General features: G+C 68.0%; 55 protein-coding genes (2 of these 55 cut by a window edge). 20 read left to right on the top strand and 35 right to left on the bottom strand.

What is annotated here, in order from left to right; translation table 11 throughout:
* Positions 1-788, top strand: the 3' portion of a protein-coding gene (gene opgC / locus HPA01S_RS01535; protein ID WP_066265735.1) for an OpgC domain-containing protein. 355 nt of this gene lie to the left of the window's left edge; the window shows 788 of its 1,143 coding nt (coding positions 356-1,143); its start codon lies beyond the left edge, outside the window; it ends in the stop codon at positions 786-788.
* 124 nt (positions 789-912) lie between these two features.
* Entirely contained in the window at positions 913-2,073 is a 1,161-nt protein-coding gene (gene opgC, locus HPA01S_RS01540) for an OpgC domain-containing protein (protein WP_066265738.1), read from the top strand.
* Here opgC (HPA01S_RS01540) and HPA01S_RS01545 read toward each other — a convergent pair.
* The 4 genes from HPA01S_RS01545 to HPA01S_RS01560 all read right to left on the bottom strand — a co-directional run bounded on the left by HPA01S_RS01545 (position 2,063) and on the right by HPA01S_RS01560 (position 5,845).
* Complete coding sequence (locus HPA01S_RS01545) at positions 2,063-2,851, bottom strand: SGNH/GDSL hydrolase family protein (RefSeq protein WP_084360379.1); 789 nt, start codon at positions 2,849-2,851, stop codon at positions 2,063-2,065. The genes opgC (HPA01S_RS01540) and HPA01S_RS01545 overlap by 11 nt on opposite strands.
* Positions 2,852-2,969: 118 nt before the next feature.
* Positions 2,970-3,602, bottom strand: coding sequence for an FMN-binding negative transcriptional regulator (locus tag HPA01S_RS01550; RefSeq protein ID WP_066266186.1), 633 nt, complete (start codon positions 3,600-3,602; stop codon positions 2,970-2,972).
* A gap of 65 nt (positions 3,603-3,667) precedes the next feature.
* Positions 3,668-4,561, bottom strand: a complete 894-nt coding sequence (locus HPA01S_RS01555) for a universal stress protein (protein WP_066265740.1) — start codon at positions 4,559-4,561, stop codon at positions 3,668-3,670.
* Positions 4,562-4,693: 132 nt separating this feature from the next.
* Positions 4,694-5,845, bottom strand: coding sequence for an HPP family protein (locus HPA01S_RS01560; RefSeq protein WP_066265741.1), 1,152 nt, complete (start codon positions 5,843-5,845; stop codon positions 4,694-4,696).
* 179 nt (positions 5,846-6,024) lie between these two features.
* Between HPA01S_RS01560 and HPA01S_RS01565 the strand changes: the two genes are divergently transcribed.
* Positions 6,025-6,741 (top strand): hypothetical protein, encoded by a 717-nt coding sequence (locus tag HPA01S_RS01565; RefSeq protein ID WP_066265742.1) that lies wholly within the window; start codon positions 6,025-6,027, stop codon positions 6,739-6,741.
* 34 nt (positions 6,742-6,775) lie between these two features.
* Entirely contained in the window at positions 6,776-7,753 is a 978-nt protein-coding gene (locus HPA01S_RS01570) for a RibD family protein (protein ID WP_066265745.1), read from the top strand.
* A gap of 15 nt (positions 7,754-7,768) precedes the next feature.
* Here the strand turns inward: HPA01S_RS01570 and HPA01S_RS01575 are convergent, their stop codons facing one another.
* The 4 genes from HPA01S_RS01575 to HPA01S_RS01590 are packed head-to-tail and all read right to left on the bottom strand — an operon-like array spanning position 7,769 to position 11,179.
* Entirely contained in the window at positions 7,769-8,662 is an 894-nt protein-coding gene (locus HPA01S_RS01575; protein WP_066265747.1) for a class I SAM-dependent methyltransferase, read from the bottom strand.
* The gene (locus HPA01S_RS01580) at positions 8,659-9,717 is read right to left on the bottom strand and encodes a glycosyltransferase family 4 protein (RefSeq protein WP_066265748.1); all 1,059 of its coding nucleotides are present in this window, start codon (positions 9,715-9,717) and stop codon (positions 8,659-8,661) included. Before HPA01S_RS01580 ends, HPA01S_RS01575 begins: the two co-directional genes overlap by 4 nt.
* Positions 9,718-9,732: 15 nt before the next feature.
* A complete protein-coding gene (locus HPA01S_RS01585) occupies positions 9,733-10,155 on the bottom strand; it encodes a 6-pyruvoyl trahydropterin synthase family protein (RefSeq protein ID WP_066265750.1) in 423 nt (140 codons plus the stop codon).
* A gap of 10 nt (positions 10,156-10,165) precedes the next feature.
* Entirely contained in the window at positions 10,166-11,179 is a 1,014-nt protein-coding gene (locus HPA01S_RS01590; RefSeq protein ID WP_066265753.1) for a zinc-dependent alcohol dehydrogenase, read from the bottom strand.
* Between the two features lie 114 nt (positions 11,180-11,293).
* Between HPA01S_RS01590 and HPA01S_RS01595 the strand changes: the two genes are divergently transcribed.
* From HPA01S_RS01595 to HPA01S_RS01605, 3 genes are read left to right on the top strand one after another with little or no spacing between them, the layout of a single operon-like run.
* Complete coding sequence (locus HPA01S_RS01595; RefSeq protein WP_157084858.1) at positions 11,294-12,106, top strand: CDP-alcohol phosphatidyltransferase family protein; 813 nt, start codon at positions 11,294-11,296, stop codon at positions 12,104-12,106.
* A 3-nt stretch (positions 12,107-12,109) separates the two neighbouring features.
* Positions 12,110-12,709 (top strand): YceI family protein, encoded by a 600-nt coding sequence (locus tag HPA01S_RS01600; protein WP_066265755.1) that lies wholly within the window; start codon positions 12,110-12,112, stop codon positions 12,707-12,709.
* 31 nt (positions 12,710-12,740) lie between these two features.
* Positions 12,741-14,477 carry an alkaline phosphatase family protein gene (locus tag HPA01S_RS01605; protein WP_066265756.1) on the top strand — a complete coding sequence of 579 codons (1,737 nt, stop codon included), beginning with the start codon at positions 12,741-12,743 and terminating at the stop codon, positions 14,475-14,477.
* Here the strand turns inward: HPA01S_RS01605 and HPA01S_RS01610 are convergent.
* The 9 genes from HPA01S_RS01610 to HPA01S_RS01650 all read right to left on the bottom strand — a co-directional run bounded on the left by HPA01S_RS01610 (position 14,472) and on the right by HPA01S_RS01650 (position 23,378).
* Positions 14,472-15,254: an FkbM family methyltransferase gene (locus HPA01S_RS01610; protein ID WP_066266191.1), complete on the bottom strand. Its 783-nt coding sequence runs from the start codon at positions 15,252-15,254 to the stop codon at positions 14,472-14,474. The genes HPA01S_RS01605 and HPA01S_RS01610 overlap by 6 nt on opposite strands.
* A 78-nt stretch (positions 15,255-15,332) precedes the next feature.
* On the bottom strand, positions 15,333-16,055 hold the full coding sequence (locus tag HPA01S_RS01615) for an ABC transporter ATP-binding protein (protein WP_066265759.1): 723 nt from the start codon (positions 16,053-16,055) through the stop codon (positions 15,333-15,335).
* On the bottom strand, positions 16,052-16,867 hold the full coding sequence (locus HPA01S_RS01620; protein WP_066265760.1) for an ABC transporter ATP-binding protein: 816 nt from the start codon (positions 16,865-16,867) through the stop codon (positions 16,052-16,054). The genes HPA01S_RS01615 and HPA01S_RS01620 overlap by 4 nt, the downstream gene beginning before the upstream one ends.
* Positions 16,864-17,727 carry a branched-chain amino acid ABC transporter permease gene (locus HPA01S_RS01625; RefSeq protein ID WP_066265761.1) on the bottom strand — a complete coding sequence of 288 codons (864 nt, stop codon included), beginning with the start codon at positions 17,725-17,727 and terminating at the stop codon, positions 16,864-16,866. The genes HPA01S_RS01620 and HPA01S_RS01625 overlap by 4 nt, the downstream gene beginning before the upstream one ends.
* A 2-nt stretch (positions 17,728-17,729) precedes the next feature.
* Positions 17,730-18,611, bottom strand: a complete 882-nt coding sequence (locus tag HPA01S_RS01630) for a branched-chain amino acid ABC transporter permease (protein WP_066265763.1) — start codon at positions 18,609-18,611, stop codon at positions 17,730-17,732.
* Positions 18,612-18,767: 156 nt separating this feature from the next.
* The gene (locus HPA01S_RS01635) at positions 18,768-19,910 is read right to left on the bottom strand and encodes an ABC transporter substrate-binding protein (protein WP_066265765.1); all 1,143 of its coding nucleotides are present in this window, start codon (positions 19,908-19,910) and stop codon (positions 18,768-18,770) included.
* Between the two features lie 257 nt (positions 19,911-20,167).
* Positions 20,168-21,127: a LysR family transcriptional regulator gene (locus HPA01S_RS01640; RefSeq protein ID WP_066265770.1), complete on the bottom strand. Its 960-nt coding sequence runs from the start codon at positions 21,125-21,127 to the stop codon at positions 20,168-20,170.
* A gap of 170 nt (positions 21,128-21,297) precedes the next feature.
* Positions 21,298-22,104, bottom strand: coding sequence for a YggS family pyridoxal phosphate-dependent enzyme (locus tag HPA01S_RS01645; protein ID WP_066266193.1), 807 nt, complete (start codon positions 22,102-22,104; stop codon positions 21,298-21,300).
* A gap of 17 nt (positions 22,105-22,121) precedes the next feature.
* Positions 22,122-23,378, bottom strand: a complete 1,257-nt coding sequence (locus HPA01S_RS01650; protein WP_066265777.1) for a benzoate/H(+) symporter BenE family transporter — start codon at positions 23,376-23,378, stop codon at positions 22,122-22,124.
* 102 nt (positions 23,379-23,480) lie between these two features.
* Between HPA01S_RS01650 and pdxR the strand changes: the two genes are divergently transcribed.
* Positions 23,481-24,995: a MocR-like pyridoxine biosynthesis transcription factor PdxR gene (gene pdxR, locus HPA01S_RS01655; RefSeq protein ID WP_066265782.1), complete on the top strand. Its 1,515-nt coding sequence runs from the start codon at positions 23,481-23,483 to the stop codon at positions 24,993-24,995.
* Positions 24,996-25,019: 24 nt separating this feature from the next.
* Here pdxR and HPA01S_RS01660 read toward each other — a convergent pair whose 3' ends face one another.
* Positions 25,020-25,562 carry a GNAT family N-acetyltransferase gene (locus HPA01S_RS01660; protein WP_066265784.1) on the bottom strand — a complete coding sequence of 181 codons (543 nt, stop codon included), beginning with the start codon at positions 25,560-25,562 and terminating at the stop codon, positions 25,020-25,022.
* A 219-nt stretch (positions 25,563-25,781) separates the two neighbouring features.
* On the opposite strand from HPA01S_RS01660, the gene HPA01S_RS01665 reads away from it, so the two are divergent.
* Positions 25,782-27,524: a Na+/H+ antiporter gene (locus tag HPA01S_RS01665; protein ID WP_066265789.1), complete on the top strand. Its 1,743-nt coding sequence runs from the start codon at positions 25,782-25,784 to the stop codon at positions 27,522-27,524.
* A gap of 85 nt (positions 27,525-27,609) precedes the next feature.
* Here HPA01S_RS01665 and HPA01S_RS01670 read toward each other — a convergent pair whose 3' ends face one another.
* From HPA01S_RS01670 to HPA01S_RS01685, 4 genes are all read right to left on the bottom strand, one after another.
* A complete protein-coding gene (locus tag HPA01S_RS01670) occupies positions 27,610-29,229 on the bottom strand; it encodes an acyl-CoA synthetase (protein ID WP_066265791.1) in 1,620 nt (539 codons plus the stop codon).
* 382 nt (positions 29,230-29,611) lie between these two features.
* The gene (gene guaA, locus HPA01S_RS01675) at positions 29,612-31,228 is read right to left on the bottom strand and encodes a glutamine-hydrolyzing GMP synthase (RefSeq protein WP_066265792.1); all 1,617 of its coding nucleotides are present in this window, start codon (positions 31,226-31,228) and stop codon (positions 29,612-29,614) included.
* A 17-nt stretch (positions 31,229-31,245) separates the two neighbouring features.
* Positions 31,246-31,668 (bottom strand): type II toxin-antitoxin system VapC family toxin, encoded by a 423-nt coding sequence (locus HPA01S_RS01680; protein ID WP_157084860.1) that lies wholly within the window; start codon positions 31,666-31,668, stop codon positions 31,246-31,248.
* On the bottom strand, positions 31,665-31,889 hold the full coding sequence (locus HPA01S_RS01685; protein ID WP_066265798.1) for a type II toxin-antitoxin system Phd/YefM family antitoxin: 225 nt from the start codon (positions 31,887-31,889) through the stop codon (positions 31,665-31,667). Before HPA01S_RS01685 ends, HPA01S_RS01680 begins: the two co-directional genes overlap by 4 nt.
* A 107-nt stretch (positions 31,890-31,996) precedes the next feature.
* Here HPA01S_RS01685 and HPA01S_RS01690 point away from each other — a divergent pair, with 107 nt between their 5' ends.
* The 9 genes from HPA01S_RS01690 to hpxZ all read left to right on the top strand — a co-directional run bounded on the left by HPA01S_RS01690 (position 31,997) and on the right by hpxZ (position 40,351).
* A complete protein-coding gene (locus HPA01S_RS01690; RefSeq protein ID WP_066266196.1) occupies positions 31,997-32,902 on the top strand; it encodes a LysR family transcriptional regulator in 906 nt (301 codons plus the stop codon).
* 106 nt (positions 32,903-33,008) lie between these two features.
* Positions 33,009-34,133, top strand: a complete 1,125-nt coding sequence (gene atzD / locus HPA01S_RS01695; protein ID WP_066266198.1) for a cyanuric acid amidohydrolase — start codon at positions 33,009-33,011, stop codon at positions 34,131-34,133.
* The gene (locus HPA01S_RS01700) at positions 34,130-35,518 is read left to right on the top strand and encodes an amidase (protein ID WP_066265801.1); all 1,389 of its coding nucleotides are present in this window, start codon (positions 34,130-34,132) and stop codon (positions 35,516-35,518) included. The genes atzD and HPA01S_RS01700 overlap by 4 nt, the downstream gene beginning before the upstream one ends.
* A gap of 28 nt (positions 35,519-35,546) precedes the next feature.
* Positions 35,547-36,764, top strand: a complete 1,218-nt coding sequence (locus HPA01S_RS01705) for an FAD-dependent monooxygenase (protein WP_066265803.1) — start codon at positions 35,547-35,549, stop codon at positions 36,762-36,764.
* On the top strand, positions 36,761-37,336 hold the full coding sequence (locus HPA01S_RS01710) for a VOC family protein (protein ID WP_066265805.1): 576 nt from the start codon (positions 36,761-36,763) through the stop codon (positions 37,334-37,336). The genes HPA01S_RS01705 and HPA01S_RS01710 overlap by 4 nt, the downstream gene beginning before the upstream one ends.
* Entirely contained in the window at positions 37,323-38,309 is a 987-nt protein-coding gene (locus HPA01S_RS01715; protein ID WP_066265807.1) for an ABC transporter substrate-binding protein, read from the top strand. The genes HPA01S_RS01710 and HPA01S_RS01715 overlap by 14 nt, the downstream gene beginning before the upstream one ends.
* Before the next feature lie 25 nt (positions 38,310-38,334).
* Complete coding sequence (locus HPA01S_RS01720; protein ID WP_157084861.1) at positions 38,335-39,183, top strand: ABC transporter ATP-binding protein; 849 nt, start codon at positions 38,335-38,337, stop codon at positions 39,181-39,183.
* Positions 39,180-39,944, top strand: a complete 765-nt coding sequence (locus tag HPA01S_RS01725; RefSeq protein ID WP_066265809.1) for an ABC transporter permease — start codon at positions 39,180-39,182, stop codon at positions 39,942-39,944. The genes HPA01S_RS01720 and HPA01S_RS01725 overlap by 4 nt, the downstream gene beginning before the upstream one ends.
* A gap of 20 nt (positions 39,945-39,964) precedes the next feature.
* Complete coding sequence (hpxZ, locus tag HPA01S_RS01730) at positions 39,965-40,351, top strand: oxalurate catabolism protein HpxZ (protein ID WP_066265815.1); 387 nt, start codon at positions 39,965-39,967, stop codon at positions 40,349-40,351.
* A 53-nt stretch (positions 40,352-40,404) separates the two neighbouring features.
* On the opposite strand, the gene guaB is transcribed toward hpxZ, so the two are convergent.
* Complete coding sequence (gene guaB / locus HPA01S_RS01735) at positions 40,405-41,874, bottom strand: IMP dehydrogenase (protein WP_066265817.1); 1,470 nt, start codon at positions 41,872-41,874, stop codon at positions 40,405-40,407.
* Positions 41,875-42,056: 182 nt separating this feature from the next.
* Here guaB and HPA01S_RS01740 point away from each other — a divergent pair, with 182 nt between their 5' ends.
* Positions 42,057-42,617, top strand: coding sequence for a DUF4124 domain-containing protein (locus HPA01S_RS01740; RefSeq protein ID WP_174525269.1), 561 nt, complete (start codon positions 42,057-42,059; stop codon positions 42,615-42,617).
* Positions 42,618-42,648: 31 nt separating this feature from the next.
* Here HPA01S_RS01740 and HPA01S_RS01745 read toward each other — a convergent pair whose 3' ends face one another.
* Together HPA01S_RS01745 and HPA01S_RS01750 are read right to left on the bottom strand one after the other, a co-directional pair.
* Positions 42,649-42,981 (bottom strand): RnfH family protein, encoded by a 333-nt coding sequence (locus HPA01S_RS01745; RefSeq protein ID WP_066265819.1) that lies wholly within the window; start codon positions 42,979-42,981, stop codon positions 42,649-42,651.
* 11 nt (positions 42,982-42,992) lie between these two features.
* Entirely contained in the window at positions 42,993-43,439 is a 447-nt protein-coding gene (locus HPA01S_RS01750) for a type II toxin-antitoxin system RatA family toxin (protein WP_066265825.1), read from the bottom strand.
* Positions 43,440-43,487: 48 nt separating this feature from the next.
* Here HPA01S_RS01750 and smpB point away from each other — a divergent pair, with 48 nt between their 5' ends.
* A complete protein-coding gene (gene smpB / locus HPA01S_RS01755; protein WP_066265827.1) occupies positions 43,488-43,982 on the top strand; it encodes an SsrA-binding protein SmpB in 495 nt (164 codons plus the stop codon).
* A 39-nt stretch (positions 43,983-44,021) separates the two neighbouring features.
* On the opposite strand, the gene HPA01S_RS01760 is transcribed toward smpB, so the two are convergent.
* The 10 genes from HPA01S_RS01760 to HPA01S_RS01805 all read right to left on the bottom strand — a co-directional run.
* The gene (locus tag HPA01S_RS01760; protein ID WP_066265829.1) at positions 44,022-45,125 is read right to left on the bottom strand and encodes an enoyl-CoA hydratase/isomerase family protein; all 1,104 of its coding nucleotides are present in this window, start codon (positions 45,123-45,125) and stop codon (positions 44,022-44,024) included.
* A gap of 36 nt (positions 45,126-45,161) precedes the next feature.
* Positions 45,162-46,172: a DMT family transporter gene (locus HPA01S_RS01765; RefSeq protein ID WP_066265834.1), complete on the bottom strand. Its 1,011-nt coding sequence runs from the start codon at positions 46,170-46,172 to the stop codon at positions 45,162-45,164.
* 59 nt (positions 46,173-46,231) lie between these two features.
* A complete protein-coding gene (typA, locus tag HPA01S_RS01770; RefSeq protein WP_066265838.1) occupies positions 46,232-48,058 on the bottom strand; it encodes a translational GTPase TypA in 1,827 nt (608 codons plus the stop codon).
* Positions 48,055-49,047: a tRNA pseudouridine(55) synthase TruB gene (gene truB, locus HPA01S_RS01775; protein WP_066265839.1), complete on the bottom strand. Its 993-nt coding sequence runs from the start codon at positions 49,045-49,047 to the stop codon at positions 48,055-48,057. Before truB ends, typA begins: the two co-directional genes overlap by 4 nt.
* Positions 49,048-49,049: 2 nt before the next feature.
* The gene (gene rbfA, locus HPA01S_RS01780) at positions 49,050-49,421 is read right to left on the bottom strand and encodes a 30S ribosome-binding factor RbfA (RefSeq protein WP_066265841.1); all 372 of its coding nucleotides are present in this window, start codon (positions 49,419-49,421) and stop codon (positions 49,050-49,052) included.
* Positions 49,422-49,426: 5 nt separating this feature from the next.
* On the bottom strand, positions 49,427-52,297 hold the full coding sequence (gene infB / locus HPA01S_RS01785) for a translation initiation factor IF-2 (protein ID WP_066265845.1): 2,871 nt from the start codon (positions 52,295-52,297) through the stop codon (positions 49,427-49,429).
* Positions 52,298-52,328: 31 nt separating this feature from the next.
* Positions 52,329-53,828 (bottom strand): transcription termination factor NusA, encoded by a 1,500-nt coding sequence (gene nusA / locus HPA01S_RS01790; protein WP_066265847.1) that lies wholly within the window; start codon positions 53,826-53,828, stop codon positions 52,329-52,331.
* Between the two features lie 51 nt (positions 53,829-53,879).
* The gene (gene rimP, locus HPA01S_RS01795) at positions 53,880-54,479 is read right to left on the bottom strand and encodes a ribosome maturation factor RimP (RefSeq protein ID WP_066265849.1); all 600 of its coding nucleotides are present in this window, start codon (positions 54,477-54,479) and stop codon (positions 53,880-53,882) included.
* Between the two features lie 147 nt (positions 54,480-54,626).
* On the bottom strand, positions 54,627-54,848 hold the full coding sequence (locus tag HPA01S_RS01800; RefSeq protein ID WP_245638544.1) for a DUF2788 domain-containing protein: 222 nt from the start codon (positions 54,846-54,848) through the stop codon (positions 54,627-54,629).
* Positions 54,849-54,851: 3 nt separating this feature from the next.
* Positions 54,852-55,413 carry the 3' portion of a DUF2189 domain-containing protein gene (locus tag HPA01S_RS01805; RefSeq protein ID WP_066265853.1) on the bottom strand. Its footprint extends 200 nt past the window's final position, so the window shows 562 of its 762 coding nt (coding positions 201-762); its start codon lies off the right edge, out of view; the stop codon is at positions 54,852-54,854.

Consider the following 55,413-nt stretch of genomic DNA (forward strand, 5'->3'; position numbering starts at 1 on the left):
TCGACCCGGCCGCGGCCGTGGCCGGCGCCGTGCTGCTGCTGCACAAACCGCCTTTGCTCGACATCCTGCCGCTGTACATCGCGCTGATGCTGCTCAGCCCCTGGCTGATGCGCCATGCCATGCGGCACGGCTGGCAGGGCATCCTGGCGCTCAGCGGCCTGCTCTGGCTGGGCGAACAATGGGGCCTGGGCGAGTTGCTGTACGGGCTGGTGGTCAGCGCCACCGGCCTGCCCATTGCCTACCGCGATACCGGTGCTTTCCACTGGCTGGCCTGGCAGGCGCTGTGGGTGGTGGGCCTTGCGCTCGGTGCGCGGCAGCAGCCCTTGCCGCGCCTGCCCTGTTGGATCGTCGCGCCCGCCGCGCTGTATGCGCTGGGCATGCTGGTCTGGCGCCACGTCGCCGGCCAGGCCCCTCTGCCCTGGCTGCCGGCGGTGGGCCTGCTGCTCGACAAGTGGGCGCTGGGTCCGATGCGGGTGCTCAACTTCGCCAGTGTGTTCGTGGTGCTGGTGACGGCCGGGCCCTGGCTGGTGCGCACGCTGCCGCGTCCACGCGCACTGGAACTGTTGGGCCGGCATGCGCTGCCGGTGTTCTGCGCCCACATCGTGATCGCCCTCTTCACGCTCGCCTTCTTCGGTTCGACCCAGGTGCAGCGGCCCTGGACCACCGACGTGGTGCTGCTGGTCGCCGCTTTCGCCGGCCTGTTCGGCGTGGCCATGGCACTTGACACACAGGCGCGTGGTGGCCGGCCACTGCGGCTGTTCTGGCACAACCGCCCGCGGGCGTTCTGACGCCCGACCCGCGCGCGGGGGCACTGCCAGCCCACGCCGGACCGCCGGCCGCGATGGGTTACCTTCGCAGGTCGACCCCCACCCGCAAGCCCTTCTCCCGATTGCATCCGACGACAACACCCCGATGAGCCAGGACAACCGCCAGTGGGAACTGGACGCCATGCGCGGCCTGATGCTCGTGCTGATGACGCTGACCCACCTGCCGACGCGACTCGCCAGCCCGTTCGGCCAGCCGCTGGGCTATGTGTCTGCGGCCGAAGGCTTCGTGCTGCTCTCGGCCTACATGGCCGGCCGGGTGTACGCCGGCAAGGCGCGCACGCAGGGTGCGGAGGCGATGAAGACCGCGTTCTTCAACCGCGCCCTCAAGCTCTACGCCTGCCAGCTGGCGCTGCTGCTGTTTGCCTTCACCGCCATCGCCGGCCTCGGCCTGGCGCTGCGCGAAGGCGCGGTGACCGACCTGTTGTCCTTTTTCCTCGAACGGCCCGTCGTCGCCATGGCCAGCGCCGGCCTGTTGCTGTACAGCCCGGCCTTGCTCGACATCCTGCCGATCTACATCATCTTCATGCTGGTGAGCCCGCTGATCCTGCTGCACGTGGAGGCTCACGGCTGGGCCGGCGTGATGGGCCTGAGCCTGCTGCTGTGGTTCGGCGCCCAGTTCGGCCTGGGCCCGGCGCTGTACCAGTTCGCCAATGGCTGGTTTGACATGCCGCTGCGTTACCAGGACATGGGCGCGTTCGAAATCCTGGCCTGGCAGTTCCTCTGGGTCATGGGCCTGTGGATGGGCGAGCAGCACAGCGCGCCGGGCCACCAGCCCACCCGCTTCCCGCGCTGGTTGCTGCGTGTGGCGTTGCTGTTTGCGCTCGCCGCCCTCTTCTGGCGCCACGCGGTCGGCCAGTCGCCGATGCCGGCAGGCTCGGCGATCAACCTGATGTTCGACAAGTGGCATCTCGGCCCCTTGCGCCTGATCAACCTGCTGGCCCTGCTCGCGCTGGTAATGTATTTCGCGCCCTGGCTCAAGGCCCATCTGCCGCGCTGGCGGCCGCTGGAAACCCTGGGCAAAGCCGCCCTGCCGGTGTTCTGCGCCCACCTGGTGGTGGCCTTGCTGGCGCTGGCGATGTTCGGCGCCACGAACCCGGACCGGCCCTGGTCGGTGGACCTGCTGATCCTGTTCGTGGCTTTCTACGCGCTGTGGGCCGTGGCCCGGGTGTCGGTGGCGCACGACCGGCGCGTGGCCCAGCGGCGGCGGCAGGCGCGGCCGGCAGCGCCGACGCGCCTCAGCCCTTGATGTGCTGGGCGATGATGCGCTGCCAGATGGCGTAACCGTCGGCGTTGAGGTGCAGGCGATCACCCAGGAACAGTTCCGGACGCGGCTGCCCCTGCGCATCGAGCATGGCGGAGAAGATGTCGATGAAGTCGAGCTGCGGCTCGGTGGTGCTGTAGGCCTGGATCAGCGCGTTGGTCTCCTTCACCGCCGCCATCATGCCGGCGCGTGAGGGGCTGGGCTTGATGGAGACGAAGGCGATGCGCGCCTCGGGCAAGGCCGCCTTCACCGCCTGCACGAAGGCGGCGAAGCGCTCGGCCACCTGCTGTGGCGTGGCGCCTTCGGACAGGTCGTTCTCACCCGCGTACACCACCACCTGGCGTGGTTGGTAGGGCAGCACCAGCCGGTCGACCAGCTTCACGCAGTCCAGCAGCTGCGAGCCACCGAAACCGCGCTTGATCACCACCGGCTGTCCGGAGAAGCTGGTTTCCAGGTCGTTCCAGAGCCGGATCGACGAACTGCCCACGAACACCACGCCACCGGCCTGCGGGGCTTGGCGCTGGTCGGCGGCGGCAAATGCCTCGAAGCTGGCGCTCCAGCGGGGGTCGATCGCGGCCAGCTGCACCGGCGCCGCAGCGGGCGCCACCGCCGCAACGGGGCTGGGCGCTGCGGCTACGATGGCGGCCGTGCTGCCGTCGGCCGACGCCGCGGCATGCAGCCCCAGGCCCAGCAGAACGGCCAGCGCCAGCTGGCGGGAGCGTGCGTGAGGCGATCGGAAAGAGGTGTATGGCACGGTGTTCATCGGGGGGGGGAAGAGGTCTGTGGACCCGCGCCCGGCGCGGGAAGTTCACAGCCGCCAAGTGTAAATATCCGTTTCCGGCGCGTCCACGCGCATGGAGCCGATCCGTTGTATGCGGGCCTCAGGCGGGGCCGCCGCCCGTCAGCCCGAGGCGGCGCATCCAGCCGGCCAGGGCTTGTTCGTCGGCATTGCCGGCGTCGTAGTGCGACAGCATGCTGGCGTGTGATTCCGGGCGGTGCTGGTTGAGCTTGACCTTGCACTGCAGCGCGGTCACGCGCAGCTCGAAGGCGGTGATGCCCTGCATCAGCCGGTGCTGGAACTCCATGTCCAGCGCGCGCCATTGCTCGGCATAGGCCGGGTCGTGGTCGTGAATGAGGTGCTTGAGCAGGCGGTCCTTGTCGTCGAAGCTGTCGACAAAGCGCGCCTCCACGGTGGCCTGCACCGCCAGGTAGTTCCAGGTCGGCACGCGCGCCAGGTCGGGGTAGACGCGTGGCGTCATGTAGGCGTGCGGCCCGAGAAAACTCACCACCGCCTTCGGCCGCGCGCGCAGGTAGCGCCCGTGCGGGTTGGGCCGCGCGCAATGGCCGAGCAGGGTCAGCGTGCCGTCGCCTTCCTCCAGCAGGTGCAGCGGCAGCTGCGTCACGAAGGGCAGGCCTTCGTCGTCGGTGGAGATCAGGCTGGCGAACGGGTGGGCGCGCATCAACTCAAGCGCGATGGCAGGGTCTTTGGCCGTGAACTGGGGAGGCAGGTACATGCACCGCATCATGCCGATGGCGCAAGGCCCGCGCCAGCCCGGGGATACGCGCAGGTTGCGCTGATTCAGTCGGGCGCGGTACCGGGCACCACCAGCACGTCGTTTTCGGCGATCTCGAGCGCGCGCTGCGCCGCGCTGCCCAGCAGCAGGCCCAGCACACCACCACGCTGCCGCGTGCCCAGCACCACTAGGTCGGCCGGGTTGGCCTGGCCGTGGTGGTGCAGCAGCAGGCCGACGTCACCATGCTCCAGCCAGGTGCGCAAGCTTTGCGCCACCTCGGCCGGCAGCTCGCAGGAACGGATGAAGGCCTCGGCCTCGCGCTCGGCGCGGGCCAGGCCGTCGGCCCGCACCTGCGCCGGGTCCACCCCGCCGATGGCGGGATAGGGGTTGTCGAAGGCGTGGAACAGCGTGAGCGTGGCGCCGGGAAACAAGGCTGCCGCCGTGCGCAGGCTGTGGCGCGAGGCGGGTGAAAAATCGCTCGCGACCACCACCTGGCGGTAACTCTCGCGCGCCCGGTTGCGCACCACCAGCAGCGGCACGGGCGAACGGCGCGCCAGTGCATCGACGGTGGAACCCAGCACCACGCGGCTGAGCGCCTCGTTGCGCGCCACGCCGGTGACGATCAACCCGCTGCCTTCGGCGGCGGCCACCGTCAACACGGTGTCGGTCACGGCGCCCTGCTCCACGCGGGGCACCAGCGGCAACGCGCCCTCGCCCGCCAGGTCGGCACGCAGGCGGCGTTCGGCCAGGGCGCGGCGCGAGGTGCCGGCGGCCTCGCCCGAGGCGCGCGCCAGCACCGCCAGGCGCGACTCGACCGGCTCGGGCTCGACCACGGTGAGCGCGAGCAACTGGGCCTGCCAGTCGCGTGCCAGCAGCACCGCGCGGTCCAGGGCGCGGTCGCTGCGGCTGCTGAGGTCGGTGGCCAGCAGGATGTGGGCGGGTGTGGTGATGGTGCTCAATCGTCTGTCCTTTCACGAAAGCTAACGTGGCCAACCCCGGGAGAGTGGCGTGCGGCGCGCAAGTTCCAGGCGCAGGCACTGTGCGGCGCCCGAAGCGCGCGCGGTTTGATCTGCGTCAAAGGCGCGTGGCCTTCAGCTGCCCGGCCGGGCCGCGCGGTACAGCGCGCGCACCAGGTCCGACTGCGTGATGATGCCGGCCAGGCGCCGGTCGGCGTCGATGATGGGAATGTGGTGGTGGCCGCCTTCGGAGAACAGCGGCACCAGTTCGATCAGGTGGCGGTTCACGCTGGCCACGCGCACCTCGCGCGTCATGATCTGGCCGACCACCTCGGGCTTGTCGGAGTGCAGCGTGCCGCTGCGGCGCACCAGGTTGCGCAGGCGCTGCGCGATGCCGTCGTGCCGGTCCAGTTCGGCGTGGCGCATGAAATCGGCCACGGTCACGATGCCGACGATGCGCTGCGCCCGGTCCACCACCGGCAGCGCCTTGATGCGCCGCTGCCGCATCAGCGCCCAGGCTTCGTGCAACGGCGTGCCGAAGGACACGGCCAGCGGGTCGCGGCTCATGATGTCGCCGCAGCGCAGGTTGCCGAAGTTGCGCTCGTAGGCGGCCGACTCGGCGTGGTGCAGCAGCGCCTCCAGGTCGTCGCGGCTCACGTCCAGCACCTGGTTGTAGTGGGCCAGCGCGGCGTCCAGGTCGGCAGCGCTGAAGCGCGCCGGCTCACCCGCCGGCCGCAACTGCGTGTGCGGGTAAGGCCGGCCGGTCAGGCTGTTGTAGAGCACACCCGCCAGCACCAGCAGCACGGAATTGGCCAGCATGGGAAACAGCGCAAACTGGAAACTGGTGGCGCTCATCGCGGTCAACAGTGCGGTGGCACCGCCCGGCGGGTGCAGGCAGCGCAGCGCGAACATGAGCGCAATCGCTACCCCCACCGCCAGCGCCGCGGCCCAAGCCGGATCGGGCAGCAGCATGGCGCAGGCCGCACCCACCAGGGCCGACAGCGTATTGCCGCCCACCACCGACCAGGGCTGAGCCAAGGGGCTGGCCGGCACGGCGAACACCAGCACTGCGCTCGCGCCCAGGGGCGCCACCAGCCAGGGCCCGAGCGCACCCGCGCCGGCCCACCAGCGGCTCAACAAGGCGGCGAACAGAATGCCCAGACTGGCCCCGGCGGCGCTGCGCCAGCGTTCGCGTGCATCGACGCGCACCGGCGCGGGCCAGAAGGCGCGCAGAAAACGCGTCACGCCGGAGGCACTTGGGGGCAATGGCTCGCCTTCGAGGCTCAATCAAGGTCTCCGCAGGGGTTCATGGGTTGCGTGGCAAGGCCGGGGCGCGCTGCAGCCGGGCGTTTCATTCTAGGTGCCTGCCTCGCCCGCAGCGCCGGCCTTGTGTGCGCTGACGCACCGGGGAAAGCCCTTGCTTCTGGCTTGCGCATCGCGCGCTCAAACTGCGATGATGGCCGCACATGGCCGTACTGCTGCACCACCCCGCGTTTGAAAGCCTGCTGCTGCCCGCCCTGCTGTCGTGGCTGGGCGTGTGGCTGCTGCTGCGACTGGCCGGCCCGCGCTGGGCCGTGCTGGGTGGTGTGGCCGCGCTGTTGCTGGCCCTGGCCGTGATGCCCGGCTACGTGTGGCCGGCCACTGCTCGCGCCGCCAAGCTGCCCTGGGCGGTGCTGGCCGCTGCCTTGCTGGCGGCCCTTGCCCACAGGCAGGGCTGGCACCAAAGCAGCACGGGACGGCTTGGCCTGTGGGGCGCAGCCGCACTGCTCTGGGCCGCCGTGCAGGTCTGGCTCGGTGGGCCGCCGTGGCCCACCATGGCGCTTGGCGTACTGGCTGGTGCTTCGCTGCTGGCCCTGTTGCTGCTGCCTGCGAACCGTGGCCGCGGCGTGGTGCCGTCTGCCATCACCGTGATCCTCCTTCTCGCCATGGCCGCGCTAGCGGGCACCGGCGGCTCGCTGCTGCTGGCGCAGCTGGTCTTGCTGGCAGCCAGTGCAGGCGCGGTGCCGGGCCTGTGGGCCTGGTGGCGGCCGGCGTCTGGCCTGCAGGTGCCGCGCGCGGCGCTGCTGCCCTTTGCCATCGCCGGCCTGGTGGTGGCCGCCTCGTTGCCCACGCTGTCGAACCCCGGTGCCGCCGCGGCGGACGCGGGCGCCGACGACGCCTATTACGCCCCTCAGTGGAAGTGAGCAGCCCATGCGCCGACCGGCCCAGGAACGCGCGATGACCCACACCCTGCCCGCGCACGCCAGGCCCGCCGCCGCACCCGAAGCCGACGCACCGGACAGCGACATTCCCGCCGACTGGCCCGCGCTGTGGCAACAGATGCTGCAGGCGCGCACCGCCACCGGACGGGAGCACCACAGCAACCGCGCGCCGGGCGCGCTGCGCTGGGCCGATGGCTTGGGCTGGCAGCCCGGCATGGCCTGCAGCGAACGCAGCGCGGCGCTGTTCACGCTCTACAAACCCTTGCTCGACGCGCGCCACAGCACGCGCCTGGCGCCCTGGGTGGTGGCCCAGCTCGGCCAGAGCCTGGACGGTTTCGTGGCCACCGCCACCGGCGACTCCTACTACGTCAACGGCCCGCACGGCCTGCTGCACCTGCACCGGCTGCGCGCCTTGTGCGACGCGGTGCTGGTGGGCGCGGGCACCGTCGCCATCGACAACCCGCAGCTCACCACGCGGCGCGTGCCGGGCCCGCAACCGGTGCGCGTGGTGGTGGACCCGGGCTTGCGGCTGGACGGCCGCTCGCGCGTGTTCAGCGACGCCCAGGCACCCTCGCTGTGGCTGTGCGACGCGCGGCACGCCAGCGCCGCGCGCGAACGGCTGGACGCCAACGGCCACCGTGAACGGGGCCCGCACCCGGCCGAGGTGTTGGCGGTGCCCGGCCTGCTGGACGACGAAGATGCCCGCCGGGGCTACCGGCCCGAACGTGCGGTCGCCGCGCTGGCGCAGCGCGGCCTGCGCCAGCTGTTCGTGGAAGGTGGCGGCACCACGGTGTCGCGCTTCTTCGGCGCGGGTGCGCTGGACCGGCTGCACCTGGTGGTGGCGCCGGTGCTGATCGGCCACGGCCGGCGCGGCCTGTGCGTGCCCGCGCACGACGTCATGGCCGACTGCCCGCGCCCACCCACGCGCACGCTGGCGCTGGGCGAAGACGTGCTCTGGGATCTGGACCTGAGTGCGCGCCGCCAGCTGCGCTGAGCGGTTTCGCTGCCGTCAGCGCGGCAAGGCCAGCAGATCCACATGGCCGACCCGCACCGCGCCGTGCGCGGCATGGGCCAGGCGCCGCTCGCGCCAGGCCAGCACCTCGGCGGCATGGGCCGGCTGCTGTTCGGCCGCGGCGCTGGCCATGCCTTCAATGAGCGCGGCCATCAAGGCTGAACCTGCACCGCCGTCACCCGGCACGCGCCAGTCGCTGCTCGCGGTGAACACGCGGTAACCATGGGCAAGCAAGGCGGCCTGCAGGCTTGGCACCGCCTGCGCGCCCAGGGCCGGGCCGAAACCTTTGTCGCGCCGCTGGTGGGCGGCGAAGCGCGCGCCGACGCTGGCGTCCAGCGGGTCGCGTGGTGTCCAGGCGTGTTCGCCGTCCACGCTGAGCGTGAACAGCAGGGCCACGCGCGCATCCACCGCCAGCCGCACCAGGCGCTGCAGCCAGGCCTCGCTGACCAGATCGAGCAGCGCCGAGGCCGTGACCAGCCCGGCCGCGTGCCAGGGCAAGGCTTCGAGGTTCGCGGCCAGATCGACCTGCTGGCGTTGCACCGTGGCCTTGAAGCCCGGCCCATCAAGCTTCAGCGGATGGTGCAGCGCCTTGCGCGCCGGCGCGAGGCCCAGGCGTTCGGGCCAGCGCTGCAGCAGCGCGGCGTCGTGGTCCACCACCAGCCATTCCTGCGCACCACTCAGCCGCGGCGCCAACCAGCGCAGATTGGCGCCGGTGCCGCAGGCCAGGTCGATCACGCGCCAGGGGGCGGGTGGCGTGGGCCGCCAGGCCTGCAGCCGCGCCAGCAGGCGCAGCCGCTCGGCGGCGTGCTCGCGTGCCCGTGCGTCGAACGGCTCGCGCTGCGCCAGCCACTCGGCGCTGAAGCCTTCGGCGGTGGAAGGCGCTGTGCTCATGCGTGCAATGCCTCCAGCAGGGCCGCAAACCGCGCGGCCTGCTGCGGCCAGCCCGGCAGCGCCGCGGCGGCGGTGCGGGCACCCTCGGCCAGGCGCTCGCGCAAGGCCGCGTCACCCAGCACCTGCGCCAGCGCGCCCTGCAGTGCGGCCACGTTGCCGGCGCGCACCTGCAGGCCGGCACCGGAGGGCAAGGTGTGGGCCAGCGCACCGCCGTCGGTGGTGACCACCGGCAGGCCCTGCGCCACCGCCTCGGCCACCACCATGCCGTAACCCTCGTACAGGGAAGGCAACACGAACACGTCGGCCGACGCGTAGTGCGCGGGCAGCGCCGTGCCGGGCACCTCGCCATGCCAGTGCACGCGCGTGCCCAGTGGTTCGGCCAGCGTGCGCAGGCCGGCGCTGGTGGCGGGGTCGCGCTCGGTGCTGCCCACCAGGTGCAGCTCCCAGGGCAGGTGCAGCAGCCCGGCCAGGGCCTGCAGCAGCACCGCGTGGCCCTTGCGCGGCGTGAGCGTGGCCACGCACAACAGGCGCAGTGGCGCACCGGCCTGCCGCAGCCGGCGCACTTGCGCGACCGCGTCGGTGCCAGGCTCCACCACCGCGATGCGCGCGGCCGGCACCCCCATGGCGGCGACATCGGCCAGCGTACTGCGGCTGGTCACCACCACCTGCTGCGCCAGCGCCAGCGCCGCGCTTTCGGCGCTGCGCAGTTCCTGCCGTTCGGCCTCCGTCAGGCCGGTTTCCAGGTGCAGCGGGTGGTGCACCAGGGCGAGCCAGCGCAGGCGCTGGGCGTGTGGCCGCACCACCGCGGCCAGGCAGGCAAAGGCCAGGCCGTCGGCGACCACGCGGGTGCCGTCGGGCAGTGCGGCAATGTGTGCGGCGGCGTCGTCGAGATCGCTCTCGTCCGGCCAGGGCCAGGCACCCGTCAGCACGTGGGGCGTGACGCACCAGCCGGCCTCGCGCAGGGCCAGGCCCAGGCGGCGGTCGTAGGTGTAGCCGCCGGTGGGCGTGTGCCAGTCGCCGGGCAGCAGGAAGTGGCAGTGGCGCGGTGCGCTCATCGTTCAGTCCGGCATTCAGTCCGGCAGACGGCCTTCGTACGAGGCCCAGGCCACATGCGATTCGTGCAGCGTCACCTTGAGGCTCTGCAGCCCCGGCGCGTCGGCGCTGGGCAGGGCCTGGGCACCGAGCGCGCCTTCGGCAATGCGCGCGGCGATGTGCTCGAAGATCACGCGCGCCAGAAACTCGGTGGTGGTGTTGACGCCCTTGAAGTCGGGCATCTCGTCCAGGTTCTGGAAGTTGAGCACCGCCAGCGTGTCGCGCAGCACCTGGGTGGCCAGGCCGATGTCGACCACGATGCCGTCGCTGTCCAGCGCCCCGCGGCGCAGCTCCAGGTCCACCACGTAGGTGGCGCCGTGCATGCGCTGCGCGGGGCCGAACACCGCGCCCTGGAAACTGTGGGCGATCATGAAATGGTCTCTGACGTTGACGGCGTACATGGTGATGGTCTCAGCGAAGTGGGGTTGGGTAATCGATGCGATGGCACAGCACGTCCGGGGCGCCGCTGCCCGCCAGGCGCTCCAGCACCTGCGGCAGTTCGTGGAACGGCGCGCTGTGGGTGATCAGGCGGTCCAGCACCGGGTCGACCAGCATGGACAGTGCCAGTGCCAGCCGCTGGCGGTGGCTCCAGCGTGCGCGCTGGCGTGCGGCTACGTGACCGACCTGCGAGCTCTTGAGCGTGAGGCGCTGCGAATGAAAGGCCTCGCCCAGCGGCACGTTCACCGCACGGTTGCCGTACCAGCTGAGTTCGATCACCGTGGCCTCGAAGGCCGCCAGGCGCAAGGCGGTGGCCAGGCCGGCGGCCTGCGCGCTGGTGTGGAACACCAGCTGGGCACCCGGCTCGGCCTGTTCGGGCAATGCGAAGCGGGCACCGAGCGCCTGCGCCATCTCGGCGCGCGCCGGGTTCGTGTCCACCACCTGCACCGTGCTCTCGGGCAGGCGGCCGGCGAGCCAGGCCACCAGTAGGCCCAGCGTGCCGCCGCCCACCACCGCAAAACGGTCACCCGGGTTGGGTGCGGCATCCCACAGCGCGTTGAGCGCGGTCTCGAGCTGCGCCGCCAGCACGGCGCGCGCGACCGGCACGCCGGCTGGCAGCGGCAACACCGCCTCGGCCGGCACCTGAAAAAACGTCTGGTGCGGGTGCAGGCAGAACACCTGCTGGCCCAGCAACCCGGCCGGCCCGGCCTCGACCACACCCACCGCCACGTAACCGTATTTCACCGGCCCGGGAAACTCACCGGCCTGGAACGGCGCACGCATGCGCTCCGCTTCGCTCGCCGGCACCTCGCCACGGAACACCAGGCCCTCGGTGCCACGGCTCACGCCGCTGTGCAGCGTGCGCACGCGCACCCAGCCGTCGGGCAGCGGCGGCAGGGTTTCTTCCCGGAGCTCGGCCTGGCCGGGGGCCACCACCCAGCAAGCCGACGCGGGCACGGAAGCGGAAGGGTCGGAAGCAAAAGCCATGAACGAATGTGTGGAAGTGGTGTCGGAACGGTAGAGCGTGCCATGATCGCCGAGAACCGCCCCCGTGGTGCTGCCCAGCCGCGAAACGAGACCGCCCTCACCGCACATGCGCCCATGAAAGCCGTCCGCCCGCCCCCTCTGGCTCCCGATGCCGCGCCGGCCCAGGCCCAGGGCGGCGCGGGTGCAGCCAGCACGCTGCGGCAACACACCGCGCGCGTGCTGCTGGCAGTGGGTGTGCTGGTGGCGGTGCTGGCCGTGGCCTCGGGCACCGCATTCGGCCTGGGCCTGGACCACGCCGCCAAGGCCTTGCTGGCCTACGGCCTGGGCGCCAGCCTGGTCTGGCGCGGCCTCGCCACCCACCCGCATGCCCGCTTCGGGCCGGCCAACGGCGTCACCCTGCTGCGGCTGGCCTCGGTGGCCCTGCTCGCCGCACTGGTGGGCGAGCCCCTGCCCCGCCCGCCGCTGGCCGGCATGCCCGAGGTGGCCTGGTCGCTGGTGCTGATCGCCACCGTCACCGCCCTGTGTGACGCGGTGGACGGTGCGCTGGCCCGCCGCAGCGGCCTGGCCAGCGCCTTCGGCGCGCGTTTCGACATGGAGACCGACGCCGCCTTCACCCTGGTGCTGTGCGCCCTGGTGCTGCAGGCCGGACAGGCCGGCCCCTGGGTGCTGGCCTCGGGCCTGATGCGGTATGCCTTCGTGGCAGCGGCACGCGTCTGGCCCTGGCTGGACGGCGCGCTGCCTCCGAGCAAGCGCCGCCAGACCGTCTGCGTGGTGCAGATCACCACCCTCATCGCCTGCCTCGGCCCCATCGTGCCGCCGCCGCTGGCAGCCGGGCTGGCGGCCGCCAGCCTCGCCCTGTTGACCCTCTCGTTCGCCATCGACGTGCGGACCCTGGCGCGGCAGCGCCCCACCCCAACGGAGACCTGAGCCATGCGCACTGCTTTCCTGCTCCCCCTGGCGCTGAGCGCCCAGCTGCTGGCCCTCGCGCCCGCGCAGGCCCAGGCCGCGAAATACGAACTCGACCCCGACCACATCAGCATCGGTTTCCTGGTCGACCACATCGGTTACGCCAAGGTGCTGGGCATGTTCCGCTCGGCGCGCGGCAGCTACCGCTTCGACGAGGCCACGGCCACGCTGACGGAGGTGCGCATCGAAGTGGAGACCGCCAGCGTGTTCAGCAACCAGCGCAAGCGCGACGAACACCTGAAGGGGCCGGACTTCCTCAACAGCGGCGAGTTTCCGCGCATGGTGTTCACCGCCAGTAGCGCCAAACGCACCAGCGATCGCCAGTTTGAAATCCAGGGCCAGCTGGAGCTGCTGGGCAAAAGCCAGCCGCTCACCCTGCAGGCCACCTGGAACAAGAGCGCCGAATCGCCCATGGGCGGCCCGCTGCGCAAGCCCTATGTGATGGGCGTGTCGGCGCGTGGCAGCTTCAAGCGCAGCGCCTACGGCATGGCTTACGGCGTGGGCAATGGCTGGGTTGGCGACGAGGTGCCGCTGATCATCGAGTTCGAAGCGGTGCGCCAGTGAGCATGCGGCCCGCAACGGCGGCGCACCCACCTTGAGCCGAGCCACCCTGCCCCAGCCGGCACCCACGCGGCGCGAACCGCCGCTGGCCGGCTGGCTGCTGCGCTTCGGGCTGGCGTTCGGGCTGCTCAACACACTGTGGACTTTCGAGAACCGCTGGCCGGGTTTCGGCGTGGCCTACATGCCGCGCCTGTCGTTTGAACTCTGCCTGGCGGTGGCGGCGCTCACAGCGTGGGTCGCCTGGCGCGGTGCGCTGTCGAAGCGCGCACACCATGTGCTGAGCGGCCTGTTCGTGGCCCTGGTGCTGGTGCGTTATGCCAACGTGACCGCGCCCGCGGTGCTAGGGCGCCCGGTCAACCTGTACTGGGACGGCCGCCACGCCGCCCAGCTGCTGCGTGTGGCCGTGCACGACCTGCCGGGCTGGCAGCGGTTGGCCGCGTTGCTGGCGCTGCTGCTGGGCACCGCCCTGCTGTGGTGGCTGGTCCTCAGTGCCATCCGTTGCCTGGCGCAGGCCGCGAGCTGGCCACGCCCGCGGCCCTGGTTGTGGCTGGGCACGGCAGCGCTCGCGCTGAGTTTTGTCGCCTACGTGCCGGGCCAGCGCGACACTCGCTGGTTCTTCTCCTTGCCGCTGGCGCCCACCCTGCTGCACCAGGGCCAGCTGCTGGCGCGGGTGTGGTGGCCGGGCTCGGCGGTGGCGGTGCTCGGCACCGGCCCGGCGTTCGACGGCGACCTCTCCGGCCTGCGCACGGCACAAGGGCCCGTCGACGTGTTGCTGGTGTTTGCCGAGTCCTACGGCATGGCCAGTTTCGACCGGCCCGAGCAGGCCGAGGCCCTGGCCGCACCACGCGCGGCGCTGGCCCAGGCCATCGCGGCCGGCGGGCGCCATGTGGTCTCGGGGCGGGTGAATGCGCCGACCTTTGGCGGTGCGTCCTGGTTGTCTCATGCCAGCCTGCTGGCCGGCCTGGACATCCAGGACCCGGCCGCACACGACCTGCTGCTGACCAGCGAACGGCCCACACTGGTGCGGCACTTTGCGCGCCACGGCTACCGCACGGTGGGCTGGATGCCGGGCCTCAAACGGCCCTGGCCCGAAGGCGCCTTCTACGGTTTTGACCGGCTGGCGGACGATGCCGGCATCGGCTACAGCGGGCCCGACTTCGGCTACTGGCGCATTCCCGACCAGGCCTCCATGGCCTTGCTGCATGCGCAGGAATTGCAGCGCGGAGAAGGCCGTGCTTCACACATGCCGAGGTTCGTGGTGTTCGCCACCACCAGCACCCACGCGCCCTTCCACCCGCTCGCCCCGTTCAGCAGCGACTGGACACGCCTGCTGGGCCCCCAGGCCTACAGCGCGGCGCAGGCCGAGGCAGCGCTGGCCGCGCCGCGTGCGCTGCAGCAGCCGGTGCCGCTGTACCTGGAGAGCCAACGTTACCAATACGCCTGGTGGACCGATTACCTGCGGCAGCTCGCGCCGCACCCGCTGGTGATGGTGGTGGTGGGTGACCACCAGCCAGCCGCCCTGGTGAGTGGCCAGGGCGCGACCTGGGACGTGCCGGTGCACGTGGTGAGCGACGACCCCGCCCTGCTGCAGCGTCTGCTCGGCAACGGCTTCGTGCCGGGCATCACACCGCCAGCGCACTGCGTGGGGCCGATGCACCAGCTGACCCGGGTGCTGCTGCACGCCTTCGACAGCTCCGATGGCCACAGCGGCCCGCCGATGGAACACGCCGGCCTGCCGGCATCAAGCCCGGTGCAGGGCGGCGGCTCATGAGGGCGGGCAACGCCAGGCGTGCACGTCGCCCGAAGGCGCGTTCTGCGGCAAGGCCTGCAGCCAGGCGCACATCGCCACCGCGTCTTCGCCCTCGGGCCGCAGCAGGCGCTGCCGTTCGCCCAGCGAGACGGCGTAGCGGTAGGCACCCGCGCCGGCCTGCGACTCCAGCCGTTCGACGCAGCCCAGCGCCACGTCGCGCACCGCCGGCACGAACTCGAACGACAACGCCGGCAGCGGCTGGCTCAGGCCGAGCAGCACCTCCAGCTCGAAACCTTCGACGTCGATCTTCACGAAGTCGGGCACGCCGTGTTGTGCGATCAGTGCGTCCAGTGTGTTCACTGACACCAGTGGCCCGTGCTGCCAGCGCACGCGGCGAAACGCGGGGTCGGCACCGGCGCGTCGCACGAAGTCGTCGGACAGCGTGGCCACAGTGGGCGTGCGCGGGCTGGCCAGCAGGCGGGCCTGGCCGACCGCGCGGCCCAGTGCCTGCGGCAACACGGTGACTTGTGCGTCGCCGCCGAAACGCTTCTGCAGACGCTGGACGAACACCGGCTGCGGCTCCAGCGCAACCACGCGCGCACCGAGCTGGCGAAACGCCGCCACGCGGTTGCCCTCGTGCGCGCCGACATCAAAGGCCAGGCCACCCACGGGCACAAAGCGGCGGTAGAAACGCCGCAACTGCGCCGCGCGCCAGGGAATGGCGCGGTAGACCAGCCAGGAGCGCCACACGCCCAGCCGCTGGTCCAGGCGCTGCCAGAAAGGGGTGTCGGGGTGCATGGCCGCATTGTGCGGCGCGGGCCGCACGCGGTTGCGGTGAAGCCGTCGCCAGCAGAACGCTGGCGACGGGGTCGGGTGTCAACCGCCCAGGTAGGCGTCCTGCACCTTGGGGTCGCGCAGCAGTTCCTGGCCGCTGCCTTCGAGCACGATGCGGCCGGTCTCGATCACATAGGCGCGGTCGGCGATCTTCAGTGCCTGGCGCACGTTCTGCTCCACCAGGAAGATGGTCAGGCCGCTCTGGTTGATCTCGCGCAGCGTGCGGAAGATCTCCTGCACGATGATGGGCGCCAGGCCCATGGAGGGTTCGTCGAGCAGCAGCACGCGTGGCTTGGCCATCAGCGCACGGCCGATCGCCAGCATCTGCTGCTCGCCGCCCGAGAGGTTGCCGGCCAGCCCTTCGGCACGCTCCTTCAGCCGCGGGAACAGCGTGTAGATACGTTCGAGGTCGTCCATGCGCTGGGCGCGCCCGTCGCGGCGCGTGTAGGCGCCGAGTTCGAGGTTTTCGCGCACCGTGAGCGTGGTCAGCGTGGCGCGGCCTTCGGCCACCTGCACCATGCCGGACGACACGATCTTGTGCGGCGGCAGCGCGCTCAGGTCCTGCCCTTGCAGCAGCACCCGGCCGGCGGCCTTCTTCACCAGCCCCGACAGGGCCAGGAGCGTGGTCGACTTGCCAGCACCGTTGGCACCAACCAGCGTGGTGATCTGGCCTTCGTGCAGTTGCAGGTCGATGCCCTTGACGGCTTCGATGTGGCCGTAGGAGACCTTGAGGCCTTCGACCTGGAGGAATGCGGGGCTGCTCATCGTGCACCCCCTTCCACCAGCGCGGCATCGCCGCCGGCTTCGTCTTCCTCGCGGCCGAGGTAGGCCTCGATCACCTGCGGGTCGTTGCGAATGTGATCCGGGTCGCCGCGCGAGATGATGCGGCCGAAGTTCAGCACGGCGATGTGTTCACACAGGCCCATCACGAAACGCATGTCGTGTTCGATCATGAAAACGGTGTAGCCGCGCGCGCTGATGTTGCGGATCTCGACCATCAGGTCGGTCTTCTCGGCGCTGTTCATGCCGGCCACGGGTTCGTCCAGCAGCAGCAGCTTGGGCTCGGTGGCCAGCGCACGCGCCAGCTCGAGCTTGCGCTGCTCGCCATAAGAGAGGTTGTCGGCGATGTCGCCGGCCTTGTGGTCCAGCTTCACCCACGACAGCAGTTCACGCGCACGGTCGCGCGCGCGGCGCTCTTCGCTACGGAACAGGCCACTGGATGCCAGCAGGCCGACCGCGCCATAACGCAGGTGCGAATGCATGCCGACCATCACGTTCTCCAGCAGCGACATTTCCTTGAACACACGGATGTTCTGGAAGGTGCGTGCAATGCCGGTGCGCGTGATCTGGTGCGGCTTGAGGCCGGCCAGGTCCTGACCCTGGTAACGGATGCTGCCACCCGAGACCGGCAGCAGGCCGGTGGTGAGGTTGAACACCGTGGTCTTGCCGGCGCCGTTGGGGCCGATCAGGCCGAAGATGCCGCCTTGCGGCACCTCCAGGTGCACGTCCTGCAGCACCTTCAGGCCACCGAAGTGGCGCGACACGCCGTCGAATGTCAACAAGGGTGCGTTGCTCATTGCGCACCTCCCTTGCGGCCGAACCACTGGCGCATGCGCGCCGGGTCCCAGATGCCCTTGGGCAGGAACAGCACGATCAGCACCAGGATGATGCCGTTGATGACCATGCGGAAATCACCGAAGGCGCGCAGCGACTCGGGCAGCATGGTGAGGATCACCGCGCCGAGCACCGGGCCGAACAGGCTGTTGATGCCACCGAGCACGGCCATGGTGAGGATGTCCACGCCACGGTCGAAACCGAACTCGTTCGGGCCGATGAAGAAGGTCAGGTGCGCGTTCAGCGCGCCGGCCAGGCCCGCGATGGCGGCCCCGAGCACGAAGGCCAGCATCTTGCTGGCGCCGACGTCGATGCCCATCAGGCCGGCGGCGGTTTCGTCTTCCTTGATCGACTCAAAGGCCCGACCGACCTTGGAGCGGCGCAAGCGCCAGAGGCCGAACAGCACCAGCACCAGGGCCAGCAGCACATGCCACCACTGCGTGACCGCGGGAATGCCGTTCAGGCCCAGCGCGCCGCCGGTGAGGTCTTCGGTGTTGAGGATGGCGATGCGCACCACCTCACCGAAGGCCAGCGTGGCCATGGCCAGGTACACGCCCGACAGGCGCAGCGTGGGCTTGCCGATGACGAAGGCCATCAGCGCCGGTGCTGCCATGCCGCCGGCAATCGCCACCGGGAACGGCACGCCGAAATTCATCGTCAGGATGGCCGAGGTGTAGGCGCCGATGCCCATGAAGGCGGCATTGGCCATGGCGAGCATGCCGCAGGCCAGCGTGAGCCAGATCGACAAGGCCAGCAGGGAGTTGGTGCCGAGCGACAGCACCACGTTGCTGTAAACAGCCCAGAAATTGGAGAGCGCTTCCATCGTCAGACCTTGCGCTCTTGCAGCGTGCCGAACAAACCCTTGGGTCGCAGCAGCAACACCAGGAACAACAGGCCGAAGCCGACCGCGTCACGCATGGTCGAACCGATGTAGGCCACCGACAGCACCTCGGCAAAACCGAGGAACAGGCCACCCAGCAGCGCACCGCGGATGTCGCCCATGCCGCCGAGGATGATGACCGCGATGCCCTTGTGCAGGATCGGCTGGCCCATCAGCGGGAACACCGCGTTGGAGTACAGGCCGATCAGCACGCCGGCCAGGCCACCGAGGGCGGCGGCCGCGAACGAGGTCATGTAGAACAGGCCCTCGACGTTGATCCCGAGCAGGTGCGCCGCCTTCGGCGACTCGGAGATGGCGCGCAGCGCGCGGCCGAGCTGGGTGCGCTTGAGCACCAGCAGCAGCACGGCCATGAGCGCGAACGACAGCACGATGATGCCGAGCTCCAGCGCCGTCAGGTGCAGGTTGCCCAGGTTGATGGACTCTTCCGACACCACACCGGCCGGGAAGCGGATGTTCTGCGCACCGAAGATGCCCTGGATGCCGTTGTTCAGGATGATGGCCACGCCGATGGTGGCGATCATCGGGATCAGGTGGGGTGCATTGCGCGCACGCAGCGGCCGCAGCACCAGGAAGTCGATCAACAGGCCGAGCGCGCCGCAGAACAGGAAGGCAAACAGCAGCCCGCCCCACAGCGGCAGGCCGAGCACGGCCATGGCTTCCACCGCCGCATAGGCGCCGACCATGAACACCGCGCCGTGAGACAGGTTGATGACGCCAAGAACGCCGAAGATGAGTGTGAAGCCCAGCGCAAAGAGCGCATACACGCACCCCAGCGAGAGGGCATTGACGAGTTGCTGTTCGAGCAAAGCGGTGCCTCCGGGTCCCGCGCAAAACGCGGAACCGAAATCTAAAGAAAAGCAACCTCTGCCGACGGTCCCCGGGTGTCCGTCGTCGCAGAGGTTTGCATGGTCGTCTGCCGGCACCCTCCCCGCTGGCGCGAAGAAGGTGCGTGGTGCAGCGGCTTACTTGGTGATGACGAACTCCGTGCCCTTGGTCACGCTGACGATGGGCGTTTGCTGGGCGTCGTAGCCGGCCGGCTTGCCGGCCTTGTCGGTGGCGCGGCGGAACTGGAACGCGCCGGTGGCACCGGTCCACTTCACGTTGGGCAGTGCATCGCGCAGTGCGGTGCGGTCGGCAGGCAGGTTGCCCGAGAGCTTCACCGTCTTGAGCGCTTGCGCGGCGATGTGCAGCGCGTCGTAGGACTGGGCGGCGAACTGGTCGGGTGCAACCTTGTACTTCTCGGTGTAGGCCTTGATGAACTTGGTGTTCTCGGGCGTGGCGTTGCTGGCCGACCAGGGGCTGCCGACGTACAGGTTGTCGGACTGGCCCTTGGCCAGGTCAAACACCTTGGTCGAGTTCATGCCGTTGCCGCCGATGACCGGCACGTTCAGGCCGAGCTGGCGGGCCTGCACCATGATGGGCGCGCCTTCGGCCAGCAGGGCCGACAGCACAATCGCATCGGCACCGCTGGCCTTGATCTTGGTCAGCTGGGCTTTAAAGTCCACGTCGCCCTTGGCGAAGGTTTCGGTCGTGGTGACCGGGATCTTCAGGTCTTCCAGGGCCTTCTTGAAGTTGTCGTAGCCGCTCTTGGTGAACACGTCGTCGTTGCCGTACATCACGGCAACCTTCTTGATGCCGGCGTTCTTCACCGCGACCTTGATGGTCTCGGGCAGCACGTCGGCTTCGGTCACGGAGTTGCGGAACACGTAGTCGCCAATGGCGGTGATGCCGTCGGCGGTGGTCGAGGTGCCGAAGGCGACGGTCTTGCCGGCCTGGGCGATCGGGTGGCCGGCCTGGGCCGAGTTCGACAGGGTGGGGCCGAAGACCATCAGCACGCGGTCCTGGAACACCAGCTTCTTGAAGACGTTGATCGCCTCTTCCTTCTTGCCTTGTTCGTCGGCCACGACCAGCACCAGCTGATCGCCGTTGACGCCACCGGCGGCGTTGATCTCGGCCGCGGCCAGTTCAAAGCCGTTGCGGATGGCCACGCCGTACTGGGCGGCACCGCCCGACAGCGCTTCGGCAACGCCGATCTTGATATCTGCAGCGTTGGCAGCAAAGCCCAGGGCTGCCAATGAAAGGACGGCGGTTTTCTTGAAACTCACGGAGATACCTCTTTGGATGGGTTGACGGAGTCGGGGTCTCCCGACAGCGGCTGACAGGGGTGCCAGAACCGCCCACTCCGTTCAGGAGCGCCCGATTGTGTGGCCGCTCGCAAGCCGAAGCAGCCGGGTTTGTACGGGGAAACTATAGCAAATTGAGAGGCTTCCATCTGCATATTGGATAGATCGGTGTACTCGCATGGCGTTGCGGCATGGCTGTGCATGCGCAACCGCCCTGCCCGGCGCAACGCGCTCAGGCATCACAACACCGGCGCGCCAACGTCCAGGTAATGGGCGCCCGGCCACTGTTTCTTCACACACATGTCACGCGCCGTGTGCCGGATCATGTTGCAGATGGCCTGGCGCGCTTTTGATTCGGTGAGGTGCAGCGGCTCGCAGATGCCCAGCGTGCGGCGCAGCCGGCCCGCCGCAATGCGGTGCGCGACCAGGCGCCCGTCCGCCACCTCGCGCTCGGCCAGCGCGAGCGGCATCACCGAACAGCCGAGTCCCGCTTCCACCGCGCTCTTGATCAGGTGGATGGAATTCATCTCGGCGACGATCTGCAAGGGTGGCAAGCCACCGGCTTGCAGTGCGGCCTCGATCACCCAGCGCGTGGTGTGGCCGTTGTCCTGGCTGGGCATGATCATCGGCCGCGAACAGGCGGCCGCCAGCGACAGGTTGCTGGCGGTGGGCGCGTCCACAGCATGGGGCGCCCGCAGCAGCACGAACTCTTCTTCCAGCAGGGGCGTGAACCGCAGGTTCTGCTGGGCGCCGGGGTTGCACAGGATCGTCAGGTCGATCACGCCACGGTGCATCTGGTCCACCACGTTGCCCGACAACTCTTCGTTGAGCCGGAACGCAATGCCGGGAAAGGTGGCGGCGGCAGCCCGCATCAGCGGCAGCGCCAGCACCGAGGTGACGGTCTGCGGCAAGGCCAGCACGATGGAGCCCGTCACCGCGTCGCTGGCGTTGCGCACGGCGGCGCGCAGGTTGCCCATCTGTTTGGTGATGCCCAGGGCGTAGTCGTACAGCACCTCGCCTTCGGGTGTGAGCGACACACCGCTGCGGCCACGCAGCAGCAGGGTGACCTCCAGCTCGGCCTCCAGCTCCATGATCTGTCGGCTGAGCGCCGATTGGGCAACGTGCAACTTCTTCGAGGCACGCGACAGGCTGCCGCTATCGGCGATGCACAAAAAGTACTTGAGCTGGCGAAATTCCAAAACGACTTCCTCTCAGGTCCGGTCTGCCACGGCACGCCGCGGCAAGGGCCTGTTTTTGTCTTTCTTCTCTGTTGCCGGCATCCAGGGGCGATGCCGATGGCGTCGAAGCCAGAGGCCGCAACAGGCGAGCAGGAAGCATAGTCGCACACGGCAGCAGGGCCGCCGCCGGTTCACGCTTCCGTCTTGACCTCACCCGGCCAGTAGTGGCTGTCAGGCAAAGGTCGGGCCCCGAAGATGGCCTGGCCGACACGCACCACGGTGGCGCCCTCCTCGACCGCGATCTCGAAGTCGCCAGACATGCCCATCGACAGCTCATCCAGGCAGATGCCCCCAGGGGCGCTCTGGCGCAGTTCATCGCGCAGATCACGCAGCAGGATGAAGCACTGCCGCACGCGTTCGGCCTCGCTGGAGAACAGCGCCAGCGTCATCAGCCCGCGGACCCGCAGCGCCGAAAACGCCGGCAACGCCTGAACGAAGGCCGCAACGTCCTCCGGTGCCAGGCCGTACTTGCTGGCTTCGCCCGAGGTGTTGACCTGCACAAACACATCGAGTGAACGGCCTTCGGCCTGCAGCCGGCGGTCCAGCGCCTCGGCCAGGCGCAGGCTGTCGAGCGCCTGGAATTCGGTGGCGAAGCGGGCCACCAGCTTGGCCTTGTTGGTCTGCAGGTGGCCGATCACCGACCATTGGAGATCGCTCAAGTCCTGCATGGCCTCCCATTTCTGGTGGGCCTCCTGCACCTTGTTCTCGCCCAGCATGTTGCAACCCGCGGCATGGGCCAGGCGCAGGCTGGCTTCGGGCTTGGTTTTGCTGACCGGCAGCAGGCGCACCGAAGCCGGCTCGCGTCCCGCGCGCAGGCAGGCGGCGTTGATGCGCGCCTGCACCGCCGCCAGGTTGCGCCGGAAATCCTCGACCGTGCTGGCCTCGGGGTAGCGGCCATGCTGCTCGTGGCGGGTTGGGGTGTCGGCAGGCATTGGCATCGATTGCTTCGGCTCCATCAGTTCGTCCTCTCGTTGAGCACGGTGGGTGCATTGGGTGCCAGGGCCGGCGCCTGGCGCGGCCAACGCCCGTTGAGCACCGCATGGGCGAGCAGCCCGATCACCAGCCCCCAGAACGCGCCGCCAATGCCCAGCAAGCTGATGTTGGCAGCGGCCGCCAGAAAGGTGATCAGCGAGGCCTCACGGGTGCGGGCATCGGCCAGCGCGCTGGCCAGGCTGCCGCCGATGGTGCCCAGCAGTGCCAGACCGGCCAGCGTGGTGATGAAAGTCGCCGGGAAGGCCATGAAGACGGCGGCCAGCGTGACGCCGAACACGCCGACCAGGATATAGAACACCCCGGCCGCGATGCCGGCGATCCAGCGCCTGGACGGGTCTTCGTGCGCCTCGCGGCCGGTGCAGATGGCGGCGGTGATGGCGGCAATGTTGAAGGCGTGCGAGCCGAATGGCGCCATCAGCAGCGAACCCAGCCCGGTGACGGTCACGATGGGGTTGGCGCTGGTCTTGAAGCCATCGTTGCGCAGCACCAGCATGCCCGGCATGTACTGGCCGGTCAGGGTGATGAGGAACAGCGGCAGGGCCACGCTCAACAGCGCGTTCAGCGAGAACGCTGGCATCGTGAACACCGGCGCCGCCAGTTGCAGGCTCAAGCCCGACAGATCGACGCGGTCCTGCGCCAGCAGGAAAGCCAGCCCGAGCACCAGGATGCCCACCACCGCGTAACGCGCCGAGAAACGCTTGAGCACCACATAGGCCAGGATCAGCAGCCCGGCCAGCAGCGGATCGACGCTCATGCCGCCAAAGGCCTTGATGCCGAACTGCAGCAGGATGCCCGCCAGCAGGCCGGCGGCCACGCCCGGCGGAATCAGGCGGATGACGCGCTCGAACCAGCCCGACAGGCCCAGCAGCACGAAGGCCACGGCCGAGATCAGATACGCGCCGACGGCCTCGGCGTAGGGTGTGGCCGCCAGCGCCGTGACGAGGAAGGCCGCCGCCGGGGTGGACCAGGCGGTGATGATGGGCTCGCGAAAGCGCCAGCTCAGCAGGATGCCCGTCACGCCCACGCCGATGGAGATGGACCACACCCACGAAGCCGTCAGCGCCGGGCTGAGGCCGGCCACCTTGGCGGCCTGGAACACCAGGATGAAGGTGCCGCCGTAGTTGACGATGACCGAGATCAGGCCGGCGACGACGGGATGGGTGAGATCGCTCCAGCGCAGGGGCGAACGGGAGGGGGAAGAAGAGGAAACGGTGGACATGGCCTGAAAAGGCTCCGGGGCAGAGGGATGGAGGGACCATGAAACGATAGACTTCAAATGGCATGTTTAGTCCCACCACTTTATTGAATAAGTACAGACCAATTGTTCAAGCACGCCCAACTTGAATCCGTCAAAGCCTGGATCGGCGACCCCGCGCACGGCGCCTGGCCGCTGCATGCGCGCCTGCAGCGGGCGATTCGCCAGCTGATCCTGGACGGCACGCTCGACCGGGGCCGCCCCTTGCCCGCCTCACGCGCGCTGGCGAAGTCGCTCGGGGTGTCCCGCGACACGGTGGAGTCGGCCTACAGCCAGTTGCACGCCGAAGGCTTCATCGAGCGGCGGGTGGGCAGCGGCAGCTTCGTCTCGGCGCAGGCCCAGCGGCTGCCCGGGCGCGGCAAACCGCAGCGCACGGCCGTGGGCCGCCTGGCGGCGCCGAGCCTGAGCCAGCGCGGCCACGCCATGCTCCAGGGCGGCGGCGTGCGCGACTTCCTCATGCCGCGCCCCTTCGCACCGGGCGTGCCGGAGACGCGCAGCTTTCCGCTGCCAACCTGGGAGCGCCTGCAGCGCCAGGTGCTCAAGGAGCACGGCACCCTGGCGCTGCTGCACAGCCCGCCGCAAGGCATGGCACCCTTGCGGCGCGCCATTGCCGACTACATCAACCTCGAACGCGGCGCTCGTGCCACGCCCGAACGGGTGCTGGTGCTGACCAGTTCCCAACAGGCCCTGACCCTCTGCGCCACCGTGCTGCTCGACGCCGGCGAGCGCATCTTCATCGAAGACCCCGTTTACCACGGCGCGCGCAAGGCTTTCGACGCCGCCGGACTGGCCTGTGTGCCGGTGCCACTGGACGCCGACGGCATGCAGGTCGATCACCTGCTGGCGGCCGCACAGGTGCCCGGCGAGGCGGCGCGGGTGGTGTTCCTGACGCCCTCGCACCAGTTCCCCAGCGGGGCCACGCTGGCGCTGGACCGGCGCCTGGCCGTCATCGAATGGGCCCGCCAGCACCAGGGCTGGATCATCGAGGACGACTACGACAGCGAGTTCCACTACGCCGGCAAGCCCACCGCCTGCGTGCAGGGGCTCGATCCGCACGAGCGCACGATCTACATCGGCACCTTCACCAAATCGCTGTTCCCCGGCCTGCGCATCGGCTACATGGTGCTGCCGGAGGCACTGGTGGCGCCCATGACCGTGGCGCGAACCCTCCTGGACGGCCACAGCGCGCCGATTCCACAGCTCACCCTGGCGCGCTTCATCGAAGGCGGCCACTTCGGCGCCCACGTGCGCACCATGCGGGCCGTCTACGCCGAACGCCGCGACGTGCTGGCACGGCTGGTGCGCCAGCACCTGGCCGACTTCGTGGAACCTCGGGTGCCCACCGGCGGCATGCAGATGCCGTGCGTGTTCATCCGCGACATCCCCGAACACGAGGCGGTGGAATCGGCGCGGCGGGCCGGCATCGACCTGCTGGGTCTGACGGCATTGCATGCGTCGAGCCGCCCTGCTCCGGGCCAAGCCAGGGCCGGTTTCCTCATGGGCTTCGCCGCCCACGCGCCCCACGAACTGGAAGTTGCCGTCAGAAAGCTGGCGGATGTGCTGCGTGCGCTGTGCCGCTGATGCGCCGGCGGCGCGCTCGCCGCATCAAGCTGCCGCGGCGCGGGCCAACCACTCGCGCCGCAGCAGCGCGTACTGCATGGTGTTCTCGTAGACCGGCACGCCATCGTCGTCGTTGCGGAACGAGACGAACTCCTTGAAAAATCCCTCCTGCCGCATGCCGAGCTTTTCGCACAGCCGCTGCGAAGATGTGTTGGTGTCTTCCACGTAGGCATACAGCCGGCGCGCCGCCCGCTCGGTGAACAGGTGCGTGAGCAGCGCCTCAGCCGCTTCATGCGCGTAGCCCTGCCCACCAAAGCCCGGGTGGAAGTTCCAGCCCACCGAAAAGGTGTCGCCCTCCGGCTCGGCGAACAGATCCCCGATGAGCTTGCCGGAGGCGCGCAAGCACACCGCAATGCTGTTGTCGGTTGTGCTTCGCTCCGCCGCTTCGCGCTCGGCATCGGCCATGCTGGCGAGCGCGAGCGACAGAAAGCAGCTCGCCCCCGGCTGGTGCAGGTACTCGAACAGATCCGCCGCATCGGCCTGCGTGAACCGCCTCAGCACGAGGCGGGGGGTATCCAGGGTTTCCATTTTTCTCTTTGCTCGGTTGGTCCAAGCGGCAGCCGTTCCAGATCGAGGACGGCCACGGCAGGGTGGGCAGGATAGGGCATGCACGGTCTCTGCGCCGCCTCGCCCACGCAAGCCCGTCGGGCCATGCTTGCCACTGCGGCGGTGTCATGCACGTTCCCGATAATCCACCTTGCAACTTTCGTGCTTCAATTTGCGCCAGAGTGCTTCCCTCCTACGCCCATGCACACCGTTGAAACTGTCCTCTTGGTCCTGATGCTGGGCGCGCTGACCGGCATCGCCGCCCGCTACGTCCGGGCCATCCCCCTCCCCCTGATCCAGATCGTGCTCGGGGCCTTGTTGTCCTGGCCCCAGAAGGGCCTGCACATCGCCTTCGATCCGGAGTTGTTCCTGCTCCTGTTCATTCCGCCGCTGCTGTTCGCCGATGGCTGGCGCATTCCGAAACGCGAGTTCTTCGCGCTCTACAAACCCATCCTGAAACTGGCGCTCGGCCTGGTGCTGTTCACCGTGATCGGCCTGGGTTACCTCATCCACTGGCTGATTCCAGAGATTCCGCTGACGGTGGCCTTCGCACTGGCCGCCGTGGTGTCGCCAACCGATGCGGTGGCCGTGTCCGCCATCACGCGCAACCTGGGCATGCCCGCCCAGACCATGCATGTGCTGGAAGGCGAGTCGCTGTTGAACGACGCCTCGGGCCTGGTGGCGCTGAAGTTTGCGGTGGCGGCCACGCTCACCGGCCTGTTCTCCTGGACCGACGTCGCCAAGGACTTCATGTGGATGGCCTTGGGTGGGCTCGGTGCCGGTGCGCTCATCGGCTGGGGCTTTGCCGTTGCGCGCGACACGGTGACACGCCGCCTCGGCGACGTGGCGGCCACGCAGATGGTGCTGCTGCTCGTGCTGCTGCCCTTCGCGGCCTACATCGTGGGCGAGCGCATCGGCGTCTCGGGCATCCTGGCCGCCGTGGCCGCGGGCATCACGACCAACTTCGCAGACCTCAGCCGCAGCGAATTCGTGGCCGAACGCCTGCAGACCGAAGGCACCTGGGCCATGGTGGAGTCGGGCTTCAACGGCGCCATCTTCCTGCTGCTGGGCCTGCAACTGCCATCCATCATCGGCGTGACACTGCAGGAAGCCGGCCACCGCTGGTGGATGCTGGCAGGCTACGCCCTGGCGATTTCCACGGCGCTTCTGGCGCTGCGCTGGATCTGGCTCACGCTGGGTGTCCAGGGCAGCCTCTGGAAGGCCCACCGGGAGGGCAAGATGGCCGAGAAGCCCTCGCACCTGCTGACCCTGGCCACCACGCTGGCGGGCATTCGCGGCGCGGTGACGCTGGCAGGCGCCCTCTCGGTGCCGCTGCTGCTCCACAACGGCCAGCCCTTCCCCAGCCGCGACCTGCTCATCTTCCTGGCCACTGGCACCATCCTGTTCACGCTGGTGATTGGCAGTGTGGGCCTGCCACTGGTCTTGCGCCGCATGCCACCGCCCGGTGAACCCGAATCGGCACACGAAGAACGCCATGCCCGGCTCGTGGCCTGCAAGGCGGCCATAGCCGCCATGGCGCTGGTCAAGGAACAGGCGGAGGCGGCCGACCCGCTGTGGCTCGCGCAGTACCAGGAGTCCGCCGGACGGCTCACACAGGAGTACCGCCGGCGCATCGATCTGCTCGAAGAACCCTCACAGCTGGCAACGGCCGAGGCGCACACCGATGCGCCCGATGCTGTTCTTCAGCGGCGCCAGCGCTATGTGGTGGAACTGGAACTGCGGCTCAAATCCCTGCACGTCGAACGCGATGCACTGTATGCAGAACGGCATGCACACCGCATCAACGACGAGTCCTTGCGCAGCCTCGTTGCCGAGCTCGACCTGTCAGAGATCTCATTGCGCAAGCGGCTGGAGGTTGCGCGCCGCACCCTGGCGCCGGACCCGATGCCGATGCCCGAGAAGGACCCTCAAAACACAGAGTGAGAAGGCACAGGCGCTGCGTCCTGCCGAGCAAGCGGGTGCGACGATGCGCCTGCTCAGGGGGCTGGCACGCGCAGCGTGGCGAGTCTCACTCGATCGCGCTGGCAGCGCGCGTGCGTTCGCGCAGCGCAAACTTCTGGATCTTGCCGGTAGAGGTTTTCGGCAGCTCGCCAAACACAATGCGTTTCGGCGCCTTGAATCGCGCCAGCCGCGAGCGGCAAAACTCGATCAGCTCCTCTTCGGAAACCGTCTGGCCCGCTTTCAACTCGACGAAGGCGCAAGGCACTTCGCCCCACTTCGGGTCTGGCTGAGCCACCACCGCGGCGCTCAGCACGGCGGGGTGGTGGTGCAGCGTGTCTTCCACCTCGATGGACGAGATGTTCTCGCCGCCCGAAATGATCACGTCCTTGCTCCGGTCCTTGATCTTCACGTAACCGTCGGGGTGCAGCACACCGAGGTCTCCGGTGTGGAACCAGCCGCCGGCAAAAGCCTCTTCGGTGGCTTCCGGGTTCTTCAGGTAACCCTTCATCACCACGTTGCCGCGAAAGACGATCTCGCCGATGGTTTCACCATCGGCTGGTACCGGCTCGAACGTCAAAGGGTCCAGCACCCTCACGTCTTGCTGGAGCGGGTAAGGCACACCCTGGCGGCCATTGAGGCGCGCACGTTCGTCACCGGCAAGCGCCGCCCACTCCGGCTTTTTGGTGCAGATCGCCGACGGGCCATACACCTCCGTGAGTCCGTAGACGTGGGTCAGCTCAATGCCAGCGGTCTCGCAGCCTTCCATGACCGCGGCCGGTGGTGCCGCGCCGGCCACCAGTCCACGAATGGGGTGGTGAATGCCCTCGCGCAGTTGCGCCGGCGCGTTGATCAACATGCTGTAGACGATCGGGGCGCCGCACAGGTGCGTCACGTGGTGTTCGCGGATCAGCGCATAGATCTGGGCTGCTTCGACGCGGCGCTGGCAGACGCTGGTGCCGGCCACGAGCGCCAGGGTCCAGGGGAAACACCAGCCGTTGCAATGGAACATCGGCAGCGTCCACAAGTAGACCGCGCCGTCTCCGAGGTTCCACGCAATCGCGTTGCTCGCAGCGTTCAGGTATGCGCCCCGGTGGTGGGTCACCACGCCTTTCGGGTTGCCGGTGGTGCCCGAGGTGTAGTTGAGCGCGATGGCATCCCATTCGTCGCTGGGCAGGTGCCACGGCAGGCTCGGGTCGCCACCAGCCAGAAAGCTCTCGTAGTCCAGGTCACCGAGAGGCTGGCCTGGTGGCGCGGTCTCGTCTTCCACCTCGATCACGGTGGGCCGCGGGCCTTCCATGATCGACAGCGCCTGCGCGATGACCGCCGAAAACTCGCGGTCCATGAGCAGCACCTTGGCCTCGCCGTGCTGCAGCATGAAGGCGATGGCAGGCGCATCGAGCCGGGTGTTGAGTGTGTTCAGCACGGCGCCGTTCATGGGCACACCAAAGTGCGCTTCGAACATGGCCGGCGTGTTGGGCAGCATCACCGCCACGGTGTCGCCGGGGCCAATGCCTCGTGCGCTCAGCGCAGCGGCAAAACGCCGGCAGCGCTCGTAGGTGTCTGCCCAGCTCTGGCGAAGGTCCCCATAGACCAGCGCGGCCCTTTGCGGGTGCACACGTGCGGCACGCTCGAGGAAGCTGACCGGCGACAACGCAACAAAGTTGGCCGCATTCTTCGCCAACCCCATGGAGTAAGGATTCTCGTTCACTCTGGATCTCCCCCGACTCCTTGCGCTGTGCGCACGCGGAGTTTGTGTTGAATGGATGGGATCACGTTCCGCTCGACCAGGCGTGGCACGACCCCTGAATTCAGGCCAGACAGAGAGGCGGCTCAGCGTCTCTGTTCCAGCGCCAGAGGAAATCATATCGGTGAACGCCCGGGCGATACCTTGTCGTAGAACAAGGTCCGGGCCAGTTCGCCATGCGAATTGCGCTTCTGCGCCGGCACCCTACGGCAAACAGCAGGTGCTTCGGGCCGGCAGGTGCTCGGTGCGGCAGCTCACCCACCAAGGCCCTTCGCGGTGCTGCGACGCGGGTCGATCGATGACGATCAACCCGTTGCCGCCGATGTCATTCCCACTCGATGGTGGCTGGTGGCTTGGAGCTCACGTCGTAGGTCACGCGGTTGATGCCGCGCACTTCGTTGATGATGCGGCCCGACACCTTCTTGAGCAGCGCGTACGGCAGCTCGGCCCAGTCGGCGGTCATGAAGTCGCTGGTCTGCACGGCGCGCAGTGCCACCACGTAGTCGTAGGTGCGGCCGTCGCCCATCACGCCCACGCTCTTCACCGGCAGGAACACGGTGAAGGCCTGGCTGGTCAGGTCGTACCAGGTCTTGCCGCTGGCTTCGTCGCGGAAGTTGCGCAGCTCTTCGATGAAGATCGCATCGGCGCGGCGCAGCAGGTCGGCGTACTCCTTCTTCACTTCGCCGAGGATGCGCACACCCAGGCCCGGTCCCGGGAAGGGGTGGCGGTAAACCATGTCGTGCGGCAGGCCCAGGGCCACGCCCAGTTCGCGCACCTCGTCCTTGAACAGGTCGCGCAGCGGCTCCAGCAGCTTCAGGCCCAGCTGCTCGGGCAAACCGCCCACGTTGTGGTGGCTCTTGATGGTCACGGCCTTCTTGCTCTTGGCGCCGCCCGACTCGATCACGTCGGGGTAGATCGTGCCCTGCGCCAGCCACTTGGCGCCCTTCGTCGAGGCACCGCTCGAAATGAGCTTGGCGGCTTCTGCCTTGAAGACTTCGACAAACTCGCGGCCGATGATCTTGCGTTTGGCCTCCGGCTCGCTCACGCCGGCCAGGTGGCCGAGGAACTGGTCGGCGGCGTCGACGCGGATCACCTTGGCATGCAGCTTGCCAACGAACATGTCCATCACCATGTCGCCCTCGTTCAGGCGCAGCAGGCCGTGGTCGACGAAGACGCAGGTGAGCTGGTCGCCAATGGCGCGGTGGATTAGGGCCGCGGCCACCGACGAGTCGACCCCGCCGGAGAGGCCCAGGATGACCTCTTCGTCACCCACCTGCTCACGGATCTTCTGCACCGCTTCTTCGATGTGGTCGCGCATCACCCAGTCCGCGCGGGTGGCGCAGATGTCGAGCACGAAGCGGTCGAGCAGCGCGCGGCCCTGCACCGTGTGCGTGACTTCGGGATGGAACTGCACGCCGTAGAAGCAACGCTCTTCGTCGGCCATGCCGGCAATGGGGCAGGAATCGGTGCTGGCCATGAGCTTGAAGCCGGGCGGCAGTTCGGTGACCTTGTCGCCGTGGCTCATCCAGACCTTCAACATGCCATGGCCCTCGGCCGTGGTGAAGTCGGCAATGTCCTTGAGCAGCGCGGTGTGGCCACGCGCACGCACCTCGGCGTAGCCGAATTCGCGCGTGTTGGAGCCTTCGACCTTGCCACCCAGCTGCTGCGCCATGGTCTGCATGCCGTAGCAGATGCCCAGCACCGGCACGCCGAGCTGGAACACCGCGTCGGGCGCCTTGTCGTCCACCTCGTACACGCTGGCGTGGCTGCCGGAGAGGATGACGCCCTTGAGCTGCCCATCGGCGGCGAACTCGCGCACCCACTCGTCGCTCACGTCACAAGGATGCACCTCGCAATACACATGGGCTTCGCGCACGCGGCGTGCGATGAGCTGGGTGACCTGGGAGCCGAAATCGAGGATGAGGATTTTCTGGTGTTGCATGGCGGGTTCCGGGGTTTTCAAAAGGTGTCGGTGGCAATGCCACAGGCTTTGGCAGCCTGCAGCAGCGCGGCCTGGCGCGAAACCAGCGTGCCGTTGAAGCGCACGACGAGTTCGAGGTAGGCGGCGTCGAAATAACTGATGTGGTGAGACTCGGCCAGCCGCAGCACCTGGCTGCGCCGATGCAGGCTCAGGGGCGGGTCGATATCGACCTGGGCCTGGGCCACGAGCTCCAAGCCACGTTCGTAATGGGCGCGCGGCAGCCGGCCGCTGCGGCAAGCCATCAGCAGCGACTCGCCGAGTTGCCAGTGCCACAGGCTGGAGGCATGGTACTGGCCGGCGCGGCTGCGCGCCTGGCTGTAGTGGTGGTCGGCGCGCGCGCTCTGCTGCTCGGGGATCAACCAGGCCAGCGCCACCGAGGCATCGATCACCCAGGGCCTCACCGCGGTTCCTCTGCAGACCAGGCCGCGCGAAAGGACCGGAGCTCTATCAGCGCCTGGGCCGCCACGCGCTCGCGTTCGGCCTCGTCCACGTCGGCCACCTCGGCCACCAGCCGCACCACAGGCTTGCCGTGCCGCGTGAGCACGACCTGCTCCCCCTGCTCGGCCGCGCGAATCAGCTCGGACAGCTGGCCCTTGGCCTGGTGGATGGGGACGGACAACATGGACAATGGAGTGGCGCCGGGAAAACCGGGTATTGTGCCAGATCCACTCTGTTTTGGACCCAATACTTCTGGTCCAGAATTTGCAACCCCCGGTGCAACGCCACACCATGCTCCACCCTCCACGCGCCTACCTGTACCTCGATGCCGTGGCCCGCGCCGGTTCCATCCGCAAGGCGGCCGAGAAGCTGCACGTTGCCTCCACCGCGCTCAACCGCATGATCCTGGAGCTGGAGGAGCAAGCGGGCACGCCGCTGTTCGAGCGTCTGCCGCGCGGCGTGCGCCTGACGGCGGCGGGCGAGGTGCTGGTGCACACCGTGCGGCGTTCGCTCTCCGACCTGCGCTCGGCACAGTCGCAAATCGAGCAATTGCGCGGCCTGGTGCGCGGCACCGTGCGCCTGGGTTGCGCCGAATCGGTGGTCACCGATCTGGTGCCCAGCGCCGTGGCGCAGTATCAGGCCCAGCACCCGGGCGTGCAGTTCCAGGTGGCTTCGGGCGTCACCCACCATCTCGTGCAGCTGCTGGGCCAAGACGACGTCGAGTTGGTGCTGGTGCACGATCCGGCACCGAGCGACGACCTGCAAGTCATCAGCCGCCTGCACCAGCCGCTGTGCGCCATGGTGCGCCCCGACCACCCGCTGGCCGGACGCTCCAGCCTGCGCCTGGCCGAGTGCCAGCCCTACGCGGTGGCGCTGGGCGACCAATCGTTCGGGAGCCGTCGCCTGCTCGACGCCGTGATGGCGCGTTCGCGCATCGCCATGCGCCCGATGATCGAAGCCAGCACGGTGCAGCTGCTCAAGGAGTTCACACGGCAGACCGGCGCCATCAGTTTCCAGTTCGAGATCGGTACCCTGCAGGAAAAGCGCCGGGGCGAGCTGGTGTCGATTCCACTGGTGGATGCCGCACTCGGCCGCAGCGAGCTGGTGCTGGCGGTGCGCGAGGGCCGCCGCCTGCCCAGCGCCACACTCTCGTTCGTGGAATTGTTGGTGGGCCGTCTGGCCGAGATCACGCCCTGAGGCCGCTTTCGACGCCGGTTGACGGCCCCACTGCACACATTTCTCGCTCACCCTGAGCGAAACATTGAGCTTCCGCGCAGCACTGGTGTTCCAGATACTGCGCTGCATGAACCGCTCGATGTCCCCCCGGCAACTCCAGGTGTTCCGCCTGTCGATGGCCCACCCTGGCGACCTGTCGGCCCTCGCCGCCTTGCTGGACGACGGGCGCGTGCGCGCCGACGACGTGGTGGCGGTGATCGGCAAGACCGAGGGAAATGGCGGCGTCAACGACTTCACGCGCGGCTACTTCACCCAGAGCCTGATGCACCTGCTGGGTGAGCGCCTGGGCCGCGCGCCCGCCGAGCTGCAGGCCGAACTGCCCTGTGTGCTCTCGGGCGGCACCGAGGGCGTGCTTTCGCCGCACTACAGCGTGTTCGTGCGCACCGCTGCGGCCCACGATGCACCAGCCGGCCCGGCGCTGGCCATCGGCCGCGCCTTCAGCCCACCCACGCCGGCGGCCATGATCGGCCGCTGGGCGCAGGTGCGCGCCGTGGCCGATGCGGTGCGCCATGCCATGGCCGATGCCGGGATCGACGACCCGGCCGACGTGTGCTTCGTGCAGGTCAAAGGTCCGTGCGTGACCGCCGCCCGTGCCGCCGCGGCGCTGGCGGCCGGCCAGCAAGTCGCCAGCGCCGACCCGAACCGCTCCATGGCCTTGTCGCGGGCGGCGGGCGCCTTTGGGGTGGCGCTGGCGCTGGGCGAGATGGCCGACGACCCGGCGCTGGAGGCCGGGTTGCTGACACGTTTCGACCTCTGGTGTGGCCGCGCGGGTGTCTCCACCGGCGTGGAAGTGCAAGCCAATGAAATCGTGTTGCTGGGCCACAGCGCCGGCTGGCGCGGCCCGCTGCGCATGGCTTGCGAACCCATGGCCGACGCATTGGACCTGCCCGCCATCACCCGCGCTCTGGCGCGGCTGGGTCTGCGTGCCGAGCCCCAGCTCGGTGCACCGGAACGCGCCCGTGTGGCTGCCGCACTCGTCAAGTGCGAGCCCGACCGCCGGGGCGACGTGCGCGGCGCGCGCCACACCATGCTGGACGACACCGACATCAACGCCCAGCGCCACATCCGCGCGGCGGTGGGTGGCCTGGTGGCGGGTGCCCTGGGCGATGGACGCGTGTTCGTCTCGGGTGGCGCTGAGCACCAGGGCCCCGACGGTGGCGGGCTGGTGGCGGTGATCGCGGAGGTCGCATGAACACGGCCACGCGCGCACCGTTGTGGCAACTCGATGCCTGCGACCTGGGTGAGGCATACCGCACCGCGGCAACCACCCCGCTGGCCGTGCTGGACGCGCACCTGACACGCCTCGCTATGGTGCAGCCGGTGATCAACGCCCTGGCATGGCTCGACGCCGATGGCGCGCGCCGTGCGGCCGAAGCCAGCACCAAGCGCTGGCACCAGGGGCGGCCGCTCTCGGCGTTGGACGGCGTGCCCGTCACCGTGAAGGACAACATCCCCCTGGCTGGCCTGCCTTGCCGCTGGGGCAGCCGGCTGTGGCAAGACCACCTGCCCGAGGCGGACGAATCCCCCGTGGCCCGGCTGCGTGCGGCCGGTGCCGTGTTCCTGGGCAAGACGGCAGTGCCCGAATTCACCCTGCAGGGATACACCGGCAGCCCCGTCACCGGTGTCACCCGCAATCCGTGGGACCCGGCGCTCACGCCCGGTGGCTCCAGCGGTGGCGCGGTGGCCGCGCTGGCCGCAGGCGTGGGCGTGCTCGCGCTGGCCACTGACGGCGGTGGCTCGATCCGCCGCCCGGCCGGGCACACCGGCCTGTACGGATTCAAACCCGGGTGGGATGTGGTACCGCGCGAACATGGCCTGCCCGAGGTGCTGCCCGGCATGGAAGTCATCGGCGCGGTCACCCGGCGTGCGCGCGACCTGCCGCTGGCCATGGACGTGATCGGCTCTGCGGGCACCTGGCACGCGGCCGGTGTACCACCTCGGCGTCAGCGCATCGCCTATTGGCGCCACATTGCCGGTTCACCGGTGGACGCCGATGTGCTGGCGCGCTGCGATGACGCTGCGCAACGGCTGCGCGCACTCGGCCATGCCGTGGAAGAGGCAGACGCGCCGGCCACCATCCAGGCCTTCAACCAGCAGGCCTGGCCCGTCATCAGCACCACGGGCCTGGCCCACGTGCTGCGCGACCACCCGCGAGCAGCCGGCGAACTTTCGCCCGCGCTGGCCGCCATGTGGTCCGCCGGCCAGGCGTGGCGCGCCACCGATCTGTTCGAGGCCCAGGCTGTGGTGCGCCGCCTGGTGCGCACGCTGGCCGGCGTCTTCAGCGCGCACGACCTCGTGCTCACACCTTGCTCGGCCGCCTTGCCCTGGCCTGCCGCGGAGAGCCACCCACCTGTCATCGCCGCGCAGCCGGTGGACGGGCGCGGCCATGCCGTGTTCACCGCCTTCGCCAACGCCTCCGGTCTGCCCGCCCTGGCCCTGCCCGCCGGCCTCGCCGGGCACCTGCCTGTGGGGGTGCAACTGGTGGGGCCGGTCGAGAGCGACGCGCTGCTGCTTGCCCTGGCCCTGGAGTGGGAGCAAGCCGGCGGCTCCACAACCGAATGGCCACTGTGGCCCTGATCCTGCTTATCTGGAGTAACCCCTGACCATGTCCACTTCTCGAAAAATCGTCATCGTCGGCGCCGGCGTGGCCGGTGCCATCCTGGCGCGGCGCCTCTCCGCCCTGCCTGGCCTGTCGGTCACCTGCCTGGAACGCGTGGCGCCGGACGACCACAGCGAGGCCGGCACCGGCCTGAACGTGGGCCCCAACGCCATCAAGGCCCTGCGCGCCTGCGACCCGTCGCTGGCAGACGAAGTCATCCGGCAGAGCCTGCCCTGGGCGCGGTGGCGCACGTCGCTGGCCGACGGCACGGTGCTCTTCGACCTGCCACTGGCGCGCGTGGCCGACAACGCCGGCATCCGCATCCGCATCCGCTGGTCGGAGCTCTACCGCATCCTGCGCAGCGGCGCGGGTCCGGCCATCCGCTATGGCTGCGAGGTCACGTCCATCGGGCCGGACCCGGCCGACGCTCTCCGCACCCGGGTGAGCTGGACCGAAAACGGCATGCCGCACGCGATCGACGGCGTCGACCTGCTGATCGGCACCGACGGACGTTACTCGGCCACCCGCGCCGCCTTCTCCGGCCTGCCCGAGGCGCGGCATGTGGGGGTCGCGATTCTGCGGGTGCTGGTGCAAGACCGCAGCAACGGCCTGGTAGACGACTACGAGCAGTGGTTCAACCGCCACCACCGCCTGCTGGCCTTTCGTGTGCCGCCGGATCACATCTACATCGCCGGCACCTACCCCATCGAGTCCGGCACAGCCATTCCGGACGAGTGGAAAACGCCCGAGGGCATGCGCCGGGCCTTTTTGCCCGAAGGCCGTGAGGCTTCGCCCGCTGTGCGCTGGCTGGTGGATGCCATGTGCGAACAATCCGCCCACGCGCACTGGGCGCGCATGCAGGAATCGGACGTGCGCTTCGCGGAGCCGGTTCGGCAGGTGCTCTACCTGGGCGACAGCGCCCACGGCATGGCCCCCACGCTGGGCCAGGGCGCCACGCAGGCGATGGAAGACGCAAGCTGCGCGGCCATGTTGATCGAAGCCGCGGTGCGCGCCGGCCAGAACGAGGTTCGCCAGTGGCTGGACTCGATCGAGATCGCCCGGCGCGAGCGCATTCGCTTCGCCATGGAACTCTCGGTGCGCGCCACCGACACCATGCTGCACGGCGCCGACCCGGTGGCTGGCGCGCAATGGAAAACCGAGGCCCCCTTCATCAACGACCTCACGCGCCTGTTCCGCGACGTCGCTCTGGGCCAGCCGTCATGACCCTCCACGCTCCGTTGCAGTCCACAACACCTTATGGTGACGGCGCACTCACGCTGGGCCTGTTTCACCTCGCCATCAAGACCAGCGATCTGGTCCTCACGCGCGCCTTCTGGTGCGGCGTGATCGGATTGCGCGAGGTCGCACGGCCCGATTTTGGCTACCCCGGTGCCTGGCTGGCCTGTCCGCAACCCGGGGGCGCGGCCATCGTGCACGTCTACGCCGGCGGACCGGCGCTGGCCGGGGAGGACCTCGTGCCCAGCGGCACTGCCGCCATCGATCACATCTCGCTCGCCTGCGTGGGCTATCACGCCTACCGCGCGCGGTTTGCCGCGGCCGGCCTGGCATGGCGCGAGTTCCTCGTGCCCGGCACCACGCTGTGGCAGCTGTTCGTCTACGACCCGAGCGGTGTGCAGCTCGAGCTCACGTTCGAAGGGGCGGCCGAAACCGGGGCGCCTCCCGACATGTCCGAGGACCGCGTCTACCGCGCCGGCCACTCGTTCTTCCAACCGCCGCTCTACCCCCGGCAAACCCTTTTGTCACTTCACGGAGAAACCCGCCATGCAACGCGCTGAATTTCTTTCTCTCGCCGCCAAAGCCCTGGCAGCCCTGACCCTGAGCACCGCGCTGCTGCCGAACGCGCAGGCCGCCGACCGCGTGCGCATTGGCGTGTTCCCCTCCAGCGCCGCGCTGCCGTTCTACATCGCTCAGAACCGGGGCTACTTCAAGGCCGCCGGGCTCGAAGTGGAAGAAGTGCCCATGACCAGCCACCCGTTGACGGTACAGGCCATCGTCGCCGGCAACATCGATGGCGCGGTCAATCTGGTGACGCTTGAAGGCGCCAACATGGAATCGCGCCGTGCCAAGACGCTCAAGTACATCTCGCTCAACGGCCAGAACAGCGCCCACGTGATCGAACAGTTCGTCGTCAAGGCCAGCCACCCTGCCAAATCGCTCAAGGACTTCAAGGGCGGCACCAAGCTGTTCTCGGCCCCCGGCCCGGCCAACATCGGTGCCGCGCGTGCCGTGCTAAAGAAGCTGGGGCTGAGCGAAGGCACCGACTTCACCATCCAGGAGCAGCCGATCAACATGCACGCCAGCGTGCTGCAGGCCGGCACCTTCGACGGCGGCTACACGCTGGAGCCGGCCGCCACGATCATCGTCGCTCAGAAGGTGGGCAAGCGCGTGGAAACGGGTGTCATTGCCACCCACCTTTTGGGCAACAAGAATGCCAATGCATTCGCCGCTGGTGCCGTACTGGCCGACAAGTTCGTGAGCGAGCGGCCCGATGTGGCCAAGCGCTTCGCCGAGGCCTGGGCACGTGGCGTGAAAGAGGCGCAAAGCGACAGCAGCACACGGGGTTACCTGATCGCCGGCATGAAGGTGCCGCCGGAGCTCGCGGCCACCGTGCCTTTGCCACGCATCGTCATGGCCGCAGACCTGGCCCCCGCCGACGTGTCCGACTTCCAGAAATTCCTGGACCTCGGGGTCGAATTTGGCGTGATCAAGGACAAGGTCGATGCCAAAACCCTGGTCAAAACCTTCTGACCTCCTTCAACGGACAGCCCACGCCATGCGAGTCATGCCTTCGACCGATGCATTCCCACCTCCCTCGGCCGCCCCATCGGCCGGGGCCCACGACGACACCTCGCACCGCTGGTACCCGGTGGGTACGCACATCACGGTGCGCGGCCTCACCAAGCGCTTTGACGGCGTGACCGTCTACGACCAGTTCGACCTGGACATCCCCAAGGGCAAGATCACCTCGGTGTTCGGCCCCAATGGCTGCGGCAAGAGCACGTTGATCAACATGATCTCGGGCATCCTGCCGTACGACAACGGGCAGATTCTGTTCGAAGGCAAAGAGGCCCACGAGACCCGGATCGGCTATGTCTTCCAGAACTACCGCGAGGCGGTGTTCCCGTGGATGCGCGCCATCGACAACATCCGCTACCCCCTGCAATTTCTCGACCTCACCAAAACCGAGCGGCAGGCCATGCTGGACCAAGTGGTGGAGAGTTTTGACGTCTCCTTCGACCTCAACCGCTACCCCTACCAGATGTCAGGCGGCCAGCAGCAGTTGGTCTCCATCATGCGGGCGCTCGTGGTCAAGCCCGAGGTGCTGTTTCTGGACGAGCCCTTCTCAGCGCTGGACTACGAGATGGTGATGTTCCTGCGTGGCACGCTGCAGAAGGTGCTCAAGGAACGTTCGGTGACCACGTTGCTGGTCTCGCACGACCTGGACGAGGCCGTGCTGCTGGCCGACGAAGTGCTGCTGCTAACCAAACGCCCCACGCGCGTGGCCGAGCGGCTCGTGTTTGACGCACCACGCCCGCGCAGCGCAGACACCACTGTCACGCCCGCCTTTGTGCAAACCAAGACCCGCGCCCTTGAGGTGTTCCAGCGGGAGGTGCGCGCATGAAACTCCCATCCTGGCTCTATCGCCTGCGCCCACTGCTCGGTGTCGTCATCCTGATCGCTGGCTGGGCGCTCATCCACGCGGCCGGTGCGGTCGATCCCGTGCTGCTGCCCTCACCCGCAGAGGCCGCCAGTGCGTTCTGGAGTGGCATGACGCAAGGCACCCTGGGCGCCGACTTCGGCAAGACCATCGTGCGCACCCTGAGTTCGTTTGCCATCGCCCTCGTAGTGGCCGTGCCGATGGGTATCGTGCTGGGCGCGTCCCAACGCCTGTACGAGTCCATCGAGTTCGCCATTGACTTCTTCCGCTCCACGCCGGCCTCGGCCATGTTCCCGCTGTTCCTCGTCATTTTTGGCGCTGGCGAACAGACCAAGATCGCGGTAGCGGCCTTCGGTGCCGCGCTGGTGATTCTCTTCAACGTCGCCTACGGCGTGATGGGTGCGCGCAAGCAACGCCAGCTGGCGGCACGCGTGATGCGCGCCCCACGCTGGCGCGTCCTGACCGACGTGACATTGCTTGAGTCCATGCCACAGGTTTTCGTCGGCATGCGCTCGGGCGTGTCGCTCGCGCTGGTGATCGTCATCGTGGCCGAGATGTTCATTGGCTCCACCGACGGCCTGGGCCAGCGCGTGATGAACGCGCAAATGGTGTTCGACATGCCCGAGATGTACGCCGCGATCTTTGCAGCCGGCGCACTGGGCTACGCCATGAACCTGATCTTCATCCTGGCAGAACGCCGCTTCGTCCATTGGGGCGGCAAGTGACCCCTACCCGCGAAACCACCATGTCTTCTTCTCCCGCCATCAACCGCCCCGACGTGCTTGTCGAAGTCAACGCCGTGTTCGACACCTACGAACAGGCCCTGGTCACCAACGACGTCGCCGTGCTCGACGAGCTGTTCTGGCTGTCGCCTCTGACGCTGCGCTACGGCGCGGGCGAAAACCTCTACGGCCATGAAACCATCCAGGCCTTCCGCCAGGGACGGCCTGCGGCGAACCTGATGCGCACCGTGACGGCGCGCCATATCACCACCTTCGGCGCCGACATGGCGGTGGCCAACATCGAGTTCCGCCGCGAGGGCAGCGAACGCATCGGCCGCCAGAGCCAGACCTGGGTGCGCATGCCCGAGGGCTGGCGCGTGGTCGCGGCGCATGTGAGCCTGATGCTCTGACCATAAAAAACGCCCCTCTCAAGGGGCGTTTTTCATCGGGCAGCGGGAACACGTCATTCGGCGCGGTAGTTCGGCGCTTCCTTGGTGATCTGCACGTCGTGCACGTGGCTTTCGCGGATGCCGGCCGAGGTGATCTCGACGAACTCGGCCTTGTGCCGCATGTGCTCGATGCTCGGGCAACCGCAATAGCCCATGGCCGCGCGCAGGCCGCCGGCCATCTGGAAGATGATGGAGACCACCGAGCCCTTGTAAGGCACACGGCCTTCGATGCCTTCGGGCACCAGCTTGTCGGCATTGGGGTTGCCGGTGCTGCTTTCCTGGAAGTAGCGGTCGGCGCTGCCCTGCTGCATGGCACCGATGGAGCCCATGCCGCGGTAGCTCTTGTAGCTGCGCCCCTGGAACAGCACGATCTCGCCCGGCGCCTCTTCGGTGCCGGCGAACATGCCGCCCATCATCACGGTGTTGGCGCCGGCCGCGATGGCCTTGGCGATGTCGCCGCTGTAGCGGATGCCGCCGTCGGCAATCATCGGCACGCCCGTGCCCTGCAGGGCGGTGGCGACGCTGTCGATGGCCATGATCTGCGGCACACCGACACCGGCCACGATGCGGGTGGTGCAGATGGAGCCCGGGCCGATGCCGACCTTGACCGCATCGGCACCCGCCTCCACCAGCGCCATGGCGGCGCCACCGGTGGCGATGTTGCCGCCGATCACGTCGACCTGCGGGTAGTTCTGCTTGACCCAGCGCACGCGGTCGAGCACGCCCTTGCTGTGGCCGTGCGCGGTGTCGACCACGATGGCGTCCACGCCGGCTTTCACCAGCGCTTCCACGCGTTCTTCGGTGCCGTCGCCCACGCCCACCGCCGCGCCCACGCGCAGGCGGCCGGCGGCGTCGCGCGCGGCATTGGGGAAGTTGAGCTGTTTGGTGATGTCCTTGACCGTGATCAGGCCCTTGAGCTCGAAGGCGTCGTTCACCAGCAGCAGGCGTTCGAGCTTGTGTTTGTTGAGCAGCGTCTTGGCCTCGGCCGGCGTGGTGCCGTCGGGCATGGTGATCAGGCGCTCGCGCGGCGTCATGATCTCGCTCACCGGCAGGTCGTAACGGGTTTCAAAGCGCAGGTCACGCCCGGTCACGATGCCCACCACCTTGCCCGCGTCCACCACCGGAAAACCGGAAACGCCCAGGTCGTCCGACAGCTGCATGACCTGGCGGACCGTGGTTTGCGGAGAGATCACTACAGGATCGCGCAGCACGCCCGACTCGTAGCGCTTGACCTTGGCCACGTGCGCGGCCTGTTCCTGCGCCGTGAGGTTCTTGTGCACGATGCCGATGCCGCCTTCCTGTGCGATTGCGATCGCCAGGCGGGCTTCAGTCACAGTGTCCATGGCCGCCGAGACCAGGGGCAGGTTCAACTGGATGTTGCGGGAGAACTGGGTGGCAAGCGAGGCGTCCTTGGGCAGGACCTGGGAGTACGCTGGCACCAGCAACACGTCGTCGAAGGTGAGCGCTTTGCCGAGGAGGCGCATGGGTAAAGCTCCAAAAGCGACGATTGTAGCCGCCCGATCTGCGGGCAAACCCGCAGCCCCCTTTGCCCCGCGGCGCCATGCGGCTACCGCTCAGACGCAAAAACCTACCGCTCCTGCGCCTTGTCCGTCTCAAGCGTGCACTTGGCACATGTGGCGCTCGACCCCAGGACTAAACTCGTCGCATGCTTCACATTTCCTGCCCGATTTCCCCCTGGCGCGCCACTGTGGTCGCCGGTGTTTTGCTTGCGGCCTGCTCGCTGGCGTCCGCGCAATGGGTCTGGAAAGAAGGCGAGCGCAAGGTGTTCAGCGACACTGCGCCGCCGGTCAGCGTGCCCGAGAAGAACATCCTCAAACGCCCCGGTGGCGGCAGCCCGGTGCAGGCCGCACCTGCTGCTGAACCGGCCGCCGAAGGTGCAGCCACTGCAGCCGCACCGGCGGCCTCGGCTCCGCAAGTGCCCAAGGTGGACAAGGAACTCGAAGCCCGCAAGAAGCAGGCGGACGAGGCCGAGCAGGCGCGCGTCAAGGCCGAAGAACAACGCGTGGCCGCCGCGCGCAGCGAGAGCTGCGAACGCGCCCGCAAGGGCAAGGCCACCATGGACTCGGGCATGCGCCTGGCCACCACCAACGCCAAGGGTGAGCGCGAGATCATGGACGACAAGGCTCGCGCTGCCGAGTCGCGACGCCTGGACGACATCGTGCGCAGCGACTGCGGGCCCCTGCCCGCCTCCGCCAAAGCCCGCTGACGCAGCGGGCCCGGCCCAGGTTGGCAGGCCTTCAATAACCGGCTTTGGAGCCGGGCCGGCGGTTCGCAAACAGGCCGGTGCTGCGCGCGCCCTGTCCCACGAAACGTTCGCGCCGCGCCACCTTCGGGTCCACGCGCAGGCCGCGCACCACTTCCACCCGGTCGCCGTCGCACAGCACCCACTCCCATTCGGCCTGGCGACCCCAGACGCCCACCGTGAGCATGTCGCGCTGGATTTCGGGAAAACGCGCCAGCCAGCCCGCGGCCGACAAGGCCTGGCCCAGCGTGCAGCCGTCCGGCGCAGCGTCCAGCGTGGTCTCGTGCACGAGGCGCGGTGCGCTGGCGTACACCAGGGTGATCTTCATCTTTCGCGCGCTCAGTCGGTGCCGTAGACCTGGTCGGCGCGTTTGACGAAAGCGTCCACCAGGCTGCCTGCGATCTTGTCGAACACAGGGCCAACCAGCGCGGCCAGCGCCGTGCTGGAGAAGCCGTAGCTCAGCTGGAAGTCGACCTTGCAGGCGTTCTGGCTGCCGTCGCCCAGCGGCGTGAACTGCCAGACGCCATCGAGCTGGGAGAACGGCCCGTCGACCAGCTCCATGGTGAGCTTGCGATCGGTTTCGTGCGTGTTGCGGGTGGTGAAGCTCTGGCGCAGGCCGCTGAACGCGATGCCCACGCGGGCCACGACGCCGGTGGCCGTGGTTTCGATCACATCACCCTGGTCGCACCAGGGCAGGAACTGCGGATAACGTTCGATGTCGGTGACCAACGCGAACATTTCGGGTGCGCTGTGCCAGAGCAGAACGGACTTGTGAATGGTTTTCATACAATCCGGGTCATTGTATTGGCCTGATACGGCCGCAACTTCCACTTCATGGCCACCAAAAGCAGCAAAGACTCCACCACCAAAGGCGTTGACAGTCGCATCGCCGAGAACCGCAAGGCACTCTTCAACTACGCCATCGAAGAGCGCTTCGAGGCCGGCATGGTGCTGGAAGGCTGGGAGGTCAAGGCCTTGCGCGAGGGCAAGGTGCAACTCACCGACGGTTATGTCGTGGTGCGCGAGGGCGAGCTGTTCCTCATCGGCTGCCAGATCAACCCGCTGCACACGGCCTCTTCCCACGTCAGCCCGGACGCGGTGCGCACCAAGAAACTGCTGCTGCACAAGGATCAGATCCGCCGCCTCACCGGCAAGGTCGAGCAGAAGGGCTACGCGTTGGTGCCGCTGAACCTGCACTGGAAAACCGGCAAGGTGAAGTGCGAGATCGCGCTGGGCCGCGGCAAGGCCGAACACGACAAGCGCGACACCATCAAGGACCGCGAAGGCAAGCGCGAAGTCGAGCGCGTGATGAAGTCCAACCGGCGCTGAGCGCCGGCGCGCCGAAGCGCGCGCCCTGCCTCAGCGGCCTCAGCCCAGGTGTTTCAACGGATGCGCGTCGGCGCTCCAGGGACTGTCAAAGAACGCCGCCACCTCGGCCGCACTCACGTCTTCGATGCGTGCCGGGCTCCACTTGGGCGCGTGGTCCTTGTCCACCGCCAGGGCGCGGATGCCCTCCACGGTTTCGCTGGCCGCGCCCGGGCGCAGGTGGAAGCAGCGGTACACCATGTCGCGCTCCATGCGCAGGTCGTCGGCCAGACCCATGCCGCGCGCACGCCGGATCTGCTCCAGCACCACGTGCAGCATCAGCGGCGAGCGCTGGCGCAGCTTGGTGGCGGTGTCGCGCGCCCAGTCGCTGTCGGTGGTATCGAGCGCGGCCATGATCTGCGGCATGCCGGGCAGGCCGAAGATGCGCTCCAGCTCCGTGGCGTTCCAGGGCGCTGGCGCGGCGGTGGTGCTGAGGTGGCTGGCGCACCAGCGCTCCACCGAAGCACCGTTCTCGAACGGCGTGCGCTCCAGCGAGGCCCACAGGCCGGGCAGGCGCCCGGAATCGATGAATCCGTCGGCCAGGCCGGCGCTGATGGCTTCGCGGCCCTGCAGCATGCGCCCGGTCAGCGCCAGGTACTCGCCCAGACGCCCGGCGCAGCGGCTCAGGAAATAACCACCGCCCACATCGGGGAACAGGCCGATGGCCGTCTCGGGCATGGCCATCTTGCTGCGCTCGGTGACGATGCGCAGGCTCGCGCCCTGGCTGATGCCCATGCCGCCGCCCATGACGATGCCATCCATGAGGGCGATGTAGGGTTTGGGGTAGGTGTGCACCAGGTGGTTGAGGGCGTACTCCTCGGTGAAGAACGCCTCCAGCGCGGCATCACCGGCCAGCGCGGCCTTGTGGAAGAAGCGGATGTCGCCACCGGCGCAGAAGGTGCCGAAGGGCGCTTCCTTGCCCACCCCGCGCACGACCACCGCGAGCACCGTGTCGTCGTCGCGCCAGGCCTGCAGGGCCTGGGTCAGGCTGCGCACCATCTCGAGCGACAGCGCGTTCAGCGCCTTGGGCCGGTTCAGGGTGAGGCAGCCGACGCGGCCGCGGACTTCGGCGATGACGTGGGATTCGGGGGTGGTGGTGGAGCTCATCTTCGGTCTTTCCGGTTCGTTCGTTCGGGTCGTCGTTCAGTGAGGGGGTGGTGTTTCCAGGGTCTGGATGCGTGGTGTGCCGCTGCGCGAGCGCCAGCCCAGCAGCTCGTTCATCACCAGGGCACCGATGACCAGCGAGCCGCCGGACAAGACCTCGGGCCCCGGTGCTTCACCCGCGCCCAGCCAGGCCAGCAGAATGCCGAAAACCACCTCCAGCAAGGCCAGCAGGGAAACCTCGGGGGCCTTGAGCGAGCGGGCGCAGACCATAGCCAGCGCACAGGGTATGGCCAGCTGCACCAGGCCCAGCAGGGCCAGCCAGGCGATGTCTCCGGCGGTGGCCACAAAGGGCAAGGCCAGCGGCAGCGTCATCAACGAAGACAACACGCCACCCAGCAGCACCGAGGGCATGAGGTCGATCTTTTGACCGTGGCTCTGGCTGCGTTGTACCACCGTCCAGTTGATGGCACCGGCGAGCGGCACGCACAGGGCCACCAGCGAGCCCACCACCAGCCCGCTGGTCTGCGTGCCGGGTTCGGCCAGGGCCTGCAGGAACTGGCTGCCGTACATGTAGACGATGCCGGCGCCTGCGGCCACGATGGCCAGCCAGGTGCGCAGCGCCAGCCGGTGGCCGATCAGCACCCGCGCCAGCAAGGCGGTGAAGAGCGGGCCGACCGACATGATGATGAGCACGTTGGCCACGGTGGTGAAACTCAGCGCCAGCATGAAGGCGGTGAACATCACCGACCAGCAGGCGCCCGAGATCCAGAACGCCCGCGAGCGGTGCAGCACGCCCCAGTGTCGCTCCAGCGCGCCTTGCGCCGGATCGTCGGCGATGCGCCCGTCGGCGCGGTCTGCCGCGCGCCACCACGGCAGGATGACCAGCATCGAGAGCGCGGCGAACGCGCTGCGCCAGAAGGTGATCTCGAAGGCCGCGGCCGACTCCAGCTGGCGCGCGACCACCCCCGCGATCGACCACATCAGGGTGACCGCAATCATCAGAAAGACCGCCTGCGTGTGCGTCAGGCGACCGAGGGCACGGAACGGCATGAACGGCTCAATTCGAAAAAAAGGCCGCGTCCCGGGGGACGGCGGCCTGTGCAGGTCGATCAGTTGTCGCGGCTGGCGCGCTTGCGCTCATGCTCCTTCAGGTGGCGCTTGCGCAGGCGCACGCTCTTGGGCGTGATCTCGACCAGCTCGTCGTCCTCGATGAACTCGACGCCGTATTCCAGCGTGAGGTCGATCGGGGGCGTGATCTTGATCGCGTCTTCCTTGCCGCTGACGCGGAAGTTGGTCAGCTGCTTGGTGCGGGTGGCGTTCACCACCAGGTCGTTGTCGCGGCTGTGGATGCCGACGATCATGCCTTCGTACACCGGGTCGTTCGCCTTCACGAACATGCGGCCGCGGTCGTCCAGCTTCCCCAGTGCGTAGGTGAAGATTTCACCGTCGTCCATCGAGATCAGCACACCGTTCTTGCGGCCACCGATGTCGCCCTTGTGCGGCTCGTAGCTGTCGAAGATGTTGGAGATCAGGCCGGAACCACGCGTCAGGTTCAGGAATTCGTTGGTGAAGCCGATCAGGCCACGCGCCGGAATGCGGTACTCCAGGCGCACGCGGCCACGGCCGTCCGGCTCCATGTTCACCAGCTCGCCCTTGCGCTCGCCCAGCGCCTGCATCACACCACCCTGGTGGCCTTCTTCGATGTCGGCGGTGACCATTTCAATCGGCTCGTGCCGTTCGCCGTCGACGGTGCGGAACACCACGCGCGGCTTGGACACGGCGATTTCGTAACCTTCGCGGCGCATCTCTTCCAGCAGGATGGTCAGGTGCAGTTCACCGCGGCCGGCGACTTCAAAGATGCCGTCTTCGTCGGTTTCCTTGACGCGCAGGGCCACGTTGGAACGCAGTTCCTTCTGCAGGCGGTCCCAGATCTGGCGGCTGGTGACGAACTTGCCTTCGCGACCGGCCAGGGGCGAGGTGTTGACGCAGACGTTCATGGTCAGCGTGGGTTCGTCGATCTTCAGCATCGGCAGCGGCAGGGGGTTGCCCGGCTCGGTGATGGTTTCACCGATGCCGACGTTTTCAATGCCGTTGATCAACACGATTTCGCTCGGGCCGGCTTCCGTCACCTGCACACGGTCGATGCCCTGGAAGGTGTGGATCTGGTTGATGCGGCCCTTGTACGAAGGACCGTCCGGGCCGGCCATGACCAGCACGTCCATCGGCGCCTTGAGCGTGCCGGAGGTGATGCGGCCGACGCCGATACGGCCGACGAAGGTGGAGTAGTCCAGCGCAGAAATCTGCATCTGCAGCGGCGCCGTGGCATCACCCTTGGTGGTCGGCACGTGCTTCAGGATGGTGTTGAACAGGGCCGACATGTCGGCGCCCCATTGCTCACCGGGAGCGCCCTCTTCCAGCGACGACCAGCCGTTGATGCCCGAGGCATACACCACCGGGAAATCGAGCTGTTCGTCGGTTGCGCCGAGTTTGTCGAACAGGTCGAAGGCGGCGTTGACCACGTAGTCCGGGCGGGCTCCCGGCTTGTCGACCTTGTTCACCACCAGGATCGGCTTGAGGCCCAGCGCCAGCGCCTTCTTGGTCACGAAGCGCGTCTGCGGCATCGGGCCTTCCTGCGCGTCGATCAGCAGCACCACACCGTCCACCATGGACAGGGCACGTTCCACTTCACCGCCGAAGTCCGCGTGGCCGGGGGTGTCGAGGATGTTGATGTGCGTGCCTTCCCAGCTCACGGCGCAGTTCTTGGCCAGGATGGTGATGCCACGCTCGCGTTCGATGGCGTTGTTGTCCATCACGGTGTCGACCACTTTTTCGTGTTCGGCGAAGGTGCCCGACTGGCGCAGCAGTTGGTCCACCATGGTGGTTTTGCCATGGTCGACGTGGGCGATGATGGCGATGTTGCGGATTTGTTTGCTCATGTTGAGAGTTCCGGTGAATTGTCCAGGATTTGCTGTATTTCAGAAGGGCTCAGCAGCCGCCCCGGGATGAGTTCGCCGGCCTTGGTATGGGCACTGCCCAACAAGACCGGCTCGGGTATGTGCGGGTCGGGAGGCTTGCCCGGCATGGGCCCGAACACCGCCACACGCGCGTGGTCTTCCCAGTCGCCGCGGCGGCGCAGCCCGCTCAGGAACCGCCCCGCATGCTCGCTGTCCAGCGTGACGCGCTCGTGTCCTGCAAGCAAGGCCTGTACCGGCAACAAACGCTCGAGGCGTTCGCGTTCGTTCAACGCCTCCAGGGCATCGAGGGTGATGCACTGGGTGCTGTCGAACGGGCCGGTGGCGATGCGGCGCAACATGCTGAGATGGCCGCCGCAGCCCAGGGCTTCGGCAATGTCTTCGCCCAGGGTGCGGATGTAGGTGCCTTTGCTGCAGCACACGCGCAGGCGCAACTGCGGCGTGTCGCCCTGCAACTGCATGTCGAGGAGCTCCAGGTCGTGGATCACCACGTGGCGCGGCTCACGCTCGACGGTTTCGCCGTCGCGCGCGTATTCGTAGAGCGGTTTGCCGTCCTTCTTGAGCGCGCTGTGCATGGGCGGCACCTGGGAGATGGGGCCCATGAAACTATCCAGCACCTCGACCACCTGGCCGACCGTGCAAGTGACGGGCCGGGTTTCGATGACATCGCCCTCGGCATCACCAGTGCGGGTCTTCACGCCCAGGCGCACCGTGGTTTCGTAGGTCTTGTCGGCATCGAGGTGAAGCTGGCTGAACTTGGTGGCGGCACCAAAGCACAGCGGCAGCACGCCGCTGGCCAGCGGGTCCAGCGTGCCGGTATGGCCGGCTTTCTCGGCGCGCAGCAACCACTTGGCCTTTTGCAAGGCCTGATTGCTGGAGAGACCCAGCGGTTTGTCGAGCAGCAGCACCCCATGCACAGGGCGCCGCTGCACCCTGGTGCGTGGCGCGTGCATCGTCACTCCTCTTTTGAGCGGGACGAGACGGCCTTGGAGATCAATGCATTCATGTCGGCCGCACGTTCTGTGGTGCGGTCGAACACAAAGTGCAGCGTCGGCACGGTGTGGATGTGCAGGCGCTTGAACAGGCCGTTGCGCAGGAACCCGGCAGCGGCGTTGAGGCCTTGCTGGGTTTCCTCGGCGTCACCGGTGAGCAGGCTGAAGAAGACCTTGGCGTGTGCGTAGTCGGGCGTGACTTCGACCGCATTGATCGTCACCATGCCCACCCGCGGGTCCTTGAGCTCGCGCGCGATCAGCTCGGCCAGATCGCGCTGGATCTGGTCGGCCACGCGGAAACCGCGGTTGGGTGTGGATGAAGCTTTGCGGACCATCGTGCTTACAGCGTACGCGCCACTTCCTTGACCTCAAAGAACTCGAGCTGGTCGCCCTCTTTGATGTCGTTGTAGTTCTTCAGCTTGATACCGCACTCGAAGCCTTCCTTGACTTCGCGCACATCGTCCTTGAGGCGCTTGAGCGTGTCGATCTCGCCGGTATAGACCACCACGTTCTCGCGCAGCAGGCGGAAGTGCGAGTTGCGGGTGACCATGCCGGAGGTGACCATACAGCCCGCCACCGTACCGATCTTGGAGGCCACGAACACGGTACGGATCTCGGCCGCGCCGATGACCTCTTCGCGCTTCTCGGGTGCCAGCATGCCGGACATGGCTGCCTTCAGATCGTCCACGGCGTCGTAGATGATGTTGTAGTAGCGCAGGTCGACATCGTTGCCTTCGGCCAGCTTGCGTGCACCCACGTCGGCGCGCACGTTGAAGCCGATCACCACTGCCTTGGAGGCGATGGCCAGGTTGACGTCGGACTCGCTGATGCCACCCACACCGGCAAACACCAGCTGCACCTTGACCTCTTCGGTCGAGAGCTTGAGCAGCGATGCGGCGAGCGCTTCCTGCGAGCCTTGCACGTCGGCCTTGACGATGATGGGCAGCAGCTTGACCTCGCCCGCCGACATGTCGGAGAACATGTTCTCCAGCTTGGCGGCCTGTTGCTTGGCCAGCTTGGTGTTGCGGAACTTGCCGGCACGGTAGGTGGCGATTTCGCGCGCACGGCGCTCGTCGGTCATCACCATGAAGTCGTCACCGGCCTGCGGCACTTCCGACAGACCCTGGATTTCCACCGGGATCGACGGGCCAGCCGCCTTGATCGTCTTGCCGTTTTCGTCCAGCATGGCACGCACGCGGCCCGAGGTCTGTCCGACCAGGATCACATCGCCGGTCTTGAGCGTGCCGCTCTGCACCAGCACCGTGGCCACCGCGCCGCGGCCCTTGTCCAGGCGCGCTTCGATCACCAGGCCCTTGGCCATGGCATCCACCGGCGCCTTGAGTTCCAGCACTTCGGCCTGCAGCAGCACCTGCTCCAGCAAAGCGTCGATGCCGGCGCCGGTCTTGGCCGACACGCCCACGAAGGGGGTGTCGCCACCGAACTCTTCGGGCACGACTTCTTCGGCGATCAGCTCGGAACGCACCTTCTCCAGGTTGATGCTGGGCTTGTCGGTCTTGGTGATCGCAACCACGATCGGCACACCAGCCGCTTTCGCGTGCTTGATGGCTTCCTTGGTCTGCGGCATGACGCCATCGTCCGCGGCGCAGACCAGGATCACGATGTCGGTGGCCTGGGCACCACGGGCACGCATGGCGGTGAACGCCTCGTGACCCGGGGTGTCGAGGAAGGAGATCATGCCGCGCTCGGTCTGCACGTGGTACGCGCCGATGTGCTGCGTGATGCCGCCGGCTTCGCCCGAGGCGACCTTGGCACGGCGGATGTAGTCCAGCAGCGAGGTCTTGCCGTGGTCCACGTGGCCCATGACGGTGACCACCGGTGCGCGAGGCAGCAATTCCGCTTCCTGTTGCGATGCTTCGTCGTCGGTGAACGCTTCCGGATCGTCCAGCGCGGCCACCAGGGCCTTGTGGCCCAGTTCTTCCACCACGATCATGGCGGTGTCCTGGTCCAGCGGCTGGTTGATGGTGACCATCTGGCCCAGCTTCATCAGCTGCTTGATGACTTCGGACGACTTCAGGCTCATCTTGTGCGCCAGCTCGGCCACCGTGATGGTCTCCGGCACGTGCACTTCGATCTGCTTGAACTCGGTCGGCGCCACGAAGCTGCTCTGGCCGCTGTCACGCGAATCGCGCGAGTCGCGACGGCCACGCGGGCCACCACGCCAGTTGGAGCGGCCTGCGCTGGTGTCGCCGCGGGTCTTGATTTCCTTGCGCTTGGCCGCGTCGTCCTTCCAGGTGGAAGACAGGTTCTCGGACTTGACCTCTTTCTTGCCGGCCGCGCCAGCGGCGCCAGCCGTGCCTGCAGCCGCGGTGCCGGCGGGCTTGCCCGGGGTACCGGCAGGCTTGTGCAGCGTGCCCTTGATGCCGGCCTTGGGGTCGGGCGTTGGCTCGGGTTTCTTTGCCACCAGGGTCTTGGCCGGGGCGGACATCATCGCGCGGATGTTGGCGGCTTCGGCTTCGGCCTTGCGGCGGCGTTCGATCAGATCCTGCGCACGCAGTTCTTCGGCCCGCTTGGCTTCGGCGTTCTTCTCGGCCAGCACGCGTGCAGCGGACTCACGCTCCAGCGATTCGGTCTTGGCCTGGGCTTCCTGGCTGGCCCTGGCAGCCGCGGCTTCGGCAATGCCTTCCGGCGTGACGGCCTCGGCCTTGGCGCGGGCCGCGCTCTCGGCGGCTTCGGCGGCGGCCACGCGCTCCTGTTCGGCTTGCGCCTGGGCGGCGGCCTGGCGGGCCTCTTCGGCTTCGCGCGCCTGGCGCTTCTGGGTCAGTTCTTCTTCCTGGCGGCGCAGCAGCTCGGCCTGGCGGCGCGCGTCTTCCTCGCGGCGTGCCAGTTCTTCGGCGTCCACCACCGGCGCAGCCGGCTCGGGCTCGGCCGCTTCGGGCACCGCCACCTCATCGTCGCGCTTGATGAAGGTGCGCTTCTTGCGCACTTCCACCTGAATGGTGCGGGCACGCCCCGTTGCATCGGCCTGCTTGATTTCAGAGGTCGATTTCTTGACGAGCGTGATCTTCTTGCGCTCACCGCCGGCCGTGCCGTGGCTGGCCTTGAGGTGGCCGAGCAAGGACTGCTTGTCGGCATCGGTGAGCCTGTCGGTCCCGGATGTCTTGGGCACCCCCGCCGCGGAGAGTTGCTCCAGCAGGACGTTGGTGGGCTTGTTCAGCTCGGCCGCAAATTCGGCGACGGTGGTACTTGTCATGGGTTCTCTTCTCCGCGTAGGCCTCCGCTGGTCAGTTTGTGGGCTGGGCTTCGTCACCGGTAAACCAGTGCGCGCGCGCCAACATGATCAGCGCCGTGGCCTCTTCCGGCGTCTGTGCGGTGATATCGGTAAGCTCGTCGGTGGCCAGATCGGCCAGCTCGTCGCGGGTGTGGATGCCGGCGTCGGCCAGCTTGGAGATCAGCTCGGGCGTCACGCCTTCGAGGTCGCGCAGGTTTTGCGACACCTCTTCCACACTTTCTTCGCGGGCGATTTCCATCGTGAGCAGGGCGTCTTTGGCGCGCGTGCGCAGCTCGTTAACCGTGTCTTCGTCAAAAGACTCGATCTCCAGCATTTCCTGCAGCGGCACATAGGCCACTTCTTCCAGGCTGGTGAAGCCCTCTTCGATCAGGATGTCGGCAATTTCCTGGTCCACGTCCAGCTTGGCCATGAACACCTTGCGGATGCCGTCGGCCTCTTCGGCCTGCTTCTGCGCCGACTCGTCGGCCGTCATGATGTTGATGCGCCAGCCGGTCAGCTCGGACGCCAGGCGCACGTTCTGACCACCACGGCCGATCGCGATGGCAAGGTTTTCCTCATCCACCACCACGTCCATGGCATGGCGCTCTTCGTCCACCACGATGGAGACCACGTTGGCCGGGGCCAATGCGCCGATCACGAACTGCGCCGGGTCTTCCGACCACAGCACGATGTCCACGCGTTCGCCGGCCAGCTCATTGGTCACGCCGTTGACGCGCGAACCACGCACGCCAACGCAGGTGCCGATGGGGTCGATGCGCTTGTCGAAGGTGTGCACGGCGATCTTGGCGCGCGAACCCGGGTCACGGGCGCAGGTCTTGATCTCCAGCAGGCCCTGCTCGATCTCGGGCACTTCCTGGCGGAACAACTCGATCATGAAGGCCGGCGCCGAGCGCGACAGCAGGATGGGCGCGCCACGCAGCGTGAGGTCAACCTCCATGATCATGGCGCGCACACGGTCGCCGGTGCGGAAGTTCTCCTTCGGGATCATCTCGCCACGCTTCAGGCGGCCTTCGACGCGGCCGCTCTCGACGATCAGGTCGCCCTTGTCCATGCGCTTGACGGTGCCGACGAAGATCTTGTCACCACGCGACATGAAGTCGTTGAGCAGCATCTCGCGTTCTGCGTCGCGGATCTTCTGCAGGATCACCTGCTTGGCGGCCATCGCACCGATGCGGCCGATCGGCACGCTTTCCACCGGCTTCTCGATGTAGTCGCCCTCCTCGATGTCGGCGAGTTCGTCGCGCGCATCGCTGAGCATTTCTTCGGCATCCGGGTTCTGCAGGCCGGCCTCATCGGGCACGACCAGCCAGCGGCGGAAGGTTTCGTAGGCACCGGTGTCCGGGTCCATCGCGACGCGGATGTCTACTTCGCCCTTGTAGAGTTTTTTGGTGGCCGAGGCCAGCGCAAGCTCCACGGCGCCGAGCACCACGTCGCGCTCGACATTCTTCTCGCGCGAGATCGCATCGATCAGCATCAACATTTCGCGGTTCATTTCACTCGCCCACCTTTCCGGGTTGCTTGTTCTGGTTCACAAGGTTCTTCCTCAATCTTCGGTCTGTGTCGCCGCAGCGCCAGGGGCCTGACGCCCCTTGAAATTCACGATCGGCGCGAGCCGCGCCTGCTGGATGTCTTCCAGCGCAAAAGCCATGGCCTGCATCGGCACCGGCGCGCGCTTCTTGCTCACGCGCTGGCCCGGCTTGGGTTCGGGCGCATCGCTCCAGACCACCTGCCATTGCACACCGTCTTCAGCACGCTCCAGCGTGCCGCGAAATTTCTTGCGGTTGGCCGCCACATCGGTCCCGGTCGCGCCGATCGGCGCCTTCAGGACCAGATCCACCACATGCCCCTCGAAGCGCACGTAGTCGATCTCGCGCTTAAGCGGCCGGTCGATGCCCGGCGAGCCCACTTCCAGGCGCCGGTACTCCAGCCCCTCCACTTCCAGCAGGTACTGCAGCTGGCGCGTGATCTTTTCGCAGTCTTCCACCGTCACGAAACGCTCGACGGGCAGCGGCTGCCCGGCTTGCGGCACTTCCCATGGCCAGTCGATCGTGACCCGCAGCAACCCACCGGCGGAGCGCTCAAGGTCCACCAGGTCAAAACCCAGTCCGGTGACGGTCTGTTCTACGGTATCTTGCCAAGCCATGCTGTGTGGTGTCTGCCCAGAGTTGCTGCCCTGGGGTGTTCCGCAGGGCCAAAAGCGTTCGGCCAAAAAAAATGGGCCGGTAGTAACCCGCCCATTTGGTCGTGAAGCCGGGATTGTAACGCTTCTGTGCACGCTCTGGCAACCGCCTCAGATACCCAGCACCCATTGGATGAGGTTCTTGGCCAGAAAACCCAGCATGCCGAAGGACAGAACCAGGAAGAGCACGAAAGTTCCAAACTTGCCGGCCTTGGACTCGCGCGCCAGATGGAACACGATGAACAGCATGTAGAGGATGAAGGCGCCGACGCCAAAGCTCAGCCCGAACTGGGCGATCTGGCCCTCGGTGAAACCGAGCACGGTGTTTTCCATGACTCAGCGCTCCTGCCGCTCGCCGCCCGTCAGGTCGCGGTAGGCGTGCCAGCTGGCGTGCCCCAGCAGCGGCAGCAGCACGACCAGACCCAGCAAGGCGCTGGCCATGCCGAGCGCCACCAGCAGCAGGATCAGCAGCGCCCACACGGCGACCGGGCCCGGGTGGCTCGCCACCGCCGACCAGCTGCGGCGCACCGCGGTGCCGACGGACACCGGCCGGTCCAGCAGCAGGGGCATGGCCACCACACTGGAGGCAAACATCGGCGCGGCCAGCAGGCCACCCAGCAGCAGCCAGGCCTCGAACAGCCCGAACGGGTGGGCGGCGAGCAGCACGTGCTGCAGAAAATCCTGCGGGCGCTGCACCGGCTGGGGCGCGTACAGGGTGATCAGCGCGGCCGACGTCAGCACCCAGCCGGTGCCGGCCAGACCCAGCAGCAGACCAAAACGCACCAGGCGCGTGTCGGCGCTGCACCAGAGGCGGCCGATCTCGCCCAGCGACACGCGCCGGCCCTGCTCCAGCCCGCGGCTGACCGCGTACAGGCCGGTGGCCAGCACCGGCGCGACG

This window comes from Hydrogenophaga palleronii NBRC 102513, from assembly GCF_001571225.1.
Taxonomy (GTDB): domain Bacteria; phylum Pseudomonadota; class Gammaproteobacteria; order Burkholderiales; family Burkholderiaceae_C; genus Hydrogenophaga; species Hydrogenophaga palleronii.

Excerpts from the sequence above, each read along its gene's own strand:
- HPA01S_RS01610 (WP_066266191.1), bottom strand. The coding sequence starts at position 15,254 with ATGCACCCCGACACCCCTTTCTGGCAGCGCCTGGACCAGCGGCTGGGC.
- HPA01S_RS01650 (WP_066265777.1), bottom strand. The coding sequence starts at position 23,378 with ATGTCCACCGTTTCCTCTTCTTCCCCCTCCCGTTCGCCCCTGCGCTGG.
- infB (WP_066265845.1), bottom strand. The coding sequence starts at position 52,297 with ATGACAAGTACCACCGTCGCCGAATTTGCGGCCGAGCTGAACAAGCCC.
- HPA01S_RS01740 (WP_174525269.1), top strand. The coding sequence starts at position 42,057 with ATGCTTCACATTTCCTGCCCGATTTCCCCCTGGCGCGCCACTGTGGTC.
- HPA01S_RS01550 (WP_066266186.1), bottom strand. The coding sequence starts at position 3,602 with ATGTACCTGCCTCCCCAGTTCACGGCCAAAGACCCTGCCATCGCGCTT.
- HPA01S_RS01545 (WP_084360379.1), bottom strand. The coding sequence starts at position 2,851 with ATGAACACCGTGCCATACACCTCTTTCCGATCGCCTCACGCACGCTCC.
- HPA01S_RS01660 (WP_066265784.1), bottom strand. The coding sequence starts at position 25,562 with ATGGAAACCCTGGATACCCCCCGCCTCGTGCTGAGGCGGTTCACGCAG.
- HPA01S_RS01570 (WP_066265745.1), top strand. The coding sequence starts at position 6,776 with ATGACCCACACCCTGCCCGCGCACGCCAGGCCCGCCGCCGCACCCGAA.
- HPA01S_RS01585 (WP_066265750.1), bottom strand. The coding sequence starts at position 10,155 with ATGTACGCCGTCAACGTCAGAGACCATTTCATGATCGCCCACAGTTTC.
- HPA01S_RS01590 (WP_066265753.1), bottom strand. The coding sequence starts at position 11,179 with ATGGCTTTTGCTTCCGACCCTTCCGCTTCCGTGCCCGCGTCGGCTTGC.
- HPA01S_RS01800 (WP_245638544.1), bottom strand. The coding sequence starts at position 54,848 with ATGGAAAACACCGTGCTCGGTTTCACCGAGGGCCAGATCGCCCAGTTC.
- guaA (WP_066265792.1), bottom strand. The coding sequence starts at position 31,228 with ATGCAACACCAGAAAATCCTCATCCTCGATTTCGGCTCCCAGGTCACC.
- HPA01S_RS01600 (WP_066265755.1), top strand. The coding sequence starts at position 12,110 with ATGCGCACTGCTTTCCTGCTCCCCCTGGCGCTGAGCGCCCAGCTGCTG.
- HPA01S_RS01690 (WP_066266196.1), top strand. The coding sequence starts at position 31,997 with ATGCTCCACCCTCCACGCGCCTACCTGTACCTCGATGCCGTGGCCCGC.
- HPA01S_RS01615 (WP_066265759.1), bottom strand. The coding sequence starts at position 16,055 with ATGAGCAGCCCCGCATTCCTCCAGGTCGAAGGCCTCAAGGTCTCCTAC.
- HPA01S_RS01715 (WP_066265807.1), top strand. The coding sequence starts at position 37,323 with ATGCAACGCGCTGAATTTCTTTCTCTCGCCGCCAAAGCCCTGGCAGCC.
- HPA01S_RS01565 (WP_066265742.1), top strand. The coding sequence starts at position 6,025 with ATGGCCGTACTGCTGCACCACCCCGCGTTTGAAAGCCTGCTGCTGCCC.
- HPA01S_RS01705 (WP_066265803.1), top strand. The coding sequence starts at position 35,547 with ATGTCCACTTCTCGAAAAATCGTCATCGTCGGCGCCGGCGTGGCCGGT.
- HPA01S_RS01625 (WP_066265761.1), bottom strand. The coding sequence starts at position 17,727 with ATGGAAGCGCTCTCCAATTTCTGGGCTGTTTACAGCAACGTGGTGCTG.
- HPA01S_RS01620 (WP_066265760.1), bottom strand. The coding sequence starts at position 16,867 with ATGAGCAACGCACCCTTGTTGACATTCGACGGCGTGTCGCGCCACTTC.
- HPA01S_RS01645 (WP_066266193.1), bottom strand. The coding sequence starts at position 22,104 with ATGCCAATGCCTGCCGACACCCCAACCCGCCACGAGCAGCATGGCCGC.
- HPA01S_RS01710 (WP_066265805.1), top strand. The coding sequence starts at position 36,761 with ATGACCCTCCACGCTCCGTTGCAGTCCACAACACCTTATGGTGACGGC.
- HPA01S_RS01580 (WP_066265748.1), bottom strand. The coding sequence starts at position 9,717 with ATGAGCGCACCGCGCCACTGCCACTTCCTGCTGCCCGGCGACTGGCAC.
- nusA (WP_066265847.1), bottom strand. The coding sequence starts at position 53,828 with ATGAACCGCGAAATGTTGATGCTGATCGATGCGATCTCGCGCGAGAAG.
- rimP (WP_066265849.1), bottom strand. The coding sequence starts at position 54,479 with ATGGCTTGGCAAGATACCGTAGAACAGACCGTCACCGGACTGGGTTTT.
- HPA01S_RS01720 (WP_157084861.1), top strand. The coding sequence starts at position 38,335 with ATGCGAGTCATGCCTTCGACCGATGCATTCCCACCTCCCTCGGCCGCC.
- typA (WP_066265838.1), bottom strand. The coding sequence starts at position 48,058 with ATGAGCAAACAAATCCGCAACATCGCCATCATCGCCCACGTCGACCAT.
- guaB (WP_066265817.1), bottom strand. The coding sequence starts at position 41,874 with ATGCGCCTCCTCGGCAAAGCGCTCACCTTCGACGACGTGTTGCTGGTG.
- HPA01S_RS01750 (WP_066265825.1), bottom strand. The coding sequence starts at position 43,439 with ATGAAAACCATTCACAAGTCCGTTCTGCTCTGGCACAGCGCACCCGAA.
- HPA01S_RS01725 (WP_066265809.1), top strand. The coding sequence starts at position 39,180 with ATGAAACTCCCATCCTGGCTCTATCGCCTGCGCCCACTGCTCGGTGTC.
- HPA01S_RS01665 (WP_066265789.1), top strand. The coding sequence starts at position 25,782 with ATGCACACCGTTGAAACTGTCCTCTTGGTCCTGATGCTGGGCGCGCTG.
- HPA01S_RS01700 (WP_066265801.1), top strand. The coding sequence starts at position 34,130 with ATGAACACGGCCACGCGCGCACCGTTGTGGCAACTCGATGCCTGCGAC.
- HPA01S_RS01595 (WP_157084858.1), top strand. The coding sequence starts at position 11,294 with ATGAAAGCCGTCCGCCCGCCCCCTCTGGCTCCCGATGCCGCGCCGGCC.
- HPA01S_RS01760 (WP_066265829.1), bottom strand. The coding sequence starts at position 45,125 with ATGAGCTCCACCACCACCCCCGAATCCCACGTCATCGCCGAAGTCCGC.
- hpxZ (WP_066265815.1), top strand. The coding sequence starts at position 39,965 with ATGTCTTCTTCTCCCGCCATCAACCGCCCCGACGTGCTTGTCGAAGTC.
- HPA01S_RS01685 (WP_066265798.1), bottom strand. The coding sequence starts at position 31,889 with ATGTTGTCCGTCCCCATCCACCAGGCCAAGGGCCAGCTGTCCGAGCTG.
- smpB (WP_066265827.1), top strand. The coding sequence starts at position 43,488 with ATGGCCACCAAAAGCAGCAAAGACTCCACCACCAAAGGCGTTGACAGT.
- atzD (WP_066266198.1), top strand. The coding sequence starts at position 33,009 with ATGAACCGCTCGATGTCCCCCCGGCAACTCCAGGTGTTCCGCCTGTCG.
- rbfA (WP_066265841.1), bottom strand. The coding sequence starts at position 49,421 with ATGGTCCGCAAAGCTTCATCCACACCCAACCGCGGTTTCCGCGTGGCC.
- truB (WP_066265839.1), bottom strand. The coding sequence starts at position 49,047 with ATGCACGCGCCACGCACCAGGGTGCAGCGGCGCCCTGTGCATGGGGTG.
- opgC (WP_066265738.1), top strand. The coding sequence starts at position 913 with ATGAGCCAGGACAACCGCCAGTGGGAACTGGACGCCATGCGCGGCCTG.
- HPA01S_RS01575 (WP_066265747.1), bottom strand. The coding sequence starts at position 8,662 with ATGAGCACAGCGCCTTCCACCGCCGAAGGCTTCAGCGCCGAGTGGCTG.
- HPA01S_RS01670 (WP_066265791.1), bottom strand. The coding sequence starts at position 29,229 with ATGGGGTTGGCGAAGAATGCGGCCAACTTTGTTGCGTTGTCGCCGGTC.
- HPA01S_RS01745 (WP_066265819.1), bottom strand. The coding sequence starts at position 42,981 with ATGAAGATCACCCTGGTGTACGCCAGCGCACCGCGCCTCGTGCACGAG.
- HPA01S_RS01765 (WP_066265834.1), bottom strand. The coding sequence starts at position 46,172 with ATGCCGTTCCGTGCCCTCGGTCGCCTGACGCACACGCAGGCGGTCTTT.